The following is a 54,312-nucleotide window of genomic DNA, read 5'->3' as shown; positions in this document are numbered from 1 at the left end:
GGGGCCGGAGGCTGCCGATCGGAGTTCGTGTCTGCTCGCCGTCATTTACAGCGACGAGCGCTTCCTTCGCCCGGACGCTGATGAGATCTGCGGGGGAGCAGTTGAGGATGTCGCATAGCGCGCCGAGCACTTCGATGTTGAGACGCTGCGGAGTGTGGGCGACGAGCCGGTACACCTGTTCACGTGAGAGCCGTACTCCACGCTCCGCGAGCAGCGGCTGCAGCGCTGTCGTCTGAAACATGCGTTGCTGTGACATCAACTCACGAAGGTGCCAGGTGGTCTCGATTGTGCGCATCGCTTCTAGCTTCCCTCCCCGTCGGGCGTTGCCGGGAGCACCCTTGCCATGGCGCTCTGGAACACCCGGTTCTTAAAGTCGTTGCTCACCGACGTGTAGATCGCCGTCGTGGAGGCGTAGGCGTGCCCCACCTGCTCCTGCACGAACCGCTCTGCATAGCCAAACTCGATGCAATGGGTGACGAACGAGTGTCGGAGACTGTGAAGGGTGAGCTCTTCCGGTAGCCCGGCTTGATCACGGATGGTGGCGAACCGTCTATCGAGGTAATGCGCCGAGATGCGCGTCTTTCTCTCAGTTACCCACAACGCGGACAGATCCCCGGGTGCGAACCGGGGACGTGCCTCCTCGACCCACTGTCGCATCCCAGAAATGATCCAGTCGAACTCTGGGATGAGCAAGACCGTGCGTCGCTTCGGGCCGCCGCCCGCCGATGCCTTTCCCCATCGGACACTCACCGAACCGTACGGCCCCCAGCTGGGCATGAGGTGGTTCGGATGCAGATCCACTAGATCGAGCCCGACGACCTCCCGCCGCCTCAGCCCGAACGCATACGTGGTCTTGAGCAACTGTGCATCGCGTAGCGCGCCGAGAGCGCCCTTGCGCTGGTCGCGGATCAGGGCGCTGACGCGCTCATCTGCGCAGTCGAATAGGCGCTGAAGTTCCGGAACGGAGAAGGGACGTCGCTCGCCGCCGGACTCGAACTCGGACAGATGCCTGGTGGTATTCCAGCTGTAGCAAATCTGCGTAGGCGCGCTCCCGAACTCGGCGATGCAGCGGGACACCCACTCGTAGTGAGGGTCGATCAGATACCCACAGAACATGCGGATCGTCTCGTGATCGTGACGCAGAGTCGTACGGCGCAGGTTCTTGCGAGAGGCGCGATGTGCGGTGTACTCCTCGACGTCCTGTGGGCGCCAAGTCCAGGGGTACTCACCCGACCACTCCTGAAAGCGCCTAATGCTCTGGACCCGCTGCCGAATCGTCTCTGATCTCAACCCGCGCGATCGCTGCTGGAGCTCCCAGCCGCGCACCATCTCCGTCCACGCTACATGCTCGGGATTAATGCGCGGAAGCGCTCCTTGAACGCTGTTGACGGGTCCGCGCACCGGTGTCCTTCCTTGCATCATTGTCTGGTTAGATGCATCATTGCGTTGAGCGGTCCAGAATGCAAGCCTGGAGCTCGGGAACGGGCCACCGAATTGGGACTCACTGCAGGCCCTCTGGTACCTCGAACGGATGCGTCAGATGCAACTGGCTACGGTTTACAGCGACGTCGGCTTCACGGGCAAGAACGCGCAGCGGGAGGGGCTACGCCAGGCGCTTGCGGCGGTGCGTGAGGGTGACACCCTCGTGGTGCCGAAGATGGACCGGCTGGCCCGCAACGTTGAGGACACCCTGCAGATCGTGCGTGAGCTCACCGAGCGGGGCGTGATCTTCCAGATGGGGCAAACCGTGTACGACCCGCACGACCCGTGGTCGAAACTGTTCCTCACCTTCCTCGCGGCGATCGCTGAGGCTGAGGGCGGGTGGATCAGTCTGCGTACACAGGAGGGGATGGCGCGGCCGAGCGTGCGGAAGAAGCTCAAGGGCCGGCAGCCGTCGATCCCTGCCGAGACGGATGCGGCGATCGCGAAGGCACTCGATGAGGGTGCGCAGAGCGCCGCGGATCTCGCCCGTGTTTTCCGGATCTCGCGCAGCGGGGTCTACCGAGCAGCCGCCAGGCACCGAGCAAAGGTTGAGCAGTGATTCATCTGATTCCCGTCCCGGACGCCAATGGAGTGCCGCAGCTGTGGGTGAATGTGACCCACCTGGTGAGCGTGATGCCGGTGTACAAGGGCGGCGCGACGGGCATCGTTGTCGAGGCAGAGTTGAAGATGGAAGGGATACCGCTGCAGCGGGTGCGGCTGGGAGAACACTTCGACAAGGCCACGGCGGAGGATGCCTTCCGCCGCTGGCTTGAGCTGCTGCAGAGACCGGAGGAGTGATGCCCGGCAACTCGTGGCCGGCGCTCTTGATTGCCGCGATTGCTCTCGTCCTCGCGGCATGGCTTCTACTGCGCGCCCAGAACTCACCTTCTCTGCCCGCTGATGTTGCCGGCATCCGGCTGGAGGTGACCGCACCGCTGGTGGTGGAGGATCGCGTGCTGGAACAGCTGTGGGAGGTGCCCGTCGTCCTCACCAACACGACCCGGCGGCCGCGACCACGCTCCGCGCGTGCACATCCAGCCCGACACTCGTACGCTCAGATATCAACTGGGGCCTCCCTCACGTATGTGGATAGGCGAAGCCGGAAGACCGGCTCGCAACCCACGGTCTACGCGAGCGGAGGCCTCAGGCTCAACCACTCATAGCGTCTAGGAGCGCCGTGGGGAGTGGTCTGGCCCGGACTTCGTCAGGGAGCCGAGTGCAGTCATCGCGGAGGTCTCGATCGTCGCGATGTCATCGAGCAGTTGACTCGCCTTGGCGAGATGGTCCGGGCTACCCGAGGCACCTGCCTTCTCGATGAGTTCGGCAACGCTCGTCCAGAGCAGCGCGGATTCGGCGAAGAGATCCCTTCCCTGCTCTACGAGGTCCGCGCCCGGCCTGCCTTCGAGTAGTCCGTGGCACTCGGTCAGGAAGTCTCGGTACAGGTTGCGAAACAGTGCGCCTCCGGTGCCCGCGCGTTCCATCAGGGTGGCGATGACTGTGAGGTTGCGGCCGGGGTCCTCGACTCGATCGAACCACGAGTGCACGCGCTTGGCTGCTGTGCGGATTCCTCGGTTGCCGAGGTTGGCGATCGCCGGCGTCAGGAAGTCCTCAGCGCACGCGGTGATCGCGGAGATGATCGCTGGGATGAGGTGCCCGCCATCCATGTTCGGCACCGCCACCTTCACGGTGAAGGACCGGTGGCGGGCCGACATCGGCCCGCGTGCGGCTCGCGCTCTGGCCAGGCTCTCCAGGCTCGTGGACACGGCTCCGCCCTGCTGCGCGGTGTCGACCAAATAGGCCCGCTCGGCGTCGTAGCCGTACACGGCGACGACGTGACCGGCGAAGTGCACGCGGGATCCGAAGTACTCCAGGTCATGGCTGTCGAGCTGTAGCCCTACGGGGATCCCATCGTCGATCGAGGAGCGGACCTGGTCCCACGCCTTACGTGCGGAGGTGGTCTCCTGCACGCGCAGCTCGAGCCCCAGCCGTTGGGTCAGGTTCTGGGCGAGCACGAAGGGCTTCACCCTGCCGCCCAGGAAGGGCAGCTCCTGTTGCTTCGAGTCCCAGTAGATGAAGGACAGCCCGCTCCCCAACCCAAAGAGCATCGGTTCGGAGAGGTCGAGTCCGGCATGTCGCAGGAGCACGCCGAGCGCCGTCGTCTCGCAGTGCGAGCCGCCGGCCGTGGAGACTCCGTCGATGATCGTCCTGTCGGGCGGTTTGAGCTCGGCCTTGTCACTCATCGGATACCTGGACTCGTTCGGCGAGCCACGACCTTTCCGCCTCCAGGAGGCTGAGGGAGTAGGAGAAGACCTCCCGTGCGGGGCGTGGGAGGGGAGCTTGCGACCGCTCGGCTTCCATGACTGATGCGATCCTGGCCTCGAGCTGAATCAGCCTGCTGCGCAGCGCCTCGTCGTAGGCGCGCTCCGAGACCAGCGGCAAGTTGGCCAGTCCGACGAGGACCGGATGTGGGACCGCCCGAAGATCGGCGATGAACGCAACGGCTTCATCTGCGGCGATCTGCCACCCCTCCGCAGTGGCCTGGAACACCCGCCGAGACTTCACGCCAGAACGGCCCTCGGCGGCCTCGATGAGGCCGCGCTTCTCCAGCTTGGCGAGCACGTAGTAGATCGATGAGAAGCCGATGTCCGTCCACTGTCGGATGCCGCGCCGCTCGATCACCTGTTCCAGGTCGTAGCCGTGCCGGGGGTGCTCAACGATCAGGCCCAGCACGGTCAGTTCGGCAGGAGTCAATTCCACCCAACTATTCTAGCACTAGAATAGTTGGCCATCGGAGACCCACCTGGAGACCGGGCCGGGCGCATTCGCCCCCAGCTGAGGCCCCCGGGACGGTGGTGTCAGATCTCGTCGACACTCGACCCGACGGCGGTGCCAAATGGTGCTCACGGCCGCCGACAATCGGTGTCCGATGAGACCGACAGAATCACAACTATCCTGCCCGCATGGCAGCGGCTATATTTCTTTCTCGGCATTGCTGGCGTTCGTGCCGGTGAGCTTGCTGATCGTCGCCGTTCCCGGGCCTAGCGTTGTGTTCACCGTCGGCCGAGCCCTCAGCGCAGGGCGCGCAGCGCATTGGCGACCGTGCTCGGCAACGGCGTCGGTGTGTTCGCCCAAGATGTCGTGATCGCCGTCGGGCTCGGCACCGTACTCGCTTCGGTCACCTGGGCGTTCATCGCCATCAAGGTCACCGGCGGCTGCTACCTGATCTGGTTGGGCATCGAGGCGATCCGCCACCGTCACGTCACCATGGAGGCTGCCGATACCCCACAGCAGTTCCTGCTGACCGACTTCCGCACCGGTGTCACGGTCGGGCTGACCAACCCCAAAACGCTGATCTTCCTGTACGCGCTGCTACCTGCGTTCGTTCCATCCGGAGCATCCACCGTCCCCCAAATGCTGCTGCTTGGAACGATTTTCGCGGCGGTAGCGGTCGCGGGTGACAGCGCGTGGGTCATAGCAGCAGGTACCGCCCGAGCCTGGTTCACTCAAAGCCCTCGGCGCATCGGACGGCTCCGCACAGCCGGTGGAGCCATTCAGATCGGGCTCGGCACCTACACGGTCGCCACCGGCGCCAAGCTCTAAACCGAAGGCCGCAGTGCCAGCGTCATGAACACGCTGTTCGGATCGGCACCGTAACTGCCGAACGGTGGGCAATCGGTGAAGCCAGCCTTGCGGTAGAACGCACGCGCGGGGGCGAAGAAGTCCATGCTCCCGGTTTCCAGCGACACCCGGTTCACCCCACGACCTTGGGCGTCCTGCAGCACATGGTTCAGCATCCGGGACGCGATCCCTGCACCACGGCGGGCTGGCGCGGTGCGCATGCTTTTCAGTTCCTCATGTCCTTCAGCCAAGGCAGCCAGTGCGACCGTGCCGACCGTCACGTCGCCGTCACGGGCTACCCACAGCCGCACCCCGGGGCCTCGTAGCGCACCGACATCCAGGGCGTGCTGGCTCTCCTGCGGGCCCGTCGGGGCAATGTCATCCAAGTGCTCCTGCAAGAACACCGTCAGACCCGGATCATCGAAGTCAGCCTCAGCAATCTCGATCACCTCAAACAGTCAACCAGACCCGACAGGCGAGGCACACGGGGGGTCCGTCTTAAGTCGTCGCAAGAGGGTTCACTTCAACCCGCCGTTGACACCTCCTGGCGCATAGGCTCGCACTATGGCGCGTGTGAGGGTGCTCGGGGCAGGTGTCGTTGGATCGGTCTACGCGGCGCTGCTGGCCGACGCCGGTCACGAGGTCACCTTGACCGCACGAGGATCGAGACTCGTCGACCTGCGCCGCCATGGACTGCTCGTGGGCCTCGACGGCCGGATCCTTGCGCCCGACGTGGCCGTGACGAAGTCACCGGAAGTGACAGACTGCGACGTCCTGCTGGTCGCCGTTCGCGGTGACCAGTTGGCTGCGGCCCTGGACGACATCGCAGCCAGCCCGGCTGGGTGGGTCTGGATGTTCACCAACCCCCTCGAGCTGCGCAGTGACGTGGAGGATCGCCTGGGCCGCGACCGGCTGGTCTGGTGCTTCTCCGGTGTGGGCGGCGGCGTGAAGGACGGGCAGGTGACCGCCCACCGGGTGGGGCAGCAGCCCACCGTGGTCGAGGGCGGGGCAGCCGGCTCCAAGTTCGCGTCGCAGCTGCTCGGCGCGATCGACCCCCACCTGCGGACCGAGCCGGACATGCACGCCTGGTTGGACACCCACACGGTGTTCGTGGCCGCCATGGCCGCCCTGGTCCTGGAGCAGCCCTTGGAGACGCGATCACAGCGAGTGCGCGGCGCTGTCCTGCTGGTTCGGGCCATGCGACAGGCCTTCGACTCCCTCGAAGCGCAGGGGGCTCGCATCACACCGCGCAACCTGCGGATGATCTTCGGCCGGGTGCCCCTGCCGATCGCCGCCCTGTACTGGGCTGCGCAGCTGTCACGACCCGTCGTGCAGGTGTCCATGCTCCCCCATGCCACCGCGACCCGAACCACCGAACAGCGGGCCGTGGCCGCTCACGCCCTGGACCTCGCGGGCCACGGCCCCGGCCTCTACCGCCAGCTGCTCGCTCCTTTGGCCGGCACCTGAGCGGGTGCTCGGAACGCACTACTTTGCCGCGAATGGCATGGCAGGTCCACGCGGGCTAGGCAAAACTCTGGTGTGTGATCACCGACGAGCGACTCCAGCAGATGGCCGATGCTCTCGCATCAGTTCCCGGCATCGTGGCCATCGTCCTGGGAGGCAGCCGAGCTCGCCGCACCCACCACGAGGCCTCGGACGTCGACCTCGGCCTGTACTACCGCGCCGAAGGACTCGACCTCGACGCCCTGGCCCGTGCGTCACGCGCTTTCAGTGACACCGGGCAGGTCGAGATCGTCGGGCCCGGCGGCTGGGGGCCCTGGGTGAACGGAGGTGGCTGGCTAACCGTCAACGGCACCCCCGTCGACTGGATCCTGCGCGACCTCGACCGCGTGCACGAACAGGCCGACCGCGCCCGCCGCGGCGAGTTCGCCTTCCACCCCCAACCCGGTCACCCCCTGGGCTTCCTCGACGTCAGCTACGCCGGCGAGGTCGCCACGTGCCGTCCCCTCGCCGACCCCGACGGCGCCGTCGCCGGGCTGGCAGCCGATCTCAACCCGTATCCCGATGCCCTGCGCGTCGCGTTCATCGACAACCTGTGGCAGGCCGGTTTCTTGGTAGATGCCGCCCGCAAGGGCCTGCCCAAGGACGACAGCGCGTACGTGATGCTGTGCTGCTCGACCGCGCTCATGCTCTGCGCCCACGCCTGGCATGCCAATGCCGGGTCGTGGGTGACCAACGAGAAGGGCATCATCGTCGACGTGGCGCGACTCGACCTGGACACCCACGATTTCGCGACCAGAGCCAACACCGTCTTGCAGTCGTCCGGGCACATGGGACTCAGTGAAGTCGTCACCAAGACTGCATCTGTCGTGGAGGACACTCGCGCCGCTCTCCGGCGCGAACCGTAAGCGACGCTCGCTCATGCCGCTGGGCTCGCGCAAGGTGGGTCCACTTCTGGCCGTCAGCCAGGGGCCAAGTGGGGTTGACATAGCCAGCTTCGCGCGTCGTGAGCCTGCCCGACCTCGCTGGCACGCACGCTCCTCGGCTGCGCGACCGTGTACGGATGGGCGCATGGGGGTCTCTCTGGATGCTCGTCGCGCTCAAGAATCCCTCGGTGGGCGGAATGGCCATCGCACTGTTCTCCTGGCTCGCTGTCCCGATCGCGCTTGTAGGCGAGGCCACGATCGTGCTCGGGAAGCCGGTGTGGTGGCTCCTGCCCCCCGCGATCATCGTGTGGGCGCTCGTGATGGTCGCCGTCATGGCTGCAACGCATAGGCAAACCCCGCAGCAGCGCAGCTACCTGTCTGACGATGACACGACGATCTTCCGCATCCGTCAGAAGCGCGACAACCGGCGCGAACCCGACCAGGGCTCCACGTTCATCGTCGACAACTTCTGCCGCAGCCTGCGAGCTCCCAAGGGAGGCGCCCTGCAACTCATCGAGTCGCTGCATCCACAGCTCGCGGAAGCGGTCGACGCGCGCGACGCGGCCACGGAGATCACCGCGGCCCACCCCGCCCTCGCGAAGCGCTACCGACAGATCGACCCGCTGCTCGAGTCGCGTGGCATCGCCGGAGCGGCGGCGCCGTTCTCGTGGCTGCGCGCCCGGGGGCGGCGACTTCGCAAGTCGCGGCGCGCCCTGTGGTCGGATGTCTGCGATCTGCTCGTGTCCGCGGTGCGCGCGGGCATGTCGCTCCCTGACGCGCTGGCCGCCCTCGCGGTGAGCGGTCCGCCCGCCCTGCGTCCTGCGTTCGCGCGGTTCGCCGACGACATGGCCGCGTCGGGGCACTTCGACTCGAGCGCGCTGCGGCTGAAGGCGGGGCTCGCCGACCCGGTCGCCGACCGGATCCTCGAGACGCTCCGGATGGCGCGTCAGGTCGGCGGCACCGAACTCACGAGCGTGCTGCGCGCGCTGTCGGCGTCGGTGCGTGCGGACGCGACGCTGCGCGCCGAGGTCGAAGCCCGGCAGTCGTGGGTGCGCGGAGCCGCGGTCGTCGGCGTCGTCGCACCCTGGATCGTGCTGGGTCTTCTCGCCCTGCGACCCGAGGGCGCCGCAGCGTACTCGAGTGGGGCGGGGGTCGTGGTCGTCCTCGTCGGGGCGGCGGTCTCTGTGCTCGCCTACCGCCTCACGATCCGCCTCGGTCGCCTACCCGAATCACAGAGGTGGTTCGGATGAGCGCCGTCACCGCTCTCGCGAGCGCCGTCGTCCTCGGGGCGGCGCTGGCTTCCGGCATCCTGCTGGTGGCGCAGCGCGCGCCGCGCTGGGCCGCCCCCACTCTCAGTCGCCGCGTGGCGCCGTACCTGCGTGACATCGCCGATCCGGCCGGCATCACGCCTCTCGAGCCGACCGGGCTCGGGCTGGGCTGGCGCGCCGTCCGCGATCGTCTCGCCGCGAGCTGGGGCGGGGGAGAGGCCCTCGCACAGCGGCTGCGGCAGGCCGGCGCGCCCGTCGACGTGATCGCGTTCCGCGCGACCCAGCTCGGTTGGACGGTCGGCGGGCTCGCCGTCGGCGGCGTCCTCGCGGTGCTCGCGACCCTCGCCGGACGCGGCGGCATCCTCACAGCCCTTCTGCCGCTCATCCTCGCGGCGGTCGGCGCGATCCTGTGCGAGCAGCGTCTCGCGCAGGCGGCCCGTCGCCGCGTCGCGCGGATCGAGGAGGAGCTCCCCACGGTGCTCGAGTTCCTCGCGCTGTGCCTCGCCGCCGGTGAAGGCCTGCGCGACGCCCTCCGCCGCGTGGGGGAGGTCGGTTCGGGCGTCCTCACGGCAGAGCTCCGCGCCGCCGTGCTGGCGAGCGGCACCGGGTCGAGCCTCTCCGACGCGCTCCTCGCGGTCGCCCGGACCTCGGAGGTGCCGGCGCTCTCGCGTGCCGTCGAGCACCTCGTCGCCGCGATGGACCGGGGCGCTCCGCTCGCCCACGTGCTGCAGGAGCAGGCCGTGGACGCGCGTGAGGAGGCCAAGCGCGCACTCATCGAATCGGCCGGGCGCAAGGAGATTTGGATGCTCCTTCCGCTCGTTTTCCTGATCCTGCCCCTCTCGGTGCTGTTCGCCGTGTTCCCCGGGATCGTCATGTTGAAGCTCGGAATCGGATGACCGGTCACGGTCGGAAGGAGGCGGACATGATCCGCTCGGTATGGGGGCGACTGCGCTCCTCGCTGCAGAACACAGTGCAGAACACAGTGCAGAACACGGTGCAGGACACGATCGACGACGAACGCGGCGACGTTCCCGGATGGGTCCTCGTCACGCTGATGACCGCCGGACTGGTGGTCGCGATCTGGACGCTCGCGGGGCCCGCGCTCGCGGACCTGTTCCAGCAGGCACTCGAGCGCGTGTCGGGGATCTGACGCCGTGCGGCGCCTGCGAGACGACGAGGCCGGGTCGGCCCCGGTCGAGTTCGTGCTCGTCGGCACGCTCCTCACGGTCCTGACTCTCGCCGTCGTCCAGCTCGCGCTCGTCGTGTACGTGAGGAACGTCCTCCACGACGCGGCGGTCGAAGGCGCCTATCACGGCGCGCTGGCCGACACCTCTCCCGCCGAGGGCGCAGCCCGCACGGAACGGCTCATCCGCACGGCCGTTGGCGACGGACTGGATGCCGAGGCGCGCGCGTCGGCGACCGACGGCGCGGCGGGCCCGCAGGTCGAGGTGACCGTGACGGCGACGATGCCCCTCGTGGGGCTCATCGGCATCCCCGCCGCCCTGGAGGTGACCGCGCATGCCCCGCGTGAGAGCTTCGACTGATCGGGACCGGGCGGACGACGACGGCTCGGCCGCGCTCGAGTTCATCCTCGTCGGCCTCATCCTCCTCGTCCCGATCGTGTACCTCGTGATCGCGCTCGGCGCGATCCAGGGGCAGGCCCTCGGGGTCGAGACGGGAGCGCGCCAGCTCGCCCGCACGATCGCGGAGTCGCCCGACGCGGCGACCGCCGACGCACGTGCCGACCGGGTGCTCGACGCGATCGTCACGGAGTACGGGATGGATGCCGAAGCCGTCGATATCTCCGTCGCGTGCGCGTCGGCATCCCCCGGATCGTGCCCGGAAGCAGGCTCTCTACTCACCGTGACCGTGAGGACCTCGGTTCCGCTCCCGCTGATCCCGGCGATCTTCGGGCTCGACGAGTTCGCCCGCGTGCCGGTCGAGGCGGCGTCGGTGCAGAAGGTGTCGCGGTACTGGACGGGGGAGCGGTAATGCGCCCGCGGCGCCCGCAGGAACAGTCCGACGAGGAGGGGTCTGTCCTTCTCCTGACGCTCGGCTACGCGGTGCTCGCGCTCGTCCTGGTGCTCGTGTGCGTCGACGCGACGAGCCTCTACCTCACGCAGAAGCGCGCGGATGCCGCCGCCGACGCGGCCGCCCTCGCCGGCGCCGACGGGTTCGCGCTCACCGTCGACGGCGGCACGCCGACCCCGACCCTCACCGACGACGGCGTCTACGACCAGGCCGAGGAGCTCCTGTCGGCGCTCGGCACGGCGACACTCGTCGAGGCATCCACGCCGGATGGGGTCTCGGCGCGCGTGAGCGTCGAGACGGTGTGGCATCCGCCGGTCCTGACGCTCTTCGTCCCCGACGGGTTCACGATCTCATCCACCGCGACCAGCCGCACGGCGCTGCGCTGAGTCGAGCACCGACTGCTCGTTGCGCGCCGCGACCTCTACTCGCGAGCGCGCCGAGGCACGAACCGCGGCACCCAGCGGGCGAACGCCGCCGCGCCGGCGAGCCCCACAAGCCCGATGGCTCCCGTCGCGACCGACAGTGAGAACGCGGCGGTGAGGCCGGATACGACGAGGGGCGCGACGGCGCCGCCCAGGTCGGTGAGCGTCCGCCACGAGCCGAGGAACGGGGCGGGGTCGGCGGCCGGGGCGACGTCGGCGCCCAGGGTCAGAAGGATGCCGCTCGACAGCCCGTTGCCGACCCCGAGGATCGCGGCGCACGCGACGAACCACCCGGTCGCCTCGGGCAGGTCGTGGGTGAACGACAGGACGACGAACCCGAGCCCCATGATGACTATCGCCGGGAGCGCGGCCCACAGCCGCCCGAAGCGGTCCATGACCTGGCCCGAGGCGTAGAACAGGGCGAAGTCGATCGCTCCGGAGATGCCGACGACGATCGCGATGGTCTGCGCGTCGAGGCCGAGGGACACGCCCCACAGCGGCAGGATCACCTGGCGCGCCGAGCGCACCGCCGACAGCGCCGCGGCGGCGACGCCGAGCCGCGCGAGCACGCCGCGGTGGCGCCACATCGTGCGGAAGACGCCCACGCGCTCGATCAACGGGATCGCGCCCGTGACCGCCTCGCCGGAGTCTTCGAAGGCGGTGTCTTCGAAGGCGGTGTCTTCGACGGCGCGCGCGTCGAAGCTCGCCGCCGCCTCGGTCTCGGGGTCGGGTCCGACGAGGACCAGGACGATCGCCGCCACGAGGCACACGGCGAAGAACCACACCGCCGCGTGCTCGTCGCCGGTCAGCGCCAACAGCGCCGCGGCGATGAACGGTCCGACGAACAGCCCCAGGCGGAACGTGCCGCCGAGCAGCGACAGGGCGCGGGCGCGGAACGCGAGCGGCACGCGCGTCGTCATGAACGCGTGCCGCGCGAGCCCGAACGCCGCCGCACTCAGCCCGATGACGAAGACGGATGCCGTGAGCACGCCCAGGTTCGGGGAGAGGGCGAGCCCGACCACGCCGAGCAGGGCGAACCCGCCGCCGAGCGCCATCGTGACGCGTTCGCCCAGGCGCGCGACGGCCGCGCCAGCGGGGAGATTCCCGCACAGCTGCCCGACGACGAGCGCCGAGGCGACGAGCGCTGCGGTCGGAAGGTCGGCGCCGAGGCGGGCAGCAAAGATCGGCAGGAGCGGGATGACGGCGCCCTCGCCGAGGGCGAACAGGAGCGTAGGACCGTAGATGACGGGGGCGAGGCGCCACAGGAACGCCCGGATGCCTCCGGGCGGGCCCGGGGAAGAGGCATCCGTCATCCCATCCACGTTAGTCTGGAGTGTCATGCTTGAATTCGATCCCTCTGCCGACATCCAGGCCCTGCGCGCCACCTTCTCCGACATCGCGGCGGTGGTCGACGTCGAGGCGCTCCGTGCCGAGATCGACCGACTCTCCGAAGAGGCCGGCGCCCCCGATCTCTGGGACGACGTGGAGAAGGCGCAGAAGGTGACGAGCGCGCTCAGCCACCGCCAGTCCGAGCTCAAGCGCGTGACCGACGTCGAGCGTCGCCTCGACGACCTCGACGTGCTCGTCGAGCTCGCCCAGGAGATGGACGACGAAGACACGGCCGCCGAGGCCCGCCGCGAGATCTCCGACCTCCAGGACGTCATCGGCCAGCTCGAGGTTCAGACCCTCCTCGACGGCGAGTACGACGACCGCTCCGCCGTCGTCACGATCCGCTCAGGTGCTGGCGGCGACGACGCGACCGACTTCGCCGAGATGCTCCTGCGCATGTACCTTCGCTGGGCCGAGCGCCACAAGTACCCCGTGAAGGTGATGGACACGTCCTACGCGGAGGGGGCGGGCATCAAGTCGGCGACGTTCGAAGTGGATGCCCCGTACGCCTACGGCACCCTGTCGGTCGAGGCCGGGACCCACCGTCTCGCGCGCATCAGCCCGTTCGGGGGCGCCGACAAGCGGCAGACCTCGTTCGCGGCGGTCGAAGTCATCCCCGTCATGGAGGAGGCCGTCGAGGTCGACGTCCCCGAGGGCGACATCCGCGTCGACGTGTTCCGCTCGTCCGGCCCCGGCGGGCAGTCGGTCAACACGACCGACTCCGCCGTCCGCATCACGCACCTTCCCACCGGCCTCGTCGTCTCGATGCAGAACGAGAAGAGCCAGATCCAGAACCGCGCCGCGGCGATGCGGGTGCTCCAGACGCGCCTGCTCCTGCTCAAGCGCGAGGAAGAGGCGGCGAAGAAGAAGGAGCTCGCCGGCACGATCACGGCGAGCTGGGGCGACCAGATGCGCTCGTACTTCCTCTACGGGCAGCAGCTCGTCAAGGACCTTCGCACCGGTTACGAAGTCGGAAACCCGGCGGTCGTCTTCGACGGCGACCTCGACGGCCTCATCGCCGCCGGCATCCGCTGGCGTAAGCGCAAGGACGACGACGACTGATCCCCGCGCGGGGTGTCGCGACCGGCATCCATCCGTGGCGCGCTTAGGCTCGTCGGGTCATGATCCGGTTCGAACACGTCACCAAGAAGTACCGCGGGACGAGCAGACCGGCGCTGAGCGACGTCGACTTCGACGTGCAGCGCGGGGAGTTCGTCTTCCTCGTGGGCGCATCGGGGTCGGGAAAGTCCTCGTGCCTGCGGCTCATCCTGCGGGAGGACACCCCGACGGAGGGTCGCGTGGTCGTGCTCGGACGCGACCTGCGCACCCTGTCCACGAGCAAGGTGCCCTACTTCCGGCGTCACATCGGATCGGTATTCCAGGACTTCCGCCTGCTGCCGAACAAGACGGTGTTCCAGAACGTCGCCTTCACCCTCCAGGTGATCGGGTCCTCGCGCGCGTTCATCCAGCAGGCCGTACCCGAGGTGCTTCACCTCGTCGGTCTCGACGGCAAGCAGAAGCGCCTGCCTCACGAACTCTCCGGCGGTGAGCAGCAGCGCGTGGCGATCGCCCGCGCTCTCGTCAACCGCCCGCAGATCCTCCTCGCCGACGAGCCCACCGGAAATCTCGACCCGGCGACCTCCGTCGACATCATGCAGCTGCTCGCTCGCATCAACGAGGGCGGCACGACCGTCGTCATGGCCACGCACGAGGCCGGCTTCGTCGATCAGATGAAGCGCCGCGTGATCGAGCTGCAGAACGGTGTGATGGTGCGCGACGACCGGCATGGCGGCTACGGCGACACCTCGGCGATCCCGAGGCTCGCCCCGCCGCAGGAGCGCGGGGCCGCGGCGACGGCGGCGCTCACCGCCGTCCTCGAACTGCAGCGCGAGATCGCCACGTCGCGCACGGAGCCGGTGCCGCCCGTCGTGAGCGAGGCGGCGGCGGATGCCGTCGCCGCCTCCGCCGTGGCCGCCGCCGTCGCCGCTACTCCGGCGCTCGCCTCCGACACGACGGCGCCCGTCGAGACCGCGGCGGGCACGGACCGGGGCATCGGCGCCGAGGCCCACGACGCGCGGCCCGCCACGCGCCCGATCCACATCGATGCGCCCGTCGTCCAGCTCGACGGCCTCGATCTCGACGACCTGGGTGTCGCGGAGCGGCTCGGTCTGGCATCCGACGAGGACGAAGTGGGGCCGACCTCGTGAGGGCCGGTCTGATCCTCGGCGAAGCACTCACGGGTCTTCGTCGGAACGCGTCGATGGTCGTTTCGGTCATCCTCGTCACCTTCGTCTCTCTCACGTTCGTCGGCGCCGCGATGCTCATGCAGATGCAGATCGGCGAGATGCGCGACTACTGGGTCGACCGTGCGCAGGTGTCGATCGTGATGTGCCGCGAGGATTCCACCGTCACGACCTGCGTCGACGGTGCCGCGAACGACGACCAGCTGGCCGAGGTCGCCGAGCGGCTCGAGAGTCCCGCGCTCAAAGACCTCGTCCGCGACGTGCGTTTCGAGTCGCAGGACGAGGCGTACGCGAACCTCATCGCGCTCTACGGCGACGAGTACAAGGCGTACGTGACGCCCGCGCAGCTCGGCAACACCTACTGGGTCGGCCTCGTCGATCCCTCGACCTCCGATGTCATCGCAGAGGCATTCGGGGGGATGAACGGCGTCGAGGCGGTGAAGAACCAGATGCAATACCTCGAACCGCTCTTCTCCGCCCTCACCGTCGCGACCTACATCGCGGTCGGCATCGCCGTGCTGATGCTGATCGCGGCCGTCCTCCTCATCGCCACGACCATCCGGCTCTCCGCGTATGCGCGAAGACGCGAGGTCGGCATCATGCGCCTGGTCGGTGCCTCGAACCGGTTCATCCAGACCCCGTTCATCCTCGAGGGCGTCTTCGCGGCGTTCATCGGATCGCTCCTCGCCGGAGGCGCGATCATCGCCGGCATCCACTTCGGCGTGGGCGCGTACCTGCGCGAACGGGTGACGTTCATCACCGACTGGGTGGACATGAAGGATGCCGCGATCGTCATCCCCGTGATCATCGTGATCGGTCTCGTGCTCGCGGCGCTGTCGGCGGGCTTCGCCATCCGGCGATGGCTGCGCACCTGACGCGTTCGGCGGCCGGGGCGCGGCTGCGGTAGGCTGTCAGGCTGGCCGCAGGTCGCGGTCGTCGTCAGGAGAGTCATCATGCCCAGGGAACGCGGGGAGAAGGTCGTCGCGACCAACCGTCGCGCGCGCCACGAGTACGCGATCGAGAAGACGTACGAGGCGGGCATCGTGCTCACCGGCACCGAGGTGAAGTCGCTCCGTGAGGGGCGCGCGAACCTCAGCGACGGCTACGCCTACATCGACGGGGGAGAGGCGTACCTCGACGCCGTGCACATCCCCGAGTACTCGCAGGGGCATTGGACGAACCATGCCTCGAAGCGGACGCGCAAGCTCCTGCTGCACAAGGCGGAGATCATCAAGCTCTCGCACGCGATCAGCGCGGGCGGCTACACGCTCATCCCGTTGAAGCTGTACTTCTCGGACGGCCGCGCGAAGGTCGAGATCGCGGTCGCGAAGGGTATGCGCGAGTACGAGAAGCGTCAGACGATCCGCGAGCGCGAGGACAAGCGCGAGGCGGAGCGCGCCATGCGCAGCCGCAACCGCCTCGGCGACTGAGCGAGCGTCCGGCGCCGCGCCGCCGATCAGGTGGCGCTGAAGCGCGCCTCGACGGCCGCGGAGACGACGATCTCATCGGGGCGGAAGTCGACCGTCGCGGGCGGTGCGGCATCCATCGCCATGGCGGCGCGTGCGAACATGCGCGGCTGGCCCTCGGGCGAGCTGCCGTCGAGGAGCCCGAGATCGGCGATCTGCACGGGTGTGACGGTGGTGCGACCGATGGCGGCCGCATACGCCGTCGCCCGCTCCACCGCGACCCCGACCGCCTCGGTCGCGACCTCGCGCTCGACGCGTGCGCGGGTCTCGGGGGTCAGCTGCCACTCGACGTTCCCGGCCTGCAGGCCCTCGGTCGCCGCGACGCCGTTCAACCAGTCCGACAGGGCGAGGACGTCGGTGAAGGTCGCCGTGAGCTCGACCGAGGCGTGGTGGATGGGGTCGAGCTGACGGCCCTCGTTGTTGCAGGGGCGATCGGACCACACCGAGACCCGCTGGCTCGACCAGTCGGCGATCGTGCCGGCGGCTTTGCGTGCGTCGAGGTCGGCGCGGACCGGTTCGGCGAGCGCGGCGATGCGCTCAACGACGGGTCCGCGTTCGGGACCGTCGGCGGCGGCGACGATGTGCGCGACGGCGCGCTCGGGAAGGACGCGCGCCTCGCTGCGCCCCCGGACGGTGATGATGACCTCGCTCATGGGGTAAACTGTAATGCTCGGATGCCAACGGCACCCGAGCAGCACTCCTTCACAACTCCACAGCGTGACAGTGGCTCTCTGGCCACGTGGCTCACGGGGCTGATCGGTTTCGACAGCGCCTGCGAAGCTGCGGGAAGCGGGCCGAGGATGCAGGGTTATCTCGTAAACGATCTCTGCGAACCAATAGTTGCCGATGCAAAGCGCAACGACTTCGCCCTCGCTGCCTAAGCGAGCCTGAAGTCCGTCAGACCGTAGGCGATCCCGCTACGGACCCTGGCGTCATCTAGGGATCTTGCCGTGTGACGGGGCCTCGACGTCACGCGGGACTCTTCTGAGGCTGGGCTCGTCGACCTAGGTGTCTGTGACAAAGGTCGGAGCCGAGCAGAACGCCTCTACAGACTGCGCCCGGAGAAGACGCAGTATCTCAGCGTTGGACGGGGGTTCGATTCCCCCCAGCTCCACGACGCCGCTGTCACGCAGGTCGTGCACGGAGATGTGCGAAGGCTGGAACCATCGATCGTCGAGATCCGTCTCGAGATCGGGGTTCCGGCCTTCGTCGTTCGTGGGGAGGTGCTGGGGGCGCCGGGCGCCGCCGTCAGCTCGCGGGGCGCGAGATGAGCAGGAGGTTCTGCTTCGTGTCGGAGACGGTGACCCACCCGTCGCCGAACTCGTACGTCATGCCGTAGCCGTTCTCGTCGATCGTGGGGGCCTGCATGGGGTCTTCGGTGATGTACAACGTCTCGGAGCCCTCTTCGCGCAGCCAGCCTTCGGCCTCGAGGCCCTTCTGCATGCGCGTCGCCTGGTCGGCGGTGATCGGAGCCCAACCGAAGAGCATGAGGTTCCCCGACGGCACGTCGTAGTCCGCCCACGTGCACTGAAGTCCACCGTCGACGGTGACGCCGCCGGCGGCGAACGGGGTCTCTTTCGCGGTCCATCCCTGCGCCGTGAGTTCGTCGAGGAGGTCGCCGACGATGAGCGTCTCGCACGTCGCAGCGGCGTCTGTCGCGGTGGGGCGAGCGGTGGGCTCGGGCGCCGGTGCTGACGGATCGGCCGACGGGGCGTCGGTGCCGACGGTGGCCGTCGGGGTGGGCTCGGGCGAAGAGGCGCATCCGGACAGCATCGCGAGCGCGAGCCCGAGCGCGGACAGAGTGAGCAGGGAGCGGCGGTGTGCGGGCATCGGTCGATTCACGTCAGGTGGCGGAGGTGAGCAGGGACAGGAAGGGCGTGTGCAGGATGCCGTTGGTCGCGAGTGACGAGCGTGAGGCGATCGAGTCGGCCCCGTCGATGTCGGTGAACCGGCCGCCCGCCTCGGTGATGATCGGAACGAGCGCGGCGATGTCGTACTCCTTGACGCCGAACTCGGCGACGAACTCGAGCCGGCCCTCGGCGAGCAGCATGTACGGCCAGGTGTCGCCGTAGCCGCGGTCGCGCCACACCGCGCGGGAGAGGCGGAGAAGATCGTCGGAGCGACCGACCTCGTCCCACTGCTCGATGGACTGGAAGCTGACACTCGCGTCTTCGATGCGGTCGACGCCGGAGACCTGGAGGCGGCGCGCCTCGGCGCCGGGGACGTTCGTCCACGCGCCGAGGCCCGTCGCCGCCCACCAGCGACGTCCCAGCGCGGGCTGGCTCGCGACGCCGACGCGCGGCACGCCGTCGATCGCGAGCGCGATCAGCGTGGTCCACATCGGGATGCCCTTGAGGTAGTTCGCCGTCCCATCGATCGGGTCGACGATCCACTGCCTCGTCACGTCGCCCGACGTTCCGAACTCTTCCCCCAGGATGCCGTCGCTCGGCCGTTCGGCCGCGAGGATGCCGCGAATCGCCCGCTCGGTCGCGAGGTCCGCCTCCGTGACGTGCGACGCGTCGGCTTTGAGGCTCACTTCGAGGTCGGCTGCATCGAAGCGAGCCATCGAAACGGCATCCGCCGCGTCCGCCAGCCGCAGGGCGAGGGCCAGATCGTCACCCAGGTCGCCGTCGAAAGGCGCGCTCCACGAGACGGAGTCGGCGGGGGAGGTCACCCCTCAACGATAGCGGCCGGCACATGCTCGATTCGCGATGAACGGCATCGGGATGGTAACGTTGACCCTCGGTTCGCCCCGCTTCTCACAGAGCGATGTCGGGCGGATCACGGAACGCACCTCTAGCTCAATCGGCAGAGCAACTGACTCTTAATCAGTGGGTTCTGGGTTCGAGTCCCAGGGGGTGCACCACAAGAAAAGGCCCCGGTTCGCACGCGAGTGCACCGGGGTCTTCTTCGTCGTCGAACGTTTCCCCACCGTCTGTCGGGCATAGTGGGCGCGTGGATTCTTCGTCTCAGCTGTCCCCCCAGGAGAAGATCTGGATCGGCATGATCGGCCTCTATCTCCTCGCCCTGCGGCGCAGCCGGCAGAGGGCGGCGACGCCGGGTACTGACCTCGCCCGACGGATGGAGAAGCGCCCGGGCCGGACCATAAGGTCCGGCCCGGGCGCTCCTCCGTGAGGCTCAGGCGGCGTCGCCGACGAGGACGGCGACCGCCTCCTCCGCGGCATCCGCCTCATGTGCGTCGATGCGTGCCAGCGCCCTCCGCCCGAACAGGATCTTCGCGGTCGAGATGAGGATCGCCACGGCGGCGAAGAGGAACGGCACCGAGGCGTTGGTGGCGTGCCACAGGGCTGCGGCCACCGGCGGGGCGATGGCGCCCCCGAGGAAGCGGACCGACGAGTACGCCGACGAGGCGACCGAGCGCGGCATGTCGGTGGCCTCCATGACCGACTCGGTGAGGATCGTGTTCATGAGACCGAGCAGCAGGCCGCCGACGATGATGCATGCGACGAGGGCCGCGGGGGTCTCCACGAAGATCGCGGCGACGATCAGGTCGATCGCGAGCAACGGCAGCACGATGATCATCGCCGTCGACCGGCGGAGGCGGCGCAGCATGATCGGGGCGACCCACACGCTCGTGATCGCGAGCGCGACACCCCATCCGAAGAACGTCAGCCCGATGCCCATCGCGCCGAACCCGAGAGGGAAGGGGGAGAAGGCCAGGAGAACGAAGAACCCGATGTTGTAGAAGAACGCCGCGATGGCGAGCACCATGAGGGCCGGCTGACGCAGCGCGCGGAACGGTGCCGACAGCGGGATCTTGGTGCGCTTCTCGTCGCCGCTGCGCAGCAGCACGAGGACCGCGACGAATCCGATCACCATGAGCGCGACCACCCCGAAGAAGGGTCCTCGCCAGCTGACTTCGCCCAGGATGCCTCCGACGAGCGGCCCGATCGCGATGCCGAGGCCGAGTGCCGCCTCGTACAGGATGATCGCCGCGGCCGAGCCTCCCGACGCGGCGCCGACGATCGTGGCGAGCGCGGTGGAGATGAACAGGGCGTTGCCGAGGCCCCAGCCGGCACGGAAGCCGATGATCGCATCGACGCTGTTCGACAGCGCGCACAGGAGCGCGAAGACGACGATCAGGCCGAGCCCGATGAGGAGAGTCGCCTTCGTGCCGATACGCGAAGAGATCCAGCTGGTGATGAGCATCGCGAGTCCGGTGACGACGAGGTAGCTCGTGAAGAGCAGCTCGGTCTCCACCGGCGTCGCCTCGAGCGATTCGGCGATCGCGGGGAGGATGGGATCGACGAGTCCGATGCCCATGAAGGCGATGACGCAGGCGAAGGCGACGGCCCAGACCTGCGCAGGCTGGCGCCAGATGTTGACCTTCTCGGCGGGAGCGTGGGCGCTCATCGGCTCACCTCCGCGACGCGCGTGCGCTGCTCGACGATGTCGGCGGCGCGGCGAACGGCCGCCCAGTCATCCTCGTCGAGGTCGGCGAAGCGCGGAGCGAGCGCGTCGCTGAGCGCCTGCATCCACTCGGCGAACGCCGCGCGCCCGGCGGGGGTGATCGTGACCACGGTCGCCCGAGAGTCGTGTTCGTCGGGGTGCCGCTCCAGCAGCCCGGCGTCGGCCATCTGCGCGACCAGGCGCGTCATTCCCGGCTGCGTCACGCGGCTCAGGGCGGCGAGGTCGCCCACGCGTTGGGGGCCGTGGTCGCGAAGCAAGGAGAGCGTGCGCCACTGGGCGGCGGGCGCTTCGTTTCGGGTCTCGAGAGACGCGACGCGCGTGAGGGCGTGGGCGCCGGTGACGAGACGGAGGATGTCATCACCCATTTGCATACCAACAGTATATATCGAAGGTATGTAATCGGCATGGTTACCGGATCGTGATCGCGACGCGTCCCGCCGAATTTGACAGCGACCGCGAACCTGAACAGACTCTCAGTACCTGAATCATGTTTCAGGTACCCCTTCCAATGGTGAAAGGCACGCACATGCGGGTTACAAAGAAGTTGCTCCTGGGGACCGTGATCGCTACGGCCGCCCTCACCCTGGCGGCCTGCGCGCCGTCCACGGGCACGACCAGCCCGACGGAGTCCGGCGAGGCCGGCCCCGCTGAGATCACGGTCGGCGTCATCACGAGCGAGACCGGACCACTCGCCAGCTACGGCAAGCAGTACCTCGACGGCTTCAAGGCCGGGCTCGAGTGGGCGACCGACGGCACCGATGAGGTCAATGGGACGAAGATCACGGTCGAGTACCGCGACGACGCCGGTGACCCCGACACCGCGGTCGGCGTCGCGAAGGAGCTCATCGGCGACGGCGTCAACATCCTCGCCGGCAGCGCCTCGTCGGGCGTCGCCGCGGCCCTCGCCGAACAGGCGGGCCAGAACAAGGTCCTCTTCCTCTCCGGCCCCGCGGCCGCCGACGCGATTACCGGCATCAACGACTACACGTTCCGCACGGGCCGACAGTCCGCGCAGGACGTCGCGACCGCCGGAACGTTCCTCGGAGACCTCGAGGGCAAGACCGTCACGGTCTTCGCGCAGAACAACGCGTTCGGTCAGGGCAACGAGGCCGCCGTCAAGGCGATCCTCGGCGGCAAGGGTGCGACGGTGAACAGCGTGCTGGTCGCAGAGGACGTGACCGAGTTCACGCCGTTCGCGCAGCAGGTGCTCGCCGGCAGCCCCGACCTAGTCTTCGTGGCGTGGGCCGGTGCGACCTCGGGCGCCATGTGGCAGGCGATGAGCCAGCAGGGCGTCTTTGACGCGGTGCCGGTCGTCACCGGTCTCGGCGACTCGGCGACCTTCGGCGCATACGGCGAGGCATCCGAGAAGATCAGCTTCCTGAACCACTACTTTCCGGGCGCTCCCGACAATGAGGTCAACGACACCATGATCGAGGCGGTCGAGAAGGCCGGCGGCACCCCCGACCTGTTCACCCCCGACGGCTTCAACGCGGCGATCATGCTCGTTCAGGCCATCAAGGAGGGCAAGGGCGACGTCGACGCGATGGTCGCAGCGCTCGAAGGCTTCGAGTTCGACGGCCCCAAGGGGAAGCTCACGGTCCGCGCCAGCGACCACGCGCTCATCCAGGAGATGTACCAGGTGAAGCTCGTCTCCGACGGCGGCGCCTTCACGCCCGAGCTCGTCGACACCGTCCCCGCGGACGAGGTCGCCCCCGCCGAGAAGCAGTGACGCCGAACGGCTGAGGAACACACATCATGACGACCCCAATCGCGCCCGCGCTCTCGGTCGAAGGCCTCGGCCTGCAGATCGGTGGAGCGACCATCCTCCAGGACGTGAACCTCGAGATCGCACCCGGCAGCCTCGTCGGTGTGATCGGGCCCAACGGCGCCGGGAAGACCACGCTCTTCAACGTGATCTCCGGCATCTCCCGGCCCACCGCAGGTCGCATCCTGATGGACGGAGAGGACATCACCCGTACCTCCGTGCCCCTGCGGGCGCGGGCGGGGCTGGGTCGCACCTTCCAGACGTCGAGTCTCTTCCCGAGACTCAGCGTCCTGGAGAACGTCCGGATCGCCGCTCAGGTCGGTCTCGGCGGCAACTACTCCCTGCTGCGCTTCCCGCGGGCCTCGGATGCCGCCACCCAGATCGCCCTCGAGCAGCTGATCAAGCTCGGTCTCACCCACAAGCTCGACACGGCGGCCGGCGACATCTCGCACGGCGACAAGCGCAAGCTCGAGATCGCGGTGCTGCTGGCGACCGACGCGAAGCTCGTCCTCCTCGACGAGCCGATGGCCGGCGTCGCCTCGGGCGATGTGCCCGGGCTCGTCGAGAACATCCGCGAGATGCAGCGCGACAAGCAGTGCACCGTCCTCATGGTCGAACACCACATCGACGTCCTCATGGGCCTCGTCGACCACGTCGCCGTGATGTACTCCGGCTCGATCATCGCGTTCGACACGCCCCAGAAGATCATGGAGAACCCGCTCGTGCAGAGCGCCTACCTCGGGACTGCGGCATGAGCACGCCGGCCACGCTCCCCGACCCCATCCTCACCGTCACGCACCTGTCGGCATCCATCGCCGGGCAACAGGTCGTCGAAGACGTCACCTTCCAGGTGCCTCCCACCGGCATCACCGCCGTCCTCGGACGCAACGGCGTCGGCAAGACGTCGACGATCCGCGGCATCCTGGGCCTCATCAGCCGCCGCGGCGACATCGTCCTGGCCGGCGAGCGGATCGACGGCCTCCAGACCCACCAGATCGTCCAGCGCGGCGTGGGGTACGTCCCCGAGGACCGCGAGGTGTTCGCGGGTCTCACCGTCGCCGAGAACCTCTCCCTCGCCGAGCGCGACAAGAACCCGCGCCGTGAATTCGTCGCCGAGCTCTTCCCCGACCTCGTCAAGCGTCGCGGGCAGCTCGCCGGCACACTCTCGGGCGGCCAGCAGCAGATGGTCTCGGTCGCGCGCGCCCTCCTCAACGAGAACCGGATCCTCCTCGTCGACGAGCCCACGAAGGGGCTCGCGCCGAAGATCGTCGCCGAAGTGGCGGATGCCTTGGAGGAGGCCTCGAAGATCGTCCCCATCCTCCTCGTCGAGCAGAACCTCGAGGTCGTCCGTCGCCTCGCCGACGACGCGATCGTCATCGCGAGCGGACGGGTCGTCCACACCGGCACGGCGCGCGAGATCCTCGACGACGTCGCCCTCACCACCCGCCTTCTGGGCGTCAGCGCGGAGGCCCACGCATGAGCAGCATCGTCCTCATCCTCCTGACCGGCATCGGCCTCGGGGCCCTGTACTTCCTCGTCGCCTCGGGCCTCAGCCTCATCTACGGCCTCATGCACGTGCTGAACTTCGCGCACGGCGCGTTCCTCACCCTCAGCGCCTTCATCGGCTGGTGGGTCGCGCAGAGCCTCGGCACCGCCTCGTGGGGGTCGTTCCTCGTCTCGATCCTGGTCGGTGCGATCGTCGGCGCGATCTTCGCGACGCTCACGGAACTCTTCCTCATCCGGCCCCTCTACGAGCGTCACATCGAACAGGTGCTCGTGACGGTCGGTCTCTCCTTCGCCGCCGTGGCCCTCTTCGAGGGCATCTGGGGCACCGACGCGATCAACATCGCGGGGCCGCCGTGGCTGAAGGGCACGACCGAGGTGCTCGGCGCCCGCATCCCGAACACCTATTGGGTGCTCATGATCGCCGCCGCCCTCGTGCTCGCCGGTCTCGTGCTCTTCCTCCGCAAGACCCGCTACGGCATGATCATCCGCGCGGGCGTCGAGAACCGCTCGATGGTCACCGCGCTCGGCATCGACGTGCGCAAGAGCTTCACCCTCGTGTTCGCGATCGGTGGAGCGGCGGCCGGTATCGGCGGCGTGCTCGCGATGCACTGGTACACGTACGTGTCGGCGCACATGGGCGCGACGCTCCTGATCTTCGCGTTCATCGTCACCGTCATCGGCGGGCTCGGCTCGCTCACGGGAGCGGCGATCGCCTCGGTGCTCGTCGCCGTGCTGCAGCAGTTCGCGAACGTCTATCTCAACGGCACGGGAGACTTCATCGTCGTCGCCCTCCTCGCCGTCGTCCTGCTGGTGCGTCCCACCGGCCTCATGGGGAGGAAAGCCGCATGACCGTCACCACCGGAGTCCCGACGCTGGTCGCGGGACGCAAGGGCCAGTACGCTCCCTTCATCGTGGGCGCGGTGCTCGTCGTCGTGATGGCGATCCTGCCGCTGCTGAACGTCTCCCTCCCCGGCATCCTCCCCGGCCCCACCTACACCCCGGGAAGCCTCGCCCTGCTGTCGCTGTGCATGGTGTTCGCGGCGCTCGCGCTGTCGTACAACCTGCTGCTGGGCACATCCGGCATGCTCTCGTTCGGCCACGCGCTCTACTTCGGAGCCGGGGCGTACGGACTCGGCCTCGTCCTGAAGCTCCTGCAGGTTCCGCTCATCGTCGGCATCCCGCTCGCCCTCCTCGGCGGACTCCTGCTCGCCGCCTTTACCGGATCGATCGCGATGCGCGTCTCCGGCATCCCGTTCGCGATGGTGACCCTCGCCTTCGCTCAGGCCGGCTCCGTGCTCGTCCGACGCAACCAGCAAGTGACCGGCGGCGAGGAGGGACTGCGCCTTCCCGTCGAGTTCGTCCCCGACTGGCTCGTCGGCGTGGTCAACACCCGGAACCTCTACTGGGTGACCCTCGCGGTCCTCGTCATCGTCTACCTGATCGTCCTGTGGGTCGACCGATCGCGTCTCGGGCACCTCGCCCAGGCGACGCGCGAGAACGAGCTGCGCGTGCAGGTGCTCGGCCTTCGCCCCTACGTCGCGAAGCTCATCGTGTTCGTCGTCGCGGGAGTCTGCGCCGCCCTCGCCGGCGTCGCCTACATGCTCCTGCAATCCGGCACGCAGCCGAGCGCGGTCGGCGCCGACCTCACCATCACCGTGCTCGTCATGGTGGTCCTCGGTGGCGTCGGGTTCCGCTGGGGTGCGATCGTGGGAGGCGTGCTCTACACGATGCTCGACCAGCGCCTCACGGTACTCGCCCGATCCGCGTGGATCGACGAGCTGCCCGCGTGGCTGGACATCCCGCTGTCCGAGCCGCTGTTCATCCTCGGCGTGCTGTTCATCCTCGTCGTCATGTTCCTGCCCGGCGGCATCGCCGGCACCCTCGATGCGTGGGTGCGGCGTCGTCGCGGCGAGCGGACCCGTTCGCAGCTGCGCCAGCTGGACGACGAGGTCCAGCAGGTCGATGACACGGTGGAGGTGAAGGTATGACGGGCCGCGGCGCGGCGTGGACGGCGGATGCCGAGCCCACGACCGACGGAGCACACACGATCGGTCGCTGGCTGACCGACCGCGCCGCGTCCTCACCCGATCGCACCGCGATCGACGACCGGGGGGTGCGGATCGGGTACGCGGACCTCGAGGCGCGGGCGTTCGGCCTCGCGGCGTCGCTGCGCGCCGCCGGCTACGGCCCGGGCGACCGGATCGGGACGGTGTCGGGCAACTCGATCGAGCACGTCGTCGCGTTCTTCGCCTGTGCGAAGGCGGGCATCGCGTTCATGCCGCTGTCGTGGCGCCTCGCCCCGCGCGAACTGGCCGAGGTCGTCGGCACGTCGGCGCCCGCGCTGCTGCTCATCGAGGACGAGTACGTGGGGCTCGCCGCCGACGCCCTCCGCGCCGTCGCCGACGCGCCGCCGGTGAGCGCGCTCGGTACCACCGGGATCGAGGCGTCGGTCCCCGCGCGCCGCGGAGAACCGGCCCCTGCACGCGCCGTCCGCGATGACGACGCGCTCCTGGTCATCCACACATCCGGCAGCGAGGCGGCGCCTAAGGGCGTCGTCCTCACGCACGCCAACTGCTTCTGGAACAACCTCGCCCTCGCCGGCGCCCTTTCGATCACGGCCGACGACGTGGTGCTCGCGGTCCTCCCGCAGTTCCACATCGCGGCGTGGAACTGCCAGCCGCTGCTCGCCTGGTGGGTGGGCGCGACGGTCGTGCTCGAGCGCTCGTTCCAACCCCGCCGCATCCTGCACCTGCTCGCGGAGCGGGGCGTCACGACGATGATGGGCGTGCCGACGCAGTACCGCCTGCTCGCCGACGACCCGGACTTCTCCGAGGTGATCGCGGGGCCCCTCCGCCGGGCGCTCGTGGGCGGCGCGACCGTTCCCGTCGACCTCGCGCGGCGGTGGGCGGATGCCGGTGTCCCGCTCACCCAGGGATACGGGCTGACCGAGGCATCCCCGAACGTCCTGTGCCTTCCCGCGGGAGACACCGCACGGTACCCCGGCGCGGTCGGGCGCCCCTACCGCTACGTCGACGTCTGCATCGCCGACCCCGCGACGGGGCTCGTGCTCGACGGCGAAGCCACCGGCGAGCTGTGGGTGCGCGGGCCGAGCGTCTTCGCGGGCTACCTGCACGACGAGGCCGCGACGGCGCGCGCGATGGCGGGGGAGTGGCTGCGATCGGGCGACATCGCCCACCGCGACGCGTCGGGGGTCTTCCGGATCGTCGACCGGCTGAAGGACATCTTCATCTCCGGCGGTGAGAACGTCGCGCCCGCCGAGGTCGAACGCGCACTGTGCCTGCACCCGGCTGTCGCCGAGGCCGCCGTCGTCGGCGTCCCCGACCCGGTCTGGGGGGAGCGCGGCGTGGCGTTCGTCGTCCGCGCCGAGGGCGCGACCCTCGGCGAGGACGAGCTGCTCATGCACGCCCGCGCCGAGCTCGCCGGATTCAAGGTGCCGGTGCGCATCGCGTTCGTCGACACGCTCCCGCGTTCGACGATCGAGAAGCTCGCCCGCGCGCGGCTGCGCGACCGCGCCGTCGCACTCGTGGAGGAGGGGACCCATGACCACCGCTGATCCGTACGCTCCCACCGAGGCGGTCCTCTCCGCGACCGGAAAGCCCCTCACCAAGCGTGGTGAGGCCACCCGCCGGAAGCTCCTCGAGGCCGCGGAGCAGGTGTTCGCCGACCTCGGCTACCACGAGGCATCCATCGTGAAGATCACCGAGCGCGCCGGCATCGGTCTCGGCACGTTCTATCTGTACTTCGACAGCAAGCAGCAGATCTTCGAAGAGCTCGTCATCGACCTCAACCGCCGCGTGCGGCACTCGATGAGCGAGGCGATGGCGGGCACCACGAGCCGCATCGACGCCGAGCGCGCCGGCTTCGAGGGGTTCTTCCGCTTCACCGCCGCGCATCCGGCGCTGTACCGGGTCGTGCGCGAGGCGGAGTTCGTCTCGCCCGACATGCTGCGCCTGCACTACACGCGCATCGTCGACGGCTACGAGGCGGGCCTGCGCGCCGCGCAGCAGGACGGTGACGTCGACGAGGCCCTCGATCCCGAGGTCACCGCGTGGGCGCTGATGGGCGCGGGCGAGCTCATCGGCATGCGCTACCTGCTCTGGGAGCAGGACGACGAGGGCGCCGCGCCGGCGGCGATGCCCACGGAGATCATCGACCACATGATGCGGTTCATCCGCAACGCGCTGGCGGCGCGCAGCGCGTCGCCGCAGAACGAAGGGGGCACGGATGCCTGAACAGGACCTCGCGGGAAGGCGCGCGCTCGTCACGGGCGGCGCGAGCGGGATCGGTCTGGCGTGCGTGGAGGAGTTCGCCTCCCGCGGAGCGCACGTGATCGTCGCCGATTTCAACGGCGACGCAGCACAGGAGGTCGCCGAGCGGGTCGGCGGCGAGGCCTGGGTCGTCGATCTCTCCGACACCGACGCGCAGATCGACCTCACCCTCGAGGCGGACATCCTCGTCAACAACGCCGGCATCCAGACGGTGTCGCCCATCCAGGAGTTCGACCCGGAGCGCTGGCGCTTCATGCACCGCCTCATGGTGGAGTCGCCCTTCCTTCTCATCCGCGCGTCGCTGCCGTACATGTACGAGCGGGGCTGGGGCCGGGTCATCAACATCTCGAGCGCGCACGGCCTGCGCGCGAGCGCCTTCAAGTCTGCCTACGTCGCCGCAAAGCACGCGCTGGAGGGTCTGTCGAAGGTGACGGCCCTCGAGGGCGGACCGCACGGCGTGACGAGCAACTGCATCAACCCCGCGTACGTGCGCACCCCACTGGTCGAGAAGCAGATCGCCGACCAGGCGAAGGTCCACGGCATCCCCGAGAGCGAGGTCGTCGAGAAGATCATGCTGACCGAGAGCGTCGTGAAGCGTCTCGTCGAGGCCGACGAGGTCGCCTCGCTGGCCGGCTGGCTCGCCTCGGACCGCGCCGGTATGGTCACCGGCGCCAGCTACACGATCGACGGCGGGTGGACGGCGCGATGACCGACGTGCCGAGCGCGCGGCCGGTCCGCGCCGTCGAGATCCCCGTCGCGGGGGGAGACCTGCACGTCGGCGTGTGGGATGCCGCGAGCTCCGACGCCCCGACGATCCTCGCGATCCACGGGGTCACGTCGTCGCACCTCGCCTGGGAGTTCCTCGCCGAGGCCCTCCCCGGCGTCCGCATCGTCGCGCCCGATCTCCGCGGCCGCGGCCGCAGCAACACGCTCGAGGGTCCCGCGGGCATGGCGAACCACGCCGACGACCTCGCCGCCGTGTCGGAGGCGCTGGGCCTCGGCCCCGTCGTCGTCGTCGCCCACTCGATGGGTGCGTTCGTTGCGGGAGTGTTCGCCGTCCGGCATCCCGCGCTCGTCTCCCGTCTCGTCTTCGTCGACGGAGGCCTTCCGCTCGACGCGCCCGCGGGGCTCACGCCGGATGAGCTCGTCGCCGCGATCCTCGGGCCGACGGCCGCACGGCTGAACCTGCGTTTCGACAGCCCGGCCGACTATCTCGACTTCTGGCGCGATCACCCCGCCTTCGCGGCGGACTGGACGCCCCAGCTCGAGCGCTACCTGTCGTACGACCTCGTCCCGGACGGGGACCGGCTCCGCCCGGCGACGTCGTATGCGACGACGGTCGAGGACACGATCGACATGAACACCACGTCGACGATCTCCGACGCCCTCGCCGCGCTGACGCATCCGACGGTGCTCATCACGGTGCCCCGGGGCCTGCAGGACGAGGAGCCGGGACTCTACGCGGAGGCGCACCTGCCCCGTCTGCTCGCCGGCACGCCGACGATCGAGCACGAACGGTGGCCGGAGTTCAACCACTACACCGTCGTCCTCAGCCGCGCGGGCGCGGAGCGGCTCGCGGGCCTCGTGACGGCGCAGCTCGCGCTCGCGGCGGCGACGCCCGTCGCCTGAGTGCGCAACGTCCGCACCCGGCGCAGACGCGGCGCGGTCAGCGCGCGGCCGCGGCGACGCGTGTCGAGAGCTGGTGGGCGTGCGCGAGGAGCGTGCGCCCGAGCTCGGGGATGCGCTCGGGCGTGAAGCGGAACTCGACTCCCGTGAGGCTGAGTGCCCACTGCGGGTGCCCGGATCGCGTGAAGACCGCGGCGCCGAGTCCGTAGCTGCCCTCGACGATGAGCCCGGGGTTGAGCGCGAATCCGCGCTCCTGCGTCTCACGCAGGCGTGTGCGCAGGCGCGATTCCGCGTGTGCGCTGCCGTGACGATCGCCGAGCTCCGGATGCCGTTCGAAATAGGCGTCCACATCGTGGGGCGGCAGAAAGGCCAGGATCGCGAGGCCCGCGGAGGCGACGCCGAGGGGGAAGCGCGTCCCCTCGGAGAGGACGAACGAGCGGATCGGGAAGCTGCCGTCCTCGCGGATGAGGCAGACCGTCTCGTCGCCGCGCCGCACCGAGAGGAACGCGCTCTCCTCGGTGCGGACGGCGAGCGACCGTACGATGTCGCGCGCGATCGCAGTGATGTCATAGCGCGAGGCGGCGACGGTCCCCATGAGGTAGAGCTCGGGTCCCGGCATCCAGCGATGCGTCGTCTCGTCGTGATCGACGAGGCCCTCTTGGCGCAGGGCCGCGAGGAGTCGGTGGGTCGTGGGTCGCGTGAGGTCGGCGCGCCGGGCGAGGTCCGCGATCGTGACGCCCGCGTCGCCGGCGCCGGTGACGAGTCGGAGGAGTGCGGCGGCCCGCGCGATCGCTTGGGCTCCGGGAACGCTGGTTCCGACCACGCTGTCCATGATGTGGACACTACTGCGCCGATCGTTCACATGGCAAACAGCCGCGTGCGTGAGCCGCGCGGCGGGGCGCACGATGGTCGTGCACGGAACACGAAGGAGTACACGTGATCGACAAGACCTACGCGACGGCTGCGGAGGCCGTCGCCGACATCCCCGACGGGGCCTCGCTCGCCGTCGGCGGCTTCGGACTCTCGGGCAACCCCATCGCCCTCATCGAGGCGATCCTCGCCCAGGGCACGAGCGACCTGTCCATCGTCTCCAACAACTGCGGCGTCGACGACTGGGGCCTGGGCGTCCTCCTGAACGCGAAGCGCATCCGCAAGATGACCTCGTCCTACGTGGGGGAGAACAAGGAGTTCGAGCGGCAGTTCCTCTCCGGCGAGCTCGAGCTCGAACTGACCCCGCAGGGGACGCTCGCCGAGAAGCTCCGCGCCGGGGGATCGGGCATCGCCGCGTTCTTCACGCAGACCGGCGTCGGAACGCAGGTCGCTGAGGGGGGCCTGCCGCGGAAGTACGACGGGCAGGGCGGCATCGCCGTCGCCTCGCCCCAGAAGGATGTCCGCACCTTCGCCCCGGGTGGGACGGAGGGGGAGTACGTCCTCGAAGAGGCGATCGTGACCGACTATGCGCTCGTGCACGCCCTGAAGGGCGACACGCACGGCAACCTCGTCTTCAACAAGGCGGCGCGGAACTTCAACCCGCTCGCGGCGATGGCCGGCAAGGTGTGCATCGCGCAGGTCGAGGAGCTCGTCCCCGCCGGCGACCTCGAGCCTGACAGCATCCACCTCCCGGGCATCTACGTCCACCGTGTCGTCGAGGTCGGCACGGGCATCGAGAAGCGCATCGAGCGTCGCACCGTGTCCGTCGACGAAGCCCTCCGCCGTCCCGTCCCTGAAGGAGCCTGATCATGGCACTCACCCGCAACGAGATGGCCGCGCGCGCGGCCGCCGAACTCGCCGACGGCTCGTACGTCAACCTCGGCATCGGCCTGCCGACGCTCGTGCCGAACTACGTCCCCGAAGGCGTCACGGTCGTCCTGCAGTCGGAGAACGGCATCCTGGGCGTCGGCCCGTACCCCACCGAGGAGAACGTCGACCCCGACCTCATCAACGCCGGCAAGGAGACCGTGACGGTCCTGCCCGGAGCCTCGTTCTTCGACTCGGCGACGAGCTTCGGCATGATCCGCGGCGGCAAGATCGACGCGGCGATCCTCGGCGCCATGCAGGTGTCGGCGACCGGTGACCTCGCCAACTGGATGATCCCCGGCAAGATGGTGAAGGGCCCGGGCGGTGCGATGGACCTCGTCCACGGCGCGGCGCGCGTCATCGTTCTCATGGAGCACGTCGCCCGCGACGGCTCGGCGAAGATCGTCGACGCCTGCTCGCTGCCACTCACCGGCCGAGGCGTGGTTGATCGGATCATCACGGACCTCGCGGTCATCGATGTGACCGATGATGGACTGGTGCTGGTCGAGCTCGCCCCCGGCGTCACCGTCGACGAGGTGGTCGCCGCGACCGAACCGGCACTCACCATCTCCGACGATCTGAAGGAACACGTATGAGCACCGACGACATCGTGATCGTGGCCGCCGCCCGCACTCCGCAGGGGCGGCTGAAGGGCCAGCTCGGCTCGTTCACCGCGCCGCAGTTGGGCGGCTTCGCCATCGCCGGCGCGCTCGAGAAGGCGCAGATCCCGGCGGAGGAGGTCGACGCGGTCATCCTCGGTCAGGTGCTCCCGGCCGGCTCCGGCCAGAACCCGGCGCGCCAGGCTGCGCTCGCGGCCGGTCTCGGATGGGACGTCCCGGCATCCGCCGTCAACAAGGTGTGCCTGTCGGGTCTCACCGCGATCATCGACGCGAAGCGCATGATCGCCGCGGGAGACGCGACCGTCGTCGTCGCGGGCGGTATGGAATCGATGACCCGCGCCCCGCACCTGCTCATGGGCTCGCGCGAGGGCTGGTCGTACGGCTCGGTCGAGGTGCTCGACCACATGGCGTACGACGGGCTGACGGATGCCTACGACAAGGAGTCGATGGGAGCGTCGACCGAGCGGCTCAACCCGACGTTCCACATCACGCGCGAAGCGCAGGACCGGGTCGCGGCGCTGTCGCACCAGCGGGCCGCCGCGGCGCAGCAGGACGGCCTGTTCGACGCGGAGATCGTCACGGTCGAGGTGCCGCAGCGCAAGGGCGACCCCGTGCGCGTCACGGCCGACGAGGGCATCCGTCCGGAGACGACCGAGGAGACCCTGGCGAAGCTCCGTCCGGCTTTCGCGAAGGACGGCACGATCACCGCAGGCAACGCGTCGCAGATCTCGGACGGTGCCTCGGCGGTCGTCCTCACGACCCGCGCGCACGCCGACGAGAAAGGTTGGCCGGTGCTCGCCGTCGTCGGGGCGGCCGGTCAGGTCGCAGGACCTGACAACTCTCTTCACGCCCAGCCGGCGCGCGCCATCGCGCAGGCGCTCGAGCGTCAGGGCCTGGAGGTGTCCGATCTCGACTTCGTCGAGATCAACGAGGCCTTCGGCGCTGTTGTCGTGCGTTCGGAGGAGGAACTCGGCCTCGGCGAGGACGTCGTGAACATTCACGGCGGCGGCATCGCCCTCGGCCACCCCATCGGCGCCTCCGGCGGGCGTCTCGTCGTCCACGCGGTGCACGAGCTCGTCCGCCGAGGCTCGGGCACGGCGGCCGTCGGACTCTGCGGCGGCGGCGGTCAGGGCGAGGCCCTCATCCTCACGCGCTGAGGGGCCGCGCACCTCGGAATGGGGTCGGCAGGCAGCTAGGCTCGGGATCGTGACCACGATCTCGCCCCTCGCCGTCTCCGATCGCTCCGAATGGGACGCCCTCTGGGCCGATTACCTCGTCTTCTACCGCCGCGAGCTCGCCCCCGAGGTCACCGACGACGTCTTCGCGCGCCTGACCTCTGAGGACGGTCTGCACGGCGCGATCGCCCGCGACGAGACGGGGCGCGCCGTCGGGTTCGTGCACTGGCTCTTCCACCCCTCGACGTGGACCACGTCGTCCTCCTGCTACCTCGAAGACCTCTTCGTCGCCCCCGACGTCCGCGGCGGCGGGGTCGGCGGCGCGCTCATCGCGCACGTTCGGGATGCGGCTGAGGCCGCAGGCGCCGAGAAGGTCTACTGGCTCACCGAGGAGTCGAACGAGACGGCGCGGCGCCTCTACGACCGCGTCGCGACGCGCACGGGATTCATCCACTACGAGATCGAGCTCTGACCGGGACTCCCGGCCCGCTCGCGGCCGGAGCGCGCGTCAGTCCTTGAGGCGCCGGGCGAGGAGCTTCTGCTCCTTGCCGTGCACGGGCGAGTCGGTCGCGACGAGCTTCCCCTGCGACGCGCGCCGCGTGTCGACGATCGTGCCGATCGCGAGGGCGAGGGTGATGCCCCAGCTGATCCACGCGAGCGCCTGACGCCACGTGAAGGGGACGTCGCCGCGCGCGCCGCGCAGAAGCGTGAGACCGGTGGTCAGCGAGGAGAGGAGTCCGGAGCCGAGGAGCATGCGCATGCGTCCACGTTAGCCTGGAGCATCATGGACACCACCCCCGCGGCCGACTTCGTCGTCGTCTCCAACCGCTTACCCGTCGACCGCTCTGCCGACGACGACGAGTGGCGCCGCTCACCCGGTGGCCTCGTCGCCGCGCTCGAGCCCGTCCTGCAGTCCACGGGCGGCGCGTGGGTGGGGTGGCCGGGGCAGCCCGGCCTCGAAATCGATCCGTTCGAGTTCGACGGCATGAGCCTCGTGCCCGTCGTGCTGTCCGCGGAGGACGTGGAGCTGTTCTACGAGGGCTTCTCCAACGACACGATCTGGCCGCTCTACCACGACGTCATCTCCCCGCCCGCGTATCACCGTCTCTGGTGGGAGGCGTACGTCCGCGTCAATGAGAGGTTCGCGCGGGCTGCGGCATCCGTCGCCGCGCCGGACGCGACAGTCTGGGTCCACGACTACCAGCTCCAGCTCGTCCCGCGCATGCTGCGGGAACTCCGCCCCGACCTCGTGATCGGCTATTTCCATCACATTCCGTTCCCCGCATACGGGATCTATGCGCAGCTGCCGTGGCGCAAGCAGGTGCTCGAGGGCCTCGTCGGGGCCGACGTGATCGGCTTCCAGCGCGTGGCGGATGCCGGGAACTTCGCACGCGCCGTGCGTCGGCAGCTCGGGTTCGAGACGAAGGCCGGGTCGATCCGCGTCCCCGACAAGGACGGCACCGTCCGCACCGCGATCGCGAAGGCCTACCCCATCTCGATCGACGCCGCCGTCTACGACGAGCTGGCGCGCCGGCCCGACGTCCAGGCACGTGCGCGCGAGATCCGCGAGAGTCTCGGCAACCCGAAGACCGTGCTCTTCGGCGTCGACCGCCTCGACTACACGAAGGGCATCGGGCATCGGCTCAAGGCGTTCGGCGAACTCCTGGCCGATCACCGGCTCGACGTCGAGGACGTGACCCTCGTGCAGGTCGCGAGCCCGAGCCGCGAGCGCGTGGCGGCGTACATGCAGCTGCGCGACGAGATCGAGCTGACGGTGGGGCGGATCAACGGCGACCATGACACGGTGGGGCACTCCGCGATCCGCTACCTCCATCACTCCTATCCGCGGGAGGAGATGGTCGCCCTCTACCTTGCCGCCGACGTCATGCTCGTCACGGCGCTCCGCGACGGCATGAACCTCGTCGCGAAGGAGTACGTCGCGAGCCGCGTCGACGGGCGCGGGGTCCTCGTTCTCAGTGAGTTCACCGGCGCGGCCGACGAGCTCACTCAGGCGATCCGGGTCAATCCCCACGACATCGACGGACTGAAGGACGCGATCGAGACGGCTATCGACATGCCCGTGGACGAACAGCGCAAGCGCATGCGGGCGCTCCGCCGCCGCGTGCGCGACCACGACGTCGCGGACTGGTCGCGCACCTTTCTCGCCGACCTCGCATCGATCCGGGAGCGCCGCTCGTGAGCGCGGTCGGACCCGAGGATCCGTCGGCGATCGCCGCGATCTCCGCACTGGCGCGCACCCCGCGGCTGCTCGTGGCGCTCGACTTCGACGGCACGCTCGCCCCGCTCGTCGATGAGCCCATGAACGCGCGCATGACGCCCGACGCAGCCGACGCCGTGGACGCCCTCCTCGACGCACCCGACACGGCGGTCGCCTTCGTGTCGGGTCGCACGCTGCACGACCTCCGCATCATCGCCGAGCACGACGACGACTCGCCCGTCCTGCTCGCCGGATCGCACGGCGCCGAGCAGTGGCCGCCCGTCGAGGCGTCGCCGGACGACGCCGCCGACCGGGCGCTCCGCGATGAGCTGCGCGCCCGGGCGGAGGAGATCGCAGGCCGCGCCGAGGGCGCGTGGATCGAGCCGAAGGAGTTCGGCTTCGCGCTGCACACGCGCCTCGCGGGCGACGGTGCGCCGGACGTGCAGGATGCCGTGGACGCGCTCGTCGCCGACCGGGCGCCCGCCTGGCGCCGCCGCGCCGGGCGCGACATCCTCGAGTTCGCCTTCCGTCAGGAGGGGAAGGATGCCGCGGTGGAGCGGCTCCGCGCCGAGACAGGGGCCACCGCGGTGCTCTTCGCGGGTGATGACGTGACCGACGAGGACGCGCTCCGGAGCCTCCGCCCGGGAGACGTGGGCGTGCGTGTCGGGGCGGGGGAGACCGCGGCATCCGTCCGCGTCGCGGACATCGCCGAGCTTGCGGCGCTCCTCGCCCGCCTCGCGCACGAGCGGGGCGCCGCGCGGGAATAGACTTCGAGAATGCCTGAGCCCGAGGACACCGTTTCACCGTCGATCGACATCAAACCCCGTAGCCGCGCCGTCACCGACGGCATCGAGGCGACGACCTCCCGCGGCATGCTCCGCGCCGTCGGCATGGGTGACGAGGACTGGGACAAGCCCCAGATCGGCATCGCGTCCAGCTGGAACGAGATCACCCCCTGCAACCTCAGTCTCGACCGGCTCGCGCAGGGGGCGAAGGAGGGTGTGCACTCGGGCGGGGGATACCCGCTGCAGTTCGGCACGATCTCGGTCTCCGACGGGATCTCGATGGGGCACGAGGGCATGCACTTCTCGCTCGTGAGCCGAGAGGTCATCGCCGACTCGGTCGAGACGGTCGTCATGGCCGAGCGACTCGACGGCACGGTGCTCCTGGCCGGCTGCGACAAGTCGATCCCCGGCATGCTCATGGCCTCCGCGCGTCTCGACCTCTCGAGCGTCTTCCTGTACGCGGGCTCCATCGCTCCCGGCTGGGTGAAGCTCTCGGACGGGACCGAGAAGGACATCACCATCATCGACTCCTTCGAGGGCGTCGGCGCGTGCCTGGCGGGCAAGATGACCGAGGCCGACCTGAAGCGCATCGAGTGCGCGTTCGCGCCGGGTGAGGGCGCGTGCGGCGGCATGTACACCGCGAACACGATGGCCTCGGTCGCCGAAGCCCTCGGACTCTCGCTGCCGGGTTCGGCGGCGCCGCCGTCGGCCGACCGTCGCCGCGACTACTTCGCGCACCGCTCCGGTGAGGCTGTCGTGAACCTGCTGCGCCAGGGCATCACGACGCGTGACATCCTGACCCCCGAGGCGTTCGAGAACGCGATCGCCCTCGCGATGGCCCTGGGCGGCTCGACGAACGTCGTGCTGCACCTGCTCGCCATCGCGCGCGAGGCCGAGGTCGACCTGACCCTCGCCGACTTCAACCGCATCGGCGACAAGGTGCCGCACATCGCCGACATGAAGCCGTTCGGCAAGTACGTCATGAACGATGTCGACCGTCACGGCGGCATCCCGGTCATTATGAAGGCGATGCTCGACGAAGGGCTCCTCCACGGCGACGCGCTCACGGTGACCGGCAAGACGCTCGCCGAGAACCTCGCCGACCTCGCCCCCGACCCCGTCGACGGCACCGTCATCCACACCTTCGACGACCCGATCCACGCGACCGGCGGCATCACGATCCTGCACGGCTCGCTCGCCCCCGAGGGCGCGGTCGTGAAGACCGCCGGGTTCGACGCCGCCGTCTTCGAGGGCCCCGCGCGCGTCTTCGAGCGCGAACGCGCCGCGATGGACGCCCTCGAGGCGGGGGAGATCTCCGCGGGCGATGTCGTCGTCATCCGTTACGAGGGCCCCAAGGGCGGCCCCGGCATGCGCGAGATGCTCGCCATCACCGCGGCCATCAAGGGCGCGGGCCTCGGAAAAGATGTACTACTCTTGACGGACGGCAGATTCTCAGGCGGCACAACCGGCCTGTGCATCGGCCACATAGCACCCGAAGCGGTGGACTCAGGTCCCATCGCCTTCGTGCGCGATGGTGATCTGATACGGGTCGATATCGCGGCTCGCACTCTCGATCTACTCGTCGACGAGGCCGAGCTGAGCTCCCGCCGCGAGGGCTGGGAGCCCCTTCCCCCGCGCTATACCCGTGGCGTTCTGGCCAAGTACTCGAAGCTCGTGCGCTCCGCCGCGGAGGGCGCGACGACGGGCTAGGCCCCGCTTTCCACGCACATCAGACACCCTGCTCGATAGGTCCCTCATGTCACTCGACACCGCTGCGGCCGTTCCTCGGCCGCCCGCACGCAGCGCCTCCGCTCCGATCCTGACCGGCGCGGAAGCCGTCGTCCGCTCGCTCGAACTCCTGGGAGTGACCGACGTGTTCGGTCTTCCCGGCGGGGCGATCCTGCCCGTCTACGACCCGCTCATGGACTCGACGGCGCTCCGCCACATCCTCGTCCGTCACGAGCAGGGCGCGGGGCACGCTGCCGAAGGCTACGCCGCGGCATCCGGCAAGGTCGGCGTCGCGATCGCGACGAGCGGCCCGGGCGCGACGAACCTCGTCACCGCGATCGCCGACGCATACATGGACTCCGTCCCGATGCTCGCGATCACCGGCCAGGTCTTCTCGACGCTCATGGGCACCGATGCCTTCCAGGAGGCCGACATCGTGGGCATCACGATGCCCGTCACGAAGCACTCGTTCCTCGTGAAGGATGCCTCAGAGATCCCCGGTGCCATCGCCGCCGCGTACGAGATCGCCTCGACCGGCCGCCCCGGTCCCGTCCTCGTCGACATCACGAAGGACGCGCAGCAGGCCGAGGCGCCCTTCGTCTGGCCGCCGCGCTACGACCTTCCCGGCTACCGCCCCGTGACGAAGGCCCACGGCAAGCAGATCCAGGCCGCCGCGACGCTCCTCGCGAACGCGCAGAAGCCGGTCCTGTACGTCGGCGGCGGCGTCATCCGCGCCGGCGCGTCGAAGGAGCTCCTGAGCCTCGCCGAGACGACCGGTGCCCCCGTCGTCACGACCCTCATGGCTCGCGGCGCGTTCCCCGACTCGCACCCGCAGCACCTCGGCATGCCCGGCATGCACGGCACGGTGCCCGCTGTGCTCGCCCTCCAGGAGGCCGATCTCATCGTCGCCCTCGGCGCGCGGTTCGACGACCGTGTGACGGGCAAGGCGGCGCTGTTTGCCCCGAACGCGCAGGTCGTCCACGTCGACATCGACCCGGCCGAGATTTCGAAGATCCGCACCGCCGACGTTCCGATCGTCGGTGACGTGCGCGAGGTGCTCATCGACCTCGACGCTGCCTATCGCGGCGTCGCGGAGGGCCGGGAGCCCGACACCGAGGAGTGGTGGTCGTACCTCGACGGGCTGCGGAGCGAATTCCCGCTCGGTTACACGGCGCCCACCGACGGTCTCATGTCACCGCAGTACGTCATCAGCCGCATCGGCGCGCTCACCGGCCCCGAGGGCATCTACGCCGCGGGCGTCGGCCAGCACCAGATGTGGGCGGCGCAGTTCATCGGCTACGAGCGCCCGAACTCCTGGCTGAACTCCGGCGGCGCCGGCACGATGGGCTACTCGGTCCCCGCCGCGATGGGCGCGAAGGTCGCCGAGCCCGAGCGCACCGTGTGGGCGATCGACGGCGACGGCTGCTTCCAGATGACGAACCAGGAGCTCGCCACCTGCGTCATCAACAACATCCCGATCAAGGTCGCGATCATCAACAACTCCTCGCTCGGCATGGTGCGCCAGTGGCAGACGCTGTTCTACAACGGCCGCTACTCGCACACCGACCTCAACACCGGGCACGACACCATCCGCATCCCCGACTTCATCAAGCTCGCCGAAGCCTATGGGTGCCTGGCGCTGCGCGTCGAGAAGGAGGAGGACGTGGATGCCGCGATCCAGACCGCGCTCGCGACGAACGACCGCCCCGTGGTGATCGACTTCGTCGTCTCCGCCGACGCGATGGTGTGGCCGATGGTCCCACAGGGCGTCAGCAACAGCTACATCCAGTACGCCCGCGACCACGCGCCGAGCTTCGATCAGGAGGTGTGAGATGAGCCGTCACGTCCTGAGCCTGCTCGTCGAGGACAAGCCGGGCCTGCTCACCCGCGTCGCGGGCCTGTTCGCCCGCCGGGGCTTCAACATCGAGTCGCTCGCCGTGGGCGTCACCGAGGTGCCGGGCCTGTCCCGCATCACGGTCGTCGTCGACGTCGAGGGCCTCCCGCTCGAGCAGGTGACCAAGCAGCTCAACAAGCTCGTCAACGTCATCAAGATCGTCGAGCTCGAGCCGGCGGCATCCGTCCAGCGCGAGCACATGCTCATCAAGGTCCGCGCCGACAACCAGACGCGCTCGAACGTCATCGAGGTCGTGAACCTCTTCCGCGCGTCGATCGTCGACTATGCGACCGACGCGCTGGTCGTCGAGGTGACCGGCGACCGCGGCAAGGTCGACGCGTTCCTGCGCGCCCTCGAGCCCTTCGGCGTGAAGGAGCTCGCCCAGTCCGGCATGGTCGCCATCGGCCGCGGCGGAAAGTCCATCACCGAACGCGTCCTGCGCGGCTAGACCACCCGATACAAGGAGAAACACAACACCATGGCCGAGATCTTCTACGACTCCGACGCCGACCTGTCGCTCATCCAGGGCAAGAAGGTCGCGATCGTCGGCTACGGCTCGCAGGGCCACGCCCACGCGCAGAACCTCCGCGACTCCGGCGTCGAGGTCGTCATCGCGCTCAAGGAGGGCTCGAAGTCCAAGGCGAAGGCCGAGGAGGACGGCTTCACCGTCATGTCGGTCGCCGACGCGACCGCGTGGGCCGACATCATCATGATCCTCGCGCCCGACCAGCACCAGCGCGGCATCTTCACCGACGAGATCCTGCCGAACCTGACGCCCGGCAAGACCCTCGCCTTCGCGCACGGCTTCAACATCCGTTTCGGCTACATCGACGCGCCCGAGGGCGTCGACGTCATCCTCGTCGCCCCCAAGGCCCCCGGCCACACGGTGCGCCGCGAGTTCGTGGCCGGCCGCGGCATCCCCGACATCATCGCGGTCGAGAAGGATGCCTCCGGCAACGCCTGGGGTACCGCCCTCGCGTACGCGAAGGCGATCGGCGGCACCCGTGCCGGCGTGATCAAGACGACCTTCACCGAAGAGACCGAGACCGACCTCTTCGGCGAGCAGGCCGTCCTCTGCGGCGGTGTGTCGCAGCTCGTGCAGTACGGCTTCGAGACGCTCACCGAGGCGGGCTACCAGCCGCAGATCGCCTACTTCGAGGTGCTGCACGAGCTGAAGCTCATCGTCGACCTCATGTGGGAGGGCGGCATCGCCAAGCAGCGCTGGTCGGTCTCCGACACGGCGGAATACGGCGACTACGTGTCGGGCCCGCGCGTCATCGACCCGCGTGTCAAGGAGAACATGCAGGGCGTCCTCGCCGACATCCAGTCCGGCGCCTTCGCCGAGCGGTTCATCGGCGATCAGGATGCCGGGGCGCCCGAGTTCCAGGCGCTGCGCGCCGCGGCCGCCGAGCACCCGATCGAGGCCGTCGGCAAGGACCTGCGCGCCCTGTTCGCGTGGAAGCAGCAGGACGAGGGTTACGTCGAGGGTTCGGCCGCGCGCTGATCCTCGCTGAGATTCCCGGCCACCCGCCGGGTACGGCTTGATCCAAGCCACCGGGCCCGGCCCCCACACCAGGGGGCCGGGCCCTTCTCGTTCACTAGAGTGAACGCATGACCGCAGCCCTCGAGATCGCCGTCCAAGACCCTGCCGGAGCGCGCGACGCGATCGCCGCCGGCGCCGACCGGCTGGAGCTCTGCCAGGCCCTGGGCGTCGGTGGGGTCACCCCTTCGATCGGCCTCATCGAGGCGACCGTCGCCGCCGTCGGCGGTGCGCGCGTCAATGTGCTGGTCCGGCCGCGTGCGGGCGGTTTCGTCTACGACCGGAGCGAGATCGCCCTCGTCTCCGCCGACATCTCGGCGGCCGTCCGCGCCGGCGTCGGGGGAGTGGTGATCGGTGCGCTCACCTCCGACGGCCGCGCCGACGTCCCGACGGTGCGTCGGTGGCGGGATGCCGCAGGACAGGCGACCCTCGTCTTCCATCGCGCGATCGACGCCGCGGCCGACCCCGTCGCGGTGCTCGAGCAGCTGCGCGGCGCGGGCGTCGACCGCGTGCTCACCTCCGGCGGGGCGACGCGGGCGATCGACGGGCTCGAGACGCTCGCCCGCCTCGTCGAGATCGCCGAGGGCGGCGCGGAGATCATGGCGGGCGGCGGTGTGCGCGTCGAGGACATCCCCGCCATCGTCGCGACCGGCGTCGGCGCGGTGCACCTCTCAGCGCGGGCTCTCGCCGGCGAGGACGAGCCCTCGGGGCCGGGCGGGGGGACCGCCGGGCACGATGTCACCGACATCACCGTCGTGCGAGCGGCGGAGGCCGCGTGCCACACCGATGACGCTACGCTGAGCGCGTGAGCACAGGACGCGACGACGACGCCCTCCGTTGGGACGGCGACGACGATCCGACGCTCGACGTCGGCTCCCTGCCGGAGGCGGACCCCGAGCGCGGCGCCGCCGACACGTCGGAACCCCTGGCCCTGCCCGACGGGTACCAGGCGGTCGGCAAGGGGAGCGAGAAGGTCGGGCACATCGAGTCGGACGGCACCGTCACGATGCCCGGGGACGCGCAGCCGATGTCGAACGGAACGCTCGTGACCCTCGGCATCCTCGCGGGCGCCTATCTTCTCTTCACGATCGGCTGGATCATCGGCGGCATCCGCCTGCAGGGTACGGCCCAGTTCCTCGTGAGCCCCGTGGGCTACCAGGTGTCGTTCTGGCTGGCCGTGGCCGCTCCGGCGCTGTGGTTCCTGACGACCTACCTGCTCACGCGGGCGTCGAAGAGCTGGGTGCGGATCGTGTGGCTCATCGCGGGACTGGTCGTCCTCATCCCGTGGCCGTTCGTGATGGTGGGGGCGGTGGGTCAGTGAACGCGCGCAAGGAGCACAAGGGCCGGGCGGAGACTGTGTCCGTGTCCCCGACGCCCGAGAAGACCGCCAAGCCGCGCATCATGCCGACGTGGCTCATCGTCACGCTCTCGGTGTTCTTCGGGCTTTTCTACGCCTACTTCGTCTGGAACGCGGTCGAGTTCCTCATCGCGCAGGCGAGCGGCACGGTGCCCCTCAACGCATACGGCTGGTTCGTGCTGCTGTTCGCCGTCGTCTTCCCGCTGATCGCGTTCGGCACGGCGTTCGCGATCGGCTGGCGCCGCACGTGGTGGGAGTTCTCGCTCGTCCTCCTGACCGGTCTCGCCGTCACCGCGGTCTTCTGGCTCGACGTCATCGCGTACAGCGCGACGTCGGGCTCGTCGATGCTCGGCTGACAGCGCGCCGTCCGCCCGGCGGCGACGAGTCGTCACACGGTCATCGACGCCTCCGCGCGGCGAGTAGGCTGGCGGTCGATCCCACCCGAACGCGTCGTCCGCGCGAACACCGAAGGTCTGCCCTGTGTCCCAGTCAGTGTCCCAGTCAGCGTCCAAGCCTGTCGTCCTCCTCGCCGAAGAACTCTCTCCCGCCACGATCGACGCACTCGGTCCCGACTTCGACGTCCGGAACGTCGACGGCACCGACCGGCCGGCGCTGCTCGCCGCGATCGCCGACGCGGACGCGATCCTCGTCCGCTCGGCGACGAAGGTGGATGCCGAGGCGATCGCCGCAGCTCCCAAGCTCAAGGTCGTCGCACGCGCGGGCGTCGGGCTCGACAACGTCGACATCAAGGCGGCGACGGCCGCCGGCGTCATGGTCGTGAACGCCCCGACCTCGAACATCATCTCCGCCGCCGAGCTCACCGTCGGCCACATTCTGAGCCTCGCGCGCCACATCCCCGCCGCGCACGCGTCGCTCGCGGGCGGCGCGTGGAAGCGCAGCTCGTTCACCGGCACCGAGCTCTTCGAGAAGACCGTCGGCATCATCGGCCTCGGGCGCATCGGCGCGCTCATCGCGGCGCGCCTCCAGGGCTTCGGCGTCTCGGTCGTCGCCTACGACCCGTACGTCACCCCCGCCCGCGCCCAGCAGCTCGGCGTGACCCTCCTGTCGCTCGACGATCTGCTCGCGCAGAGCGACTTCGTGACGATCCACATGCCAAAGACGCCCGAGACGACCGGCATGATCGGCACTGCGCAGTTCGCGCTCATGAAGCCGACCGCCTACATCGTGAACGTCGCCCGCGGCGGTCTCATCGACGAGGAGGCGCTCTACACGGCGCTCACGACCGGCGAGATCGCCGGTGCGGGCCTCGACGTCTTCACCTCCGAGCCCCCCAAGGAGGACGGCACCGCCTTTCCGCTGCTGTCGCTCCCGAACGTCGTCGTCACGCCGCACCTGGGTGCCTCGACCGACGAAGCGCAGGAGAAGGCGGGCATCTCGGTCGCCCGCTCGGTGAAGCTCGCCCTCGAGGGCGATCTCGTCCCCGACGCGGTGAACGTCGCGGGCGGGGTCATCGACCCGTTCGTCCGCCCCGGCATCGCCCTCGTCGAGCAGCTCGGCCAGGTGTTCTCCGGCCTCGCGACGAGCGCGCTCACGAGCCTCGACATCGAGGTGCGCGGCGAGCTCGCGGCGTACGACGTGAGCGTCTACCGCCTCGCGGCGCTCAAGGGCATCTTCACGAAGATCGTGAGCGAGAACGTCTCGTACGTCAACGCGCCCCTGTTCGCCGAGCAGCGCGGCATCGAGACGCGCCTGATCGTCGAGGCCGAGAGCCCGCTCTACCGCAATATCACGATCCTCCGCGGCGCCCTCGCCGACGGCACCGTGCTGACGGTCGCGGGGACGCTCGCGGGTACCCGCATGGTGCCGAAGATCGTCGGCATCAACGGCTACGAGATCGAGGTGCCGATCGAGCAGCACCACGTCGTCATGCGCTACGCCGACCGCCCCGGCATCGTCGCGATCTACGGGCAGAAGCTCGGCGAGGCGGGCATCAACATCGCCGGCTTGTTCGTCGCCCAGCCCGACGCATCGGGCCGTGCGCTGTCGGTGCTGACGGTCGATCAGCCGGTGCCCGAGGAGATCCTCGACGACATGCGCGACGCCGTCGGCGCCGACCTCTTCCGCGAGATCGACATCACCGAGGACTGACGCTGCGCTCCACGAGGGCCACGAGCGCGTCGAGCGCCTCACCGCGGGGCACGGGGCCGGAAGCCCCGGCGGCTTCGCCGAGCGCGTTGTTGTAATAGAGTCCGTCGCTGACGAGCAGCACGAGATCGAGCGCGGTCTCGTCGCGCACGTGCCCACGCAGGGCGTCAGCCCAGCGCTGGCGCACGGCGCGGAGGGCATCGGATGCCGCGGCGCTGCCGCCCTGCGCGAGTCGCGCGACGGCGATGAGGGCGCGGTCGAGCGGGTCGTCGTCCATGACGGACGTGCGCAGGAAGAAGGCGACGGCGCCATCGGGGGAGGCGATCATCTCGTCGAGGTCGTCATCGGCGAGCACCACCAGGCGTTCGATGAGGGCGAGTTCGAGCGCCTCCTTCGAGGCGAAGTGGTACAGAAGACCGCCCTTGGACACTCCCGCCGCGCGGGCTGCGGCATCCATCGTCGCCGCGCGTTCGCCCTCGTCGATGAGGAGCGCCTCGAACGCGTCGAGGACGAGGTCGCGGGCGCGCGGGGGTCTGCTCATGGTCCGATCCTTCCATTTGAGCGCGAGGCATCCGGGCGCGGGCAGCTTCCGGCATACGCCGTCTTCTGATACTATACCGGCTAGACGGTAAACAAATGACTTCTCAGAACACACTCACCCTCACGGAACAGATCCGGATCGCCGACGGCAACGGCGTGCGCGTCGGCTGGCGCGGCTGGGCCGCGCTCGTCGTGCTGATGCTGCCCGTGCTGCTCGTCTCGGTCGACAACACCGTGCTGAGCTTCGCGCTGCCCGAGATCGCCGCGGACCTCGGCCCGACGAGCGCGCAGCAGCTCTGGATCATCGACTCGTATCCGCTCGTGCTCGCGGCGCTCCTGGTGACCATGGGAACCCTCGGTGACCGGTTCGGCCGCCGCCGCATGCTGCTCATCGGCGCCACGGGGGTCGCGGTCGTCTCGGCCCTGGCCGCATTCGCGCCGGCCGCGGGCTGGCTCATCGCCGGCCGCGCCGCGATGGGCGTCTTCGGCGCCATGCTCATGCCCTCGACGCTGTCGCTCCTGCGCTCGATCTTCACCGACCGCGAGCAGCGCCGCATCGCCATCGCCGTCTGGGCTGCGATGTTCTCCGCGGGCGCCGCGCTCGGCCCCATCGTCGGCGGATTCCTGCTCGAGCACTTCTCGTGGGGATCGGTCTTCCTCATGGCCGTGCCGGTCCTCGTGCCGTTGCTCGTCCTCGCGCCGATCCTCGTGCCCGAGAGCCGCGACCCGAACCCGGGCCGCATCGACCCGAAGAGCATCGTGCTGTCGGTGCTCACGATGGTGCCGATCGTCTTCGCGATCAAGGAGTTCGCGGTCTACGGCTGGAGCCTGCAGGTTCCGGCGCTCGTCGTGATCGGCCTCGCGTTCGGCGCGCTGTTCGTGCGCCGTCAGCTGCGGCTGCGCGAGCCCATGCTCGACATGCGCCTGTTCGCGCGCGGCACGTTCACCGGAGCGCTCCTCGTGAACCTCCTGAGCGTGATCGCCCTGGTCGGCTTCCTCTTCTTCGTCGCGCAGCACCTGCAGCTCATCGTCGGACTGTCGCCGATGGAGGCGGGCTTCGCGCTCGTCCCCGGCATGGCCGCGATGATCGTCGCAGGTCTCGGCATCGTGCCGATCGCCTCGCGCGTCGACGCACGCATCATCGTGCCGGTAGCCCTCGCGTTCTCCGTCGCGGGCTACATCATGGTGGCGCTATCGGCCACCGACGCCGACCTCGGCCTCCTCATCGCGGCCTTCGCGCTCCTCGGGCTCGGGATCGGAGCGGCCGAGACCGTGTCGAACGACCTCATCCTCTCGAGCGCCCCGCCGGAGAAGGCGGGCGCGGCGAGCGCGGTCTCCGAGACCGCGTACGAGCTGGGCGCCGTGCTCGGCACTGCCGTCCTCGGCGGCATCCTCACCTCGCTCTTCCGCACCGGGATCGTCCTCCCGGCGGGCCTCGACGCGACGCTCGCCGGCGCCGCGCGCGAGACGCTCGCCGGCGCGATGACGATCGCCGACCGGATCGGCGGCGAGGTGGGCGCGCAACTGCGCCTCGCGGCGGCCCACGCGTTCGACTCGGGCGTCGTCGTGACCTCGCTCGTCGGGGCGGGTCTGGTCGTCGTGGCCGCCGTCATCGCGGCCACTACGCTGAAGACCACACCCCACCGTAAGGAGAGCGATGTCGCGCGTGGTCAGATTGGCAGTCATACCCGGTGACGGGATCGGCCCCGAGGTCGTCGCCGAGGCGGAGAAGGTGCTGGATGCCGTCACTTCCGGTTCCGACACGGTCTTCGAGAAGACGCGCTTCTCGCTCGGTGCGGCGCGCTACCTCGACACGGGTGACACTCTGCCTGACGAGGACCTCGCGGCGATCGCCTCGCACGATGCGATCCTCCTCGGCGCGGTCGGCGGCGTGCCCGGCGACCCGCGCCTGAAGGATGCCAACATCGAGCGAGGGCTGCTGCTGAAGCTCCGCTTCGCGCTCGACCACTACGCCAACCTCCGCCCCGCGACGCTGTACCCGGGCGCGGCCGGTCCCCTCGCGGAGCCGGGCGAGATCGACTTCGTGGTCGTCCGCGAAGGCACCGAGGGCCCCTACGTCGGTAACGGCGGGTCGATCCGCACCGGCACGCCGCACGAGGTCGCCAACGAGACGAGCGTCAACACCGCCTACGGCATCGAGCGCGTCGTCCGCTACGCCTTCGCGCAGGCCGAGCGGCGGCGGAAGAAGCTGACCCTCGTGCACAAGACCAACGTGCTCGTCCACGCGGGCGGGATGTGGCAGCGGATCGTGAACGCCGTGGCATCGGAGCACCCCGAGGTCGCCGTAGACTACATGCACGTCGACGCGGCCACGATCCACCTGGTCACGAGCCCCAGCCGCTTCGATGTGATCGTCACCGACAACCTCTTCGGCGACATCCTCACCGACCTGGCCGGCGCCGTCACCGGAGGCATCGGCCTCGCCGCCTCGGGGAACATCAATCCCGACGGCGCGTTCCCCTCGATGTTCGAGCCCGTGCACGGTTCGGCGCCCGATATCGCGGGGCAGCAGAAGGCCGATCCCACGGCCGCGATCCTCTCCGTCGCCCTCATGCTCGACCACCTCGGGCTCGAGGACGAGGCGCGACGCGTCACCCGCGCGGTCGAAGCGGACATCGCGGGTCGGGGGAGCGCGCCCCGCAGCACCGCCGAGGTCGGCGACGCCATCGCTCGTGCCATGCAGGCATAGGCTGGCACCGCGACGCACGAAAGAAGAGAACGCATGAGCCTCACCTACGACCCCGACGCCGGACTCGCCCCGCTGGAGTTCGCCGTTTCGAAGAACCTCGCCGCGAAGACGGATGCCGAACGCTCCGAGCTGCTCGCCGATCCGGCCTTCGGCACGACGTTCACCGACCACATGGTCGACATCTGCTGGTCGGTGCGCGGAGGCTGGCATCGCCCCCGCGTGCAGCCGTACGGACCGCTCTCACTCGACCCGGCGGCCGCTGTGCTGCACTACGGTCAGGAGATCTTCGAGGGCATCAAGGCCTACCGGCACGCCGACGGCTCGATCCACACGTTCCGCCCCGCCGAGAACGGCAAGCGGCTGCAGCGCAGCGCACGCCGCCTGGCGCTGCCCGAGCTGCCCGTCGAGTACTTCATCGAATCGCTGAAGGCGCTCATCGCCGTCGACGGCGCCTGGGTGCCTGCCGGCGACGACCAGAGTCTGTACCTCCGCCCGTTCATGATCGCCAAGGAGGCGTTCCTCGGCGTCCGTCCCGCGAACAAGGTCGGCTACTACGTCATCGCCTCTCCCGTCGGCGCCTACTTCAAGGGCGGCGCGAAGCCGGTCTCGATCTGGCTCAGCGAGGACTACGCGCGCGCAGGCAAGGGCGGCACGGGCGCAGCGAAGACCGGCGGCAACTACGCGGCCAGCCTGCTGCCGCAGGCAGAAGCCTACGAACAGGGGTGCGATCAGGTCGTCTTCCTCGACCAGGAGCGCAACGTCGAGGAACTGGGCGGCATGAATGTCGTGTTCGTCTACAAGGACGGCACGATCGTGACCCCGCAGTCCGACTCGATCCTCGAGGGCATCACGCGCGACTCGATCCTGCAGCTCGCGGCCGACCGCGGGCACCGGGTCGAGGGACGCGCCGTCTCGATCGACGAGTGGCGCCTGGGCGTTGCGTCCGGCGACATCGTCGAGGTGTTCGCCTGCGGTACGGCGGCCGTCGTCGCGCCGATCGGCGTGCTCAAGGGGCGCGACTTCATCGACGAGCAGCCCCTCGGAGAGCTCGCGCTGTCGCTGCGCCAGGAGCTCACCGACATCCAGTACGGGCGCCGCGAGGACGTGCACAGCTGGCTCGTGCGTCTGGACGCGTGAGATGCGGATCGCGCGCTTCAGCCACCAGGACGCCATCCGCTACGGCATCGTCGACGAGGGCGAGATCGTCGTTCTCGCCGGCGACCCGATGTTCGCGGGATTCGAGACGACGGGGGAGCGCATCCCGCTCGGCGAGATCGCGTTGCTCGCACCCGTCATCCCGCGCTCGAAGATCATCGGCATCGCCCGGAACTATCGCGATCACGCCGCCGAGCTCGGCAACGCCGTGCCCGAGGCGCCGATGATGTTCCTGAAGCCCAACACGTCGGTCATCGGCCCGGGTGACGCCATCGTGCGACCCAGCGAGTCGGAGCGCACTGATTACGAGGGCGAGCTCGCCGCCGTCATCGGCCGCGTCGCGAAGAACGTTTCGGCCGAGGATGCCTTGGACTACGTCTTCGGCTACACCATCGGCAACGACGTGACGGCGCGCGATCTTCAGAAGACCGACGGTCAGTGGGCGCGCGCGAAGGGCTTCGACACGTTCTGCCCGCTGGGACCCGCGATCGAGACCGAGTTCGACCCCGCACCCGAGGTACGGATCGTCACGCGGGTGAACGATGAGGTGCGCCAGGACGGCACGCTCGGCGAGATGGTGCACGACGTGGCGTCGTTCATCTCGTACGCGTCGCACGCGTTCACGCTCCTCCCAGGTGACGTGATCCTCGCCGGTACGCCCGCGGGCGTCGGGCCGTTCGTCGCCGGCGACGTGGTTGAGGTGGAGATCACGGGCCTCGGCATCCTCCGCAACACCGTCCGCGACGCGTGAGCGTCACCACCGCCGACGAGGTCGCCGCCCTCCAACGCCGCACCGTCGGGGTGCTCGCGGCCGGTCAGGTGCTCGGCGGGATCGCGTTCGGGGCCACCGTGTCGCTCGGGGCGTTGCTCGCGGCCGACCTGTCGGGGCAGGACGCGCTGTCGGGCCTCGCGACGGCATCCGTCACGCTCGGCGCGTCGTTCTGCGCCATTCCGCTCGCCCGCCTCGCCGCGCGCCGCGGACGGCGGGTGGCGCTCACGCTGGGGAACCTCTTCGCGCTCGTCGGCATCGCTGTCGTCATCACGGCGGCGGCGCTGCGTGTCTTCCCGCTGCTCCTCGTCGGCGTCATCCTCATCGGGGCGGGGAACGCGGGCAACCTGCAGTCGCGCTTCGCCGCGACCGACCTCGCGGTCTCGAACCGCCGCGCCCGCGACCTCGGCGTCGTCGTCTGGGCCACGACGGTCGGCGGTGTGCTGGGGCCGCTCCTGCTGACGCCCGGCGAGGCGCTCGGGCAGGCGATCGGCATGCCGCCGCTCACCGGCGCCTACGCCTACTCGATCGTGGCGCAGGTCGCTGCGTTCGTGCTCTACGTCATCGCGCTCCGGCCCGACCCGCTGCTCGTGGCGCAGCGCCTCGCGCGGGGCGGCGAAGCGCGCCGGGAGCACATCGTCGAAACCGACCGCCCGTTGACGGCGCGCTACGCGATCTTCGCCGTCGCCGGGTCGCACGTTGTGATGGCATCCGTCATGGCGATGACGCCCGTGCACCTCGCGCATCTCGCGCCCGACCACGTGACACTCGTCGTCGGGACGACGATCGCCCTGCACGTCTTCGGTATGTACGGCCTCTCACCGCTGTTCGGCATGCTCGCCGACCGGTGGGGGCGCATCGCGACGATCCTGCTCGGGCAGGCTCTGCTCGCCGCGGCCCTCGTCCTCGCGGCGGTCGCCCCCGACTCGCAGTGGACGGTGCTCGTCGCGCTGTTCCTGCTGGGAGCGGGCTGGAGTGCGGCTACGGTGTCGGGAGCGGCTCTTCTCACCGAGAGCACGCTGACCGCGCTCCGCCCGAAACGGCAGGGCCTCAGCGACACGATCATGACCTTCAGCGCCGCCGTCGGGTCAGTGCTCGCGGGCGTCGTCCTCGCGTGGATCGGCTACGGGGGACTCGCCCTCGTCGCGCTCCTCGTCGTCGTCGCGGTGTCGGTGCTCGCGCCGTACGCACGGGTGCTGGCCGTGCGCGAGGCGTAGGCCGCGCGAGGCGGAGCGGGCGGTCAGAACCGCGTCTCGACGAGCCCGACGACCACGGGGTCTGCTGCGGACAGGTCATCGACCACGGGGATGAGGCGCCACTTGTCGAACATCGTGCACGGGTGCGAGAGTCCGAGAAGCACCCGGTCGCCGACGGCGACGGCGGGGCCGGCCGCGCCGGGGTCCGTCGTGCGGAGGAACGCGTGCTGGTCGTTGACGGCGTCGATCTCGCCCTCGAGGGGTTGCCAGGGGCCTCCGGAGCGGCTGAGCGCGAGCGGGACGGGCAGATCGAGGTCGTACGGCACGTCGCGCTTTCCGGCGTCGAGGAGGGCGAGGCCCGGCTCGGGCGCCGACACCACGCGGGCGACGGCGCGCGCGGCGGGGCGGAGCCCGGCGCCCTCGAAGGGCGACACCGACCGGTAGTAGCCCTCGTCGTGGATGAGGGATGCGCCCGAGCGGATGACGAACCGGCCGGGGAGCCGCGCGGCGGCCTCCGCGAGCACGTCGGCGACGACGTCGGGGAAGGCGCTGCCCCCGGCGGTCACGATCGCGTCGTCGGCATCGTCGTAGGCGGGCAGGAGCGATTCGTGCAGCGCGACGAGGTCGCGGACGAACTCTCCGGCATCCGTCAGCGCGTCGTCCGACCGTCCGTGGGCGATCGCGCCCTCGTACCCGGCGACGCCGGCGAGGCGGACGCAGGGGGTGTTGAGCACGCGCGCCGCGAGGGCGAGGGCGGCGTCGACGCTCCGCGCTCCGGTGCGCCCGCCGGGCCGTCCGAGCTCGACGAGCACGTCGAACGTCGTGTAGCCGCCGAGCTCGGGCTGCGCGGCGACATCGGCGAGCAGGTCGACGGCGGCCGGGTCGTCGACCCACGTCCAGAGGCGCCCGCCGTTCTCCTGCAGGTCGTGGGCCAGGGCGGTTGCCGCGGCCTCGTCGATGAGCTGGTTCGCGAGCATGATGTCGTGGATGCCGGCGGCGCGCGCGGTCCGCACCTGCCAAGGTGTCGCGAGGGTGATCGCGGTGGCTCCGGCATCTAGCTGCCAGCGCCACAGCTGCGGCGCCATCGTCGTCTTGCCGTGCGGCATGAGTTCGAGGCCGCGCCCGGCGATCCAGTCGGCGAGGAACGCGACGTTCCCGGCCAGAGCCGATTCGTCGAGGACGAGTGCGGGGGTCCAGAGATCGGACAGGCGCGGGCGGCGGGCGAGGAAGTCCTCGGCCGCCGTGCCCGCAGCCCACGCGGGCAGCGCCTTGTCCTCGGCGCGGAGGATGCGGCCGGTGGGCGTGCGCTGCCAGGTCATGCTCAGGCGCCGGTGGTCGTCTCGCCGGACTGCTCGGGGAGCTTCGCGACGACGTCGATCTCGACAAGGATGTCCGCGAGGCGCGAGCCGACCGTCGTCCGCACCGGGTAGGGCGCCGTGAAGAACTCGGCGTAGGCGCGGTTGTACTCCGCGAAGTCGCGGTCGAGGTGCTCGAGGTGCGCCGTCACCTTGACGACATCGTCCATCGTCGCGCCGCTCGTGGCGAGGACGTTCTGGATGTTCCGGAGCACCTGCTGCGTCTGCTCGTAGACGCCGCCGGGAACGACCTGGCCGGTCGCCGGGTCCTGCGGACCGAAACCGGCGGTGAACAGGAAGCCGCCGGCGACGACGCCGTGGCTGTAGGGACCCGCCGGGACGGGGGCGTTCGGGATGGTGACGGCGGTGCGGGGCATGGGATGTTCCTTTCGGTGGGTGGTCAGAGCGGGGCGGGGCGGGCCGCCCGGCCGGGGGAGGCGTCGGTGAGGGCGCCGCCGGCGAGCACGGGGAAGCCCGCGACGAGCACGTCGTCGATGCCGACGGCGAGGGAGGTCGGCTCGGCGTAGGTGGCGGTGTCGGCGACGGTGTCGGGGTCGACGAGCACGACGTCGGCGCGGCGGCCCGGGACCAGGATGCCGCGATCGTGCAGTCCGAACCGCGCGGCGGGACGCGCGGCGAGGTGCTGCGCCGCACCGGCCCACGAGAAGGCTCGTGTCTCACGCACGAAGGTCCCGAGAAGCCGCGCGAACGTGCCCCACGCGCGTGGGTGCGGAACGTCACCGATGAAGATGCCGTCCGAGCCGCCCGTGTGCGCGGGGTGCGCGAACAGGTGCGCGAGGTTCTCGACGGGGCGCTCGTCGCGCACCGCCATCACCGCGCTCACCTCGAGACGGGTCTCGATCAGGAGATCGAGGGTCGCGTCTTCGACGTCGACGCCGCGGCGCTCGGCGAGCGCGGCGAGCGTGAGCCCCGGGGCGTCGGGGGTCGCGGGCGCGTGGGCGACCGTGACCATCGTCGGCCACTCCGGGCCGAGGCTCGGCTTCAGCGCGACGAGGGGAAACCAGCCGGTGCGCAGGCGCCGACGTTCGAGGGGGTCGGCGAGGAGCGTGGTCGCCTCATCGACCGAGTGGGCGCTGTACTCCGGCGGGAGGAGCGCCATCGCGACGAGGGTGCACCCGCGCGTGTACGGGTACATGTCGAAGCTGATGTCGGCGCCCGTCGCGGCGAGGTCGTCGAGCAGCCGCCGTCCGGCCGCGGCTTCTACGTGGTAGTGCGATACGTGCGCCCGGACGCCGCTGCGGCGGCAGATCTCGGCGATCTCCGCGAGGCCGGCGGCGGTGTTCGTCTCGTAGCCGCCGCGCATGTGCGTGACGTGGAGTCCGCCTGCCGCCGCGACCGGCTCGCACAGGGCGGCGAGCTCGGTCGCGTCGGCGAAGAGGCCGGGAACGTAGTCGAGGCCTGTCGACAGACCCAGCGCCCCCTC

The 54,312-nt window shown here is 69.7% G+C and carries 60 protein-coding genes, 1 tRNA gene and 1 other RNA gene (2 of these 62 only partly in view); 45 read left to right on the top strand and 17 right to left on the bottom strand.

Translation table 11 applies throughout. From position 1 onward, the window contains the following. Positions 1-295 carry the 5' portion of a helix-turn-helix domain-containing protein gene (locus ACRVYW_RS01955; protein WP_431801167.1) on the bottom strand. The gene continues 35 nt to the left of window position 1, outside the view, so only the first 295 of its 330 coding nucleotides appear in the window; it begins with the start codon at positions 293-295; its stop codon lies beyond the left edge, outside the window. A gap of 5 nt (positions 296-300) precedes the next feature. Beyond that, entirely contained in the window at positions 301-1,329 is a 1,029-nt protein-coding gene (locus ACRVYW_RS01950; protein ID WP_431801165.1) for a tyrosine-type recombinase/integrase, read from the bottom strand. A 211-nt stretch (positions 1,330-1,540) separates the two neighbouring features. Here ACRVYW_RS01950 and ACRVYW_RS01945 point away from each other — a divergent pair, with 211 nt between their 5' ends. Together ACRVYW_RS01945 and ACRVYW_RS01940 are read left to right on the top strand one after the other, a co-directional pair. After that, positions 1,541-2,041: a recombinase family protein gene (locus tag ACRVYW_RS01945; RefSeq protein WP_431801163.1), complete on the top strand. Its 501-nt coding sequence runs from the start codon at positions 1,541-1,543 to the stop codon at positions 2,039-2,041. Further along, complete coding sequence (locus ACRVYW_RS01940) at positions 2,038-2,280, top strand: hypothetical protein (RefSeq protein ID WP_431801161.1); 243 nt, start codon at positions 2,038-2,040, stop codon at positions 2,278-2,280. Before ACRVYW_RS01945 ends, ACRVYW_RS01940 begins: the two co-directional genes overlap by 4 nt. 368 nt (positions 2,281-2,648) lie before the next feature. On the opposite strand, the gene ACRVYW_RS01935 is transcribed toward ACRVYW_RS01940, so the two are convergent. After that, positions 2,649-3,722 (bottom strand): BtrH N-terminal domain-containing protein, encoded by a 1,074-nt coding sequence (locus tag ACRVYW_RS01935; protein WP_431801159.1) that lies wholly within the window; start codon positions 3,720-3,722, stop codon positions 2,649-2,651. Then, positions 3,715-4,239 (bottom strand): PadR family transcriptional regulator, encoded by a 525-nt coding sequence (locus ACRVYW_RS01930; protein WP_431801157.1) that lies wholly within the window; start codon positions 4,237-4,239, stop codon positions 3,715-3,717. Before ACRVYW_RS01930 ends, ACRVYW_RS01935 begins: the two co-directional genes overlap by 8 nt. Before the next feature lie 342 nt (positions 4,240-4,581). Here ACRVYW_RS01930 and ACRVYW_RS01925 point away from each other — a divergent pair, with 342 nt between their 5' ends. Further along, the gene (locus ACRVYW_RS01925; protein WP_431801155.1) at positions 4,582-5,082 is read left to right on the top strand and encodes a LysE family translocator; all 501 of its coding nucleotides are present in this window, start codon (positions 4,582-4,584) and stop codon (positions 5,080-5,082) included. Here ACRVYW_RS01925 and ACRVYW_RS01920 read toward each other — a convergent pair. Then, entirely contained in the window at positions 5,079-5,549 is a 471-nt protein-coding gene (locus ACRVYW_RS01920) for a GNAT family N-acetyltransferase (protein ID WP_431801153.1), read from the bottom strand. The genes ACRVYW_RS01925 and ACRVYW_RS01920 overlap by 4 nt on opposite strands. A 115-nt stretch (positions 5,550-5,664) precedes the next feature. Between ACRVYW_RS01920 and ACRVYW_RS01915 the strand changes: the two genes are divergently transcribed. From ACRVYW_RS01915 to ACRVYW_RS01880, 8 genes are all read left to right on the top strand, one after another. Beyond that, positions 5,665-6,567 carry a ketopantoate reductase family protein gene (locus ACRVYW_RS01915; RefSeq protein WP_286958785.1) on the top strand — a complete coding sequence of 301 codons (903 nt, stop codon included), beginning with the start codon at positions 5,665-5,667 and terminating at the stop codon, positions 6,565-6,567. A 101-nt stretch (positions 6,568-6,668) separates the two neighbouring features. Continuing rightward, a complete protein-coding gene (locus tag ACRVYW_RS01910; protein ID WP_431801151.1) occupies positions 6,669-7,469 on the top strand; it encodes a nucleotidyltransferase domain-containing protein in 801 nt (266 codons plus the stop codon). Between the two features lie 155 nt (positions 7,470-7,624). Next, positions 7,625-8,737: a type II secretion system F family protein gene (locus tag ACRVYW_RS01905; RefSeq protein ID WP_431801149.1), complete on the top strand. Its 1,113-nt coding sequence runs from the start codon at positions 7,625-7,627 to the stop codon at positions 8,735-8,737. Continuing rightward, the gene (locus tag ACRVYW_RS01900) at positions 8,734-9,651 is read left to right on the top strand and encodes a type II secretion system F family protein (RefSeq protein WP_431801147.1); all 918 of its coding nucleotides are present in this window, start codon (positions 8,734-8,736) and stop codon (positions 9,649-9,651) included. Before ACRVYW_RS01905 ends, ACRVYW_RS01900 begins: the two co-directional genes overlap by 4 nt. A 26-nt stretch (positions 9,652-9,677) precedes the next feature. Beyond that, complete coding sequence (locus ACRVYW_RS01895; RefSeq protein ID WP_431801145.1) at positions 9,678-9,905, top strand: hypothetical protein; 228 nt, start codon at positions 9,678-9,680, stop codon at positions 9,903-9,905. A 4-nt stretch (positions 9,906-9,909) separates the two neighbouring features. After that, positions 9,910-10,299 carry a TadE/TadG family type IV pilus assembly protein gene (locus ACRVYW_RS01890; protein WP_431801143.1) on the top strand — a complete coding sequence of 130 codons (390 nt, stop codon included), beginning with the start codon at positions 9,910-9,912 and terminating at the stop codon, positions 10,297-10,299. Continuing rightward, complete coding sequence (locus ACRVYW_RS01885; protein WP_431801141.1) at positions 10,274-10,747, top strand: TadE family protein; 474 nt, start codon at positions 10,274-10,276, stop codon at positions 10,745-10,747. Before ACRVYW_RS01890 ends, ACRVYW_RS01885 begins: the two co-directional genes overlap by 26 nt. Further along, positions 10,747-11,172, top strand: a complete 426-nt coding sequence (locus ACRVYW_RS01880) for a pilus assembly protein TadG-related protein (protein ID WP_431801139.1) — start codon at positions 10,747-10,749, stop codon at positions 11,170-11,172. Before ACRVYW_RS01885 ends, ACRVYW_RS01880 begins: the two co-directional genes overlap by 1 nt. Before the next feature lie 35 nt (positions 11,173-11,207). Here the strand turns inward: ACRVYW_RS01880 and ACRVYW_RS01875 are convergent, their stop codons facing one another. Continuing rightward, positions 11,208-12,521, bottom strand: coding sequence for an MFS transporter (locus ACRVYW_RS01875; RefSeq protein WP_431801729.1), 1,314 nt, complete (start codon positions 12,519-12,521; stop codon positions 11,208-11,210). A gap of 25 nt (positions 12,522-12,546) precedes the next feature. On the opposite strand from ACRVYW_RS01875, the gene prfB reads away from it, so the two are divergent. The 4 genes from prfB (at position 12,547) to smpB (ending at position 16,270) form a co-directional block, all read left to right on the top strand. Further along, entirely contained in the window at positions 12,547-13,659 is a 1,113-nt protein-coding gene (prfB, locus tag ACRVYW_RS01870; RefSeq protein ID WP_431801137.1) for a peptide chain release factor 2, read from the top strand. A 59-nt stretch (positions 13,660-13,718) separates the two neighbouring features. Beyond that, a complete protein-coding gene (gene ftsE / locus ACRVYW_RS01865) occupies positions 13,719-14,804 on the top strand; it encodes a cell division ATP-binding protein FtsE (RefSeq protein ID WP_431801135.1) in 1,086 nt (361 codons plus the stop codon). Then, a complete protein-coding gene (gene ftsX, locus ACRVYW_RS01860) occupies positions 14,801-15,715 on the top strand; it encodes a permease-like cell division protein FtsX (RefSeq protein WP_431801133.1) in 915 nt (304 codons plus the stop codon). Before ftsE ends, ftsX begins: the two co-directional genes overlap by 4 nt. Positions 15,716-15,793: 78 nt before the next feature. Beyond that, on the top strand, positions 15,794-16,270 hold the full coding sequence (gene smpB / locus ACRVYW_RS01855) for an SsrA-binding protein SmpB (protein WP_431801131.1): 477 nt from the start codon (positions 15,794-15,796) through the stop codon (positions 16,268-16,270). Between the two features lie 26 nt (positions 16,271-16,296). Here smpB and ACRVYW_RS01850 read toward each other — a convergent pair whose 3' ends face one another. Then, positions 16,297-16,959 (bottom strand): SIMPL domain-containing protein, encoded by a 663-nt coding sequence (locus tag ACRVYW_RS01850; RefSeq protein ID WP_431801129.1) that lies wholly within the window; start codon positions 16,957-16,959, stop codon positions 16,297-16,299. Between the two features lie 95 nt (positions 16,960-17,054). Between ACRVYW_RS01850 and ssrA the strand changes: the two genes are divergently transcribed. After that, positions 17,055-17,423: a transfer-messenger RNA gene (gene ssrA / locus ACRVYW_RS01845) on the top strand. A gap of 131 nt (positions 17,424-17,554) precedes the next feature. Here the strand turns inward: ssrA and ACRVYW_RS01840 are convergent. Both ACRVYW_RS01840 and ACRVYW_RS01835 read right to left on the bottom strand, forming a co-directional pair. Further along, complete coding sequence (locus ACRVYW_RS01840; RefSeq protein ID WP_431801127.1) at positions 17,555-18,136, bottom strand: nitrate ABC transporter substrate-binding protein; 582 nt, start codon at positions 18,134-18,136, stop codon at positions 17,555-17,557. Positions 18,137-18,149: 13 nt separating this feature from the next. Further along, the gene (locus ACRVYW_RS01835) at positions 18,150-18,980 is read right to left on the bottom strand and encodes an inositol monophosphatase family protein (RefSeq protein WP_431801125.1); all 831 of its coding nucleotides are present in this window, start codon (positions 18,978-18,980) and stop codon (positions 18,150-18,152) included. 116 nt (positions 18,981-19,096) lie between these two features. Between ACRVYW_RS01835 and ACRVYW_RS01830 the strand changes: the two genes are divergently transcribed. Next, positions 19,097-19,172, top strand: a tRNA-Lys gene (locus ACRVYW_RS01830). A 272-nt stretch (positions 19,173-19,444) separates the two neighbouring features. Here ACRVYW_RS01830 and ACRVYW_RS01825 read toward each other — a convergent pair. Both ACRVYW_RS01825 and ACRVYW_RS01820 read right to left on the bottom strand, forming a co-directional pair. Continuing rightward, complete coding sequence (locus tag ACRVYW_RS01825; protein WP_431801123.1) at positions 19,445-20,680, bottom strand: MFS transporter; 1,236 nt, start codon at positions 20,678-20,680, stop codon at positions 19,445-19,447. Beyond that, positions 20,677-21,108, bottom strand: a complete 432-nt coding sequence (locus ACRVYW_RS01820; RefSeq protein ID WP_431801121.1) for a MarR family winged helix-turn-helix transcriptional regulator — start codon at positions 21,106-21,108, stop codon at positions 20,677-20,679. The genes ACRVYW_RS01825 and ACRVYW_RS01820 overlap by 4 nt, the downstream gene beginning before the upstream one ends. Before the next feature lie 155 nt (positions 21,109-21,263). On the opposite strand from ACRVYW_RS01820, the gene ACRVYW_RS01815 reads away from it, so the two are divergent. The 9 genes from ACRVYW_RS01815 to ACRVYW_RS01775 are packed head-to-tail and all read left to right on the top strand — an operon-like array spanning position 21,264 to position 29,926. Beyond that, on the top strand, positions 21,264-22,466 hold the full coding sequence (locus ACRVYW_RS01815) for a substrate-binding domain-containing protein (protein ID WP_431801119.1): 1,203 nt from the start codon (positions 21,264-21,266) through the stop codon (positions 22,464-22,466). A gap of 26 nt (positions 22,467-22,492) precedes the next feature. Beyond that, positions 22,493-23,257, top strand: a complete 765-nt coding sequence (locus ACRVYW_RS01810) for an ABC transporter ATP-binding protein (protein WP_431801117.1) — start codon at positions 22,493-22,495, stop codon at positions 23,255-23,257. Further along, positions 23,254-23,982 (top strand): ABC transporter ATP-binding protein, encoded by a 729-nt coding sequence (locus tag ACRVYW_RS01805; RefSeq protein ID WP_431801115.1) that lies wholly within the window; start codon positions 23,254-23,256, stop codon positions 23,980-23,982. Before ACRVYW_RS01810 ends, ACRVYW_RS01805 begins: the two co-directional genes overlap by 4 nt. Further along, entirely contained in the window at positions 23,979-24,857 is an 879-nt protein-coding gene (locus ACRVYW_RS01800) for a branched-chain amino acid ABC transporter permease (protein ID WP_431801113.1), read from the top strand. Before ACRVYW_RS01805 ends, ACRVYW_RS01800 begins: the two co-directional genes overlap by 4 nt. Beyond that, the gene (locus tag ACRVYW_RS01795; RefSeq protein WP_431801111.1) at positions 24,854-25,996 is read left to right on the top strand and encodes a branched-chain amino acid ABC transporter permease; all 1,143 of its coding nucleotides are present in this window, start codon (positions 24,854-24,856) and stop codon (positions 25,994-25,996) included. Before ACRVYW_RS01800 ends, ACRVYW_RS01795 begins: the two co-directional genes overlap by 4 nt. Beyond that, entirely contained in the window at positions 25,993-27,582 is a 1,590-nt protein-coding gene (locus tag ACRVYW_RS01790; protein WP_431801109.1) for a class I adenylate-forming enzyme family protein, read from the top strand. The genes ACRVYW_RS01795 and ACRVYW_RS01790 overlap by 4 nt, the downstream gene beginning before the upstream one ends. Further along, the gene (locus ACRVYW_RS01785; RefSeq protein ID WP_431801107.1) at positions 27,569-28,261 is read left to right on the top strand and encodes a TetR/AcrR family transcriptional regulator; all 693 of its coding nucleotides are present in this window, start codon (positions 27,569-27,571) and stop codon (positions 28,259-28,261) included. Before ACRVYW_RS01790 ends, ACRVYW_RS01785 begins: the two co-directional genes overlap by 14 nt. Continuing rightward, positions 28,254-29,006 (top strand): 3-hydroxybutyrate dehydrogenase, encoded by a 753-nt coding sequence (locus tag ACRVYW_RS01780; RefSeq protein ID WP_431801105.1) that lies wholly within the window; start codon positions 28,254-28,256, stop codon positions 29,004-29,006. The genes ACRVYW_RS01785 and ACRVYW_RS01780 overlap by 8 nt, the downstream gene beginning before the upstream one ends. Beyond that, positions 29,003-29,926 carry an alpha/beta hydrolase gene (locus ACRVYW_RS01775; protein WP_431801103.1) on the top strand — a complete coding sequence of 308 codons (924 nt, stop codon included), beginning with the start codon at positions 29,003-29,005 and terminating at the stop codon, positions 29,924-29,926. The genes ACRVYW_RS01780 and ACRVYW_RS01775 overlap by 4 nt, the downstream gene beginning before the upstream one ends. Positions 29,927-29,963: 37 nt before the next feature. Here the strand turns inward: ACRVYW_RS01775 and ACRVYW_RS01770 are convergent, their stop codons facing one another. Continuing rightward, positions 29,964-30,755: an IclR family transcriptional regulator gene (locus ACRVYW_RS01770; RefSeq protein WP_431801101.1), complete on the bottom strand. Its 792-nt coding sequence runs from the start codon at positions 30,753-30,755 to the stop codon at positions 29,964-29,966. A gap of 104 nt (positions 30,756-30,859) precedes the next feature. Between ACRVYW_RS01770 and ACRVYW_RS01765 the strand changes: the two genes are divergently transcribed. From ACRVYW_RS01765 to ACRVYW_RS01750, 4 genes are read left to right on the top strand one after another with little or no spacing between them, the layout of a single operon-like run. Further along, positions 30,860-31,660 (top strand): CoA transferase subunit A, encoded by an 801-nt coding sequence (locus tag ACRVYW_RS01765; protein WP_431801099.1) that lies wholly within the window; start codon positions 30,860-30,862, stop codon positions 31,658-31,660. A gap of 2 nt (positions 31,661-31,662) precedes the next feature. Then, a complete protein-coding gene (locus ACRVYW_RS01760; protein WP_431801097.1) occupies positions 31,663-32,316 on the top strand; it encodes a 3-oxoacid CoA-transferase subunit B in 654 nt (217 codons plus the stop codon). Then, positions 32,313-33,497, top strand: coding sequence for an acetyl-CoA C-acetyltransferase (locus ACRVYW_RS01755; protein ID WP_431801095.1), 1,185 nt, complete (start codon positions 32,313-32,315; stop codon positions 33,495-33,497). The genes ACRVYW_RS01760 and ACRVYW_RS01755 overlap by 4 nt, the downstream gene beginning before the upstream one ends. Positions 33,498-33,546: 49 nt before the next feature. Next, entirely contained in the window at positions 33,547-33,987 is a 441-nt protein-coding gene (locus ACRVYW_RS01750; protein ID WP_431801093.1) for a GNAT family N-acetyltransferase, read from the top strand. A 36-nt stretch (positions 33,988-34,023) separates the two neighbouring features. On the opposite strand, the gene ACRVYW_RS01745 is transcribed toward ACRVYW_RS01750, so the two are convergent. Further along, a complete protein-coding gene (locus ACRVYW_RS01745) occupies positions 34,024-34,275 on the bottom strand; it encodes a hypothetical protein (RefSeq protein ID WP_431801091.1) in 252 nt (83 codons plus the stop codon). 24 nt (positions 34,276-34,299) lie between these two features. On the opposite strand from ACRVYW_RS01745, the gene ACRVYW_RS01740 reads away from it, so the two are divergent. From ACRVYW_RS01740 to serA, 10 genes are all read left to right on the top strand, one after another. Continuing rightward, the gene (locus ACRVYW_RS01740) at positions 34,300-35,715 is read left to right on the top strand and encodes an alpha,alpha-trehalose-phosphate synthase (UDP-forming) (protein WP_431801089.1); all 1,416 of its coding nucleotides are present in this window, start codon (positions 34,300-34,302) and stop codon (positions 35,713-35,715) included. Beyond that, the gene (otsB, locus tag ACRVYW_RS01735; protein ID WP_431801087.1) at positions 35,712-36,500 is read left to right on the top strand and encodes a trehalose-phosphatase; all 789 of its coding nucleotides are present in this window, start codon (positions 35,712-35,714) and stop codon (positions 36,498-36,500) included. Before ACRVYW_RS01740 ends, otsB begins: the two co-directional genes overlap by 4 nt. Before the next feature lie 9 nt (positions 36,501-36,509). Then, positions 36,510-38,228, top strand: coding sequence for a dihydroxy-acid dehydratase (gene ilvD / locus ACRVYW_RS01730; protein WP_431801085.1), 1,719 nt, complete (start codon positions 36,510-36,512; stop codon positions 38,226-38,228). Between the two features lie 46 nt (positions 38,229-38,274). Beyond that, a complete protein-coding gene (locus ACRVYW_RS01725; protein ID WP_431801083.1) occupies positions 38,275-40,077 on the top strand; it encodes an acetolactate synthase large subunit in 1,803 nt (600 codons plus the stop codon). Position 40,078: 1 nt separating this feature from the next. Continuing rightward, the gene (ilvN, locus tag ACRVYW_RS01720; RefSeq protein WP_431801081.1) at positions 40,079-40,588 is read left to right on the top strand and encodes an acetolactate synthase small subunit; all 510 of its coding nucleotides are present in this window, start codon (positions 40,079-40,081) and stop codon (positions 40,586-40,588) included. A gap of 30 nt (positions 40,589-40,618) precedes the next feature. Next, positions 40,619-41,644 carry a ketol-acid reductoisomerase gene (gene ilvC, locus ACRVYW_RS01715; protein ID WP_431801079.1) on the top strand — a complete coding sequence of 342 codons (1,026 nt, stop codon included), beginning with the start codon at positions 40,619-40,621 and terminating at the stop codon, positions 41,642-41,644. Between the two features lie 107 nt (positions 41,645-41,751). After that, complete coding sequence (locus ACRVYW_RS01710) at positions 41,752-42,489, top strand: copper homeostasis protein CutC (protein WP_431801077.1); 738 nt, start codon at positions 41,752-41,754, stop codon at positions 42,487-42,489. Continuing rightward, positions 42,486-43,001: a DNA polymerase III subunit gamma/tau gene (locus ACRVYW_RS01705; RefSeq protein ID WP_431801075.1), complete on the top strand. Its 516-nt coding sequence runs from the start codon at positions 42,486-42,488 to the stop codon at positions 42,999-43,001. Before ACRVYW_RS01710 ends, ACRVYW_RS01705 begins: the two co-directional genes overlap by 4 nt. 41 nt (positions 43,002-43,042) lie before the next feature. Continuing rightward, positions 43,043-43,393 (top strand): bacitracin resistance protein, encoded by a 351-nt coding sequence (locus ACRVYW_RS01700; RefSeq protein WP_431801073.1) that lies wholly within the window; start codon positions 43,043-43,045, stop codon positions 43,391-43,393. A 124-nt stretch (positions 43,394-43,517) separates the two neighbouring features. After that, positions 43,518-45,146 (top strand): phosphoglycerate dehydrogenase, encoded by a 1,629-nt coding sequence (gene serA / locus ACRVYW_RS01695; protein WP_431801071.1) that lies wholly within the window; start codon positions 43,518-43,520, stop codon positions 45,144-45,146. On the opposite strand, the gene ACRVYW_RS01690 is transcribed toward serA, so the two are convergent. Continuing rightward, entirely contained in the window at positions 45,133-45,684 is a 552-nt protein-coding gene (locus ACRVYW_RS01690; protein WP_431801069.1) for a TetR/AcrR family transcriptional regulator, read from the bottom strand. The genes serA and ACRVYW_RS01690 overlap by 14 nt on opposite strands. Before the next feature lie 95 nt (positions 45,685-45,779). Here ACRVYW_RS01690 and ACRVYW_RS01685 point away from each other — a divergent pair, with 95 nt between their 5' ends. From ACRVYW_RS01685 to ACRVYW_RS01665, 5 genes are read left to right on the top strand one after another with little or no spacing between them, the layout of a single operon-like run. Then, positions 45,780-47,378, top strand: a complete 1,599-nt coding sequence (locus tag ACRVYW_RS01685; protein WP_431801067.1) for an MFS transporter — start codon at positions 45,780-45,782, stop codon at positions 47,376-47,378. Further along, positions 47,341-48,393: a 3-isopropylmalate dehydrogenase gene (locus tag ACRVYW_RS01680; protein WP_431801065.1), complete on the top strand. Its 1,053-nt coding sequence runs from the start codon at positions 47,341-47,343 to the stop codon at positions 48,391-48,393. Before ACRVYW_RS01685 ends, ACRVYW_RS01680 begins: the two co-directional genes overlap by 38 nt. Positions 48,394-48,426: 33 nt before the next feature. Further along, positions 48,427-49,530, top strand: a complete 1,104-nt coding sequence (locus ACRVYW_RS01675; RefSeq protein WP_431801064.1) for a branched-chain amino acid aminotransferase — start codon at positions 48,427-48,429, stop codon at positions 49,528-49,530. Position 49,531: 1 nt separating this feature from the next. Continuing rightward, the gene (locus ACRVYW_RS01670; protein WP_431801062.1) at positions 49,532-50,299 is read left to right on the top strand and encodes a fumarylacetoacetate hydrolase family protein; all 768 of its coding nucleotides are present in this window, start codon (positions 49,532-49,534) and stop codon (positions 50,297-50,299) included. Then, complete coding sequence (locus ACRVYW_RS01665) at positions 50,296-51,534, top strand: MFS transporter (protein ID WP_431801060.1); 1,239 nt, start codon at positions 50,296-50,298, stop codon at positions 51,532-51,534. The genes ACRVYW_RS01670 and ACRVYW_RS01665 overlap by 4 nt, the downstream gene beginning before the upstream one ends. Positions 51,535-51,557: 23 nt before the next feature. Here the strand turns inward: ACRVYW_RS01665 and ACRVYW_RS01660 are convergent, their stop codons facing one another. The 3 genes in view from ACRVYW_RS01660 to ACRVYW_RS01650 are tightly spaced (at most 23 nt apart) and all read right to left on the bottom strand, a layout consistent with a single transcriptional unit that may run on beyond the window. Continuing rightward, positions 51,558-52,832, bottom strand: coding sequence for an alanine racemase (locus ACRVYW_RS01660; protein ID WP_431801058.1), 1,275 nt, complete (start codon positions 52,830-52,832; stop codon positions 51,558-51,560). A gap of 2 nt (positions 52,833-52,834) precedes the next feature. Continuing rightward, positions 52,835-53,245, bottom strand: coding sequence for a RidA family protein (locus tag ACRVYW_RS01655; protein WP_431801056.1), 411 nt, complete (start codon positions 53,243-53,245; stop codon positions 52,835-52,837). Between the two features lie 23 nt (positions 53,246-53,268). Further along, a protein-coding gene (locus ACRVYW_RS01650; RefSeq protein WP_431801054.1) for an N-acyl-D-amino-acid deacylase family protein crosses the window boundary here: on the bottom strand, positions 53,269-54,312 show its 3' portion. The gene runs 531 nt beyond the window's last position; the window shows 1,044 of its 1,575 coding nt (coding positions 532-1,575); its start codon lies off the right edge, out of view; its stop codon occupies positions 53,269-53,271.

The organism is Microbacterium sp. bgisy203, from assembly GCF_965345155.1.
GTDB lineage: Bacteria > Actinomycetota > Actinomycetes > Actinomycetales > Microbacteriaceae > Microbacterium.
Note: the sequence above shows the minus strand (reverse complement) of the source record. Positions and strands in the feature narration are given on the sequence as shown.

Bases quoted from the DNA above. Each gene is read 5' to 3' on its own strand.
- ACRVYW_RS01950 (WP_431801165.1), bottom strand. From the start codon at position 1,329: ATGGTGCGCGGCTGGGAGCTCCAGCAGCGATCGCGCGGGTTGAGATCA.
- ACRVYW_RS01670 (WP_431801062.1), top strand. From the start codon at position 49,532: ATGCGGATCGCGCGCTTCAGCCACCAGGACGCCATCCGCTACGGCATC.
- ACRVYW_RS01905 (WP_431801149.1), top strand. From the start codon at position 7,625: ATGGGCGCATGGGGGTCTCTCTGGATGCTCGTCGCGCTCAAGAATCCC.
- ACRVYW_RS01915 (WP_286958785.1), top strand. From the start codon at position 5,665: ATGGCGCGTGTGAGGGTGCTCGGGGCAGGTGTCGTTGGATCGGTCTAC.
- ilvN (WP_431801081.1), top strand. From the start codon at position 40,079: ATGAGCCGTCACGTCCTGAGCCTGCTCGTCGAGGACAAGCCGGGCCTG.
- ACRVYW_RS01840 (WP_431801127.1), bottom strand. From the start codon at position 18,136: ATGCCCGCACACCGCCGCTCCCTGCTCACTCTGTCCGCGCTCGGGCTC.
- ACRVYW_RS01800 (WP_431801113.1), top strand. From the start codon at position 23,979: ATGAGCAGCATCGTCCTCATCCTCCTGACCGGCATCGGCCTCGGGGCC.
- ACRVYW_RS01820 (WP_431801121.1), bottom strand. From the start codon at position 21,108: ATGCAAATGGGTGATGACATCCTCCGTCTCGTCACCGGCGCCCACGCC.
- ilvC (WP_431801079.1), top strand. From the start codon at position 40,619: ATGGCCGAGATCTTCTACGACTCCGACGCCGACCTGTCGCTCATCCAG.
- ACRVYW_RS01875 (WP_431801729.1), bottom strand. From the start codon at position 12,521: ATGACGGATGCCTCTTCCCCGGGCCCGCCCGGAGGCATCCGGGCGTTC.
- ACRVYW_RS01795 (WP_431801111.1), top strand. From the start codon at position 24,854: ATGACCGTCACCACCGGAGTCCCGACGCTGGTCGCGGGACGCAAGGGC.
- ftsE (WP_431801135.1), top strand. From the start codon at position 13,719: ATGATCCGGTTCGAACACGTCACCAAGAAGTACCGCGGGACGAGCAGA.
- ACRVYW_RS01725 (WP_431801083.1), top strand. From the start codon at position 38,275: ATGTCACTCGACACCGCTGCGGCCGTTCCTCGGCCGCCCGCACGCAGC.
- ACRVYW_RS01740 (WP_431801089.1), top strand. From the start codon at position 34,300: ATGGACACCACCCCCGCGGCCGACTTCGTCGTCGTCTCCAACCGCTTA.
- ACRVYW_RS01825 (WP_431801123.1), bottom strand. From the start codon at position 20,680: ATGAGCGCCCACGCTCCCGCCGAGAAGGTCAACATCTGGCGCCAGCCT.
- ACRVYW_RS01895 (WP_431801145.1), top strand. From the start codon at position 9,678: ATGATCCGCTCGGTATGGGGGCGACTGCGCTCCTCGCTGCAGAACACA.
- ACRVYW_RS01655 (WP_431801056.1), bottom strand. From the start codon at position 53,245: ATGCCCCGCACCGCCGTCACCATCCCGAACGCCCCCGTCCCGGCGGGT.
- ACRVYW_RS01780 (WP_431801105.1), top strand. From the start codon at position 28,254: ATGCCTGAACAGGACCTCGCGGGAAGGCGCGCGCTCGTCACGGGCGGC.
- ACRVYW_RS01880 (WP_431801139.1), top strand. From the start codon at position 10,747: ATGCGCCCGCGGCGCCCGCAGGAACAGTCCGACGAGGAGGGGTCTGTC.
- prfB (WP_431801137.1), top strand. From the start codon at position 12,547: ATGCTTGAATTCGATCCCTCTGCCGACATCCAGGCCCTGCGCGCCACC.
- ACRVYW_RS01850 (WP_431801129.1), bottom strand. From the start codon at position 16,959: ATGAGCGAGGTCATCATCACCGTCCGGGGGCGCAGCGAGGCGCGCGTC.
- ACRVYW_RS01910 (WP_431801151.1), top strand. From the start codon at position 6,669: ATGGCCGATGCTCTCGCATCAGTTCCCGGCATCGTGGCCATCGTCCTG.
- ACRVYW_RS01745 (WP_431801091.1), bottom strand. From the start codon at position 34,275: ATGCGCATGCTCCTCGGCTCCGGACTCCTCTCCTCGCTGACCACCGGT.
- ACRVYW_RS01775 (WP_431801103.1), top strand. From the start codon at position 29,003: ATGACCGACGTGCCGAGCGCGCGGCCGGTCCGCGCCGTCGAGATCCCC.
- ACRVYW_RS01755 (WP_431801095.1), top strand. From the start codon at position 32,313: ATGAGCACCGACGACATCGTGATCGTGGCCGCCGCCCGCACTCCGCAG.
- ACRVYW_RS01690 (WP_431801069.1), bottom strand. From the start codon at position 45,684: ATGAGCAGACCCCCGCGCGCCCGCGACCTCGTCCTCGACGCGTTCGAG.
- ACRVYW_RS01805 (WP_431801115.1), top strand. From the start codon at position 23,254: ATGAGCACGCCGGCCACGCTCCCCGACCCCATCCTCACCGTCACGCAC.
- ACRVYW_RS01815 (WP_431801119.1), top strand. From the start codon at position 21,264: ATGCGGGTTACAAAGAAGTTGCTCCTGGGGACCGTGATCGCTACGGCC.
- ACRVYW_RS01660 (WP_431801058.1), bottom strand. From the start codon at position 52,832: ATGACCTGGCAGCGCACGCCCACCGGCCGCATCCTCCGCGCCGAGGAC.
- ACRVYW_RS01900 (WP_431801147.1), top strand. From the start codon at position 8,734: ATGAGCGCCGTCACCGCTCTCGCGAGCGCCGTCGTCCTCGGGGCGGCG.
- ACRVYW_RS01790 (WP_431801109.1), top strand. From the start codon at position 25,993: ATGACGGGCCGCGGCGCGGCGTGGACGGCGGATGCCGAGCCCACGACC.
- ACRVYW_RS01945 (WP_431801163.1), top strand. From the start codon at position 1,541: ATGCAACTGGCTACGGTTTACAGCGACGTCGGCTTCACGGGCAAGAAC.
- ilvD (WP_431801085.1), top strand. From the start codon at position 36,510: ATGCCTGAGCCCGAGGACACCGTTTCACCGTCGATCGACATCAAACCC.
- ACRVYW_RS01770 (WP_431801101.1), bottom strand. From the start codon at position 30,755: ATGGACAGCGTGGTCGGAACCAGCGTTCCCGGAGCCCAAGCGATCGCG.
- ACRVYW_RS01810 (WP_431801117.1), top strand. From the start codon at position 22,493: ATGACGACCCCAATCGCGCCCGCGCTCTCGGTCGAAGGCCTCGGCCTG.
- ACRVYW_RS01885 (WP_431801141.1), top strand. From the start codon at position 10,274: ATGCCCCGCGTGAGAGCTTCGACTGATCGGGACCGGGCGGACGACGAC.
- smpB (WP_431801131.1), top strand. From the start codon at position 15,794: ATGCCCAGGGAACGCGGGGAGAAGGTCGTCGCGACCAACCGTCGCGCG.
- ACRVYW_RS01760 (WP_431801097.1), top strand. From the start codon at position 31,663: ATGGCACTCACCCGCAACGAGATGGCCGCGCGCGCGGCCGCCGAACTC.
- ACRVYW_RS01935 (WP_431801159.1), bottom strand. From the start codon at position 3,722: ATGAGTGACAAGGCCGAGCTCAAACCGCCCGACAGGACGATCATCGAC.
- ACRVYW_RS01675 (WP_431801064.1), top strand. From the start codon at position 48,427: ATGAGCCTCACCTACGACCCCGACGCCGGACTCGCCCCGCTGGAGTTC.
- ACRVYW_RS01685 (WP_431801067.1), top strand. From the start codon at position 45,780: ATGACTTCTCAGAACACACTCACCCTCACGGAACAGATCCGGATCGCC.
- ACRVYW_RS01710 (WP_431801077.1), top strand. From the start codon at position 41,752: ATGACCGCAGCCCTCGAGATCGCCGTCCAAGACCCTGCCGGAGCGCGC.
- ACRVYW_RS01680 (WP_431801065.1), top strand. From the start codon at position 47,341: ATGTCGCGCGTGGTCAGATTGGCAGTCATACCCGGTGACGGGATCGGC.
- ACRVYW_RS01785 (WP_431801107.1), top strand. From the start codon at position 27,569: ATGACCACCGCTGATCCGTACGCTCCCACCGAGGCGGTCCTCTCCGCG.